Genomic DNA, 56,358 nt, shown 5'->3' with positions numbered 1-56,358 from the left:
TGAGCCAACTTGCGGCCAGACTAGTCACATGGAGTACGGCAGCAACAGGGGGACACGCGACCCGGCTAGGTCGTCCGGGCTACCGGAATTGGGATCTTCTACCCTGCCGGGTATTCCCGTCGTGGCCGTCGTCGGCGCCACCGCAGCGGGGAAGACGTCGCTCTCCCTGGACCTCGCCGAGACCCTCGGCGGCGAGATCATCAACACCGACGCGATGCAGGTCTACCGCGGGATGGACATCGGCACGGCGAAGCTTCCGCTCGCCGAGAGGAGGGGGATCCCGCACCACCTGCTCGACCTCCTCGACATCGCCGAGCCGGCCTCCGTCGCCGATTTCCAGAGGCTGGCGCGCGACGAGATCGCGACGCTCCGGGAGTCTGGGAAGACGCCGGTCCTGGTTGGCGGCAGCGCTCTCTACACGCGCGCGATCCTGGACCGGTTCGACTTCCCCGGGACCTCCAACGAGATCCGGGAGCGACTGGAGAGGGAGCTCGAGACCGCAGGTGAGAAGGCACTTCACGACCGTCTGCGGGTCCTGGACCCGGTCGCGGCCGAGCGGATCGAGATCGACAACGGTCGTCGCGTCGTACGCGCTCTGGAGGTCATCGAGCTGACCGGCGAGCCGTTCAGCGCGCGCCTACCAGAGCAGGTCTACCACGACCCCGCCTCCATCCAGATCGGCGTCGACATCTCCCGAGAAGCGTTGGACGTACGGATCCGGCAGCGCGTCACGGAGATGTTCGAGTCCGGGTTCGTCGACGAGGTGGCCCGGCTTCTGGAGGCGGGGCTGGGACGCTCGCGGACCGCGGCCAAGGCCATCGGCTATCAGGAGGTCGCTGCGTACCTCTCCGGAGAGATGACGCTGACGGACGCCAAGGAGAGGACCGCCATCAAGACCCGGCAGTTCGCGCGGCGACAGGACGCCTGGTTCCGCAAGGATCCGCGGGTGGTGTGGGTCTCATACGATGACCCGGCGCGGCTCGAGAAGGCCGTGGCGGCGATCCGGGCGGTGGGACTGTGAGCAACGACGAACGCGACCGGCTGCGGGAACTGCTCGACGTCGTGCTCGAGGGCGCCGACGACGGCGAGCCGCGCACGCTGGCGCAGATGGCGGGGGACGCCTACACCTCGCCGTATCACTTCAACCGGCTGCTCTCCCGGGGTGCGGGCGAGCCGCCGGTGGCGATGCGGCGGCGGGTGATGCTGGAGCGGTCGGCGTGGCAGCTGAAGCACGGCCGTACGGTGACCGATGCCGCCTGGGCCGCGGGGTATGAGTCGGTGGAAGGGTTCTCGCGGGCGTACGCGAAGGCCTTCGGCCACCCGCCGAGCACGGCCGCGGCGAGCCACTGGCTGCCGGCGCCGAACGGCATCCACTTCCACCCGCCGGAGTCGCTCTGGGTCGACTCCCAGGAGCAGGTGCTGTCGCCGCTGACCGAGCAGCTGGTGATGCACGACATCGACGACACCAGGGCCCTGCTCGACCAGGTCAAGGACCTGCCCGAGGAGATCCTCACCGGTGTCCGGCTTCCGGGTCATGAGGTCCTGACCTGGGACGGGCCGGAGGAGTCGATCATCCAGGTCCTGGAGGCCACGGTGTGGTCCAAGGAGTGCTGGGTGGCCTCCATCGAGGGGCTCTCGATGCCGGTCCGTCGCGGGCCCGGCCCGATCGCCGAGCTGGCCGAGCGTCACGACGCGGTCGCGGAGCGGTGGCTCACCGTCGTACGCGACATCGAGCGCCGCGGAGGCTGGGAGGATCGGCTCGTGGACGCCCTGTGCGAGCCGCCGGAGAGCTTCCAGATGGGATCGGTGGTCGCCCACGTCCTGACGTACGCGGCCCATCGGCGGCTGCTGGCCCGGGCGATGTTCCGGATGGCCGGAGTCGAGGTGGACCACGGCGACCCGATCGAGTGGCTGCGGGCCCGCCGGGGCGAGGTGTCGTCGGCCTGAGCCGACGGGGAATTGATTCGGCGCCGGTGCCTGCGCCTCGTACCCTGGGGCCGTGACCCCTACCTGGACTGAGATCAGCACCCTCGAGCAGCTCGTCGACCTGGTCGGCACCCCGAACGAGCGGGCCGTCACCAAGGGGCGTCCGGCGCTCCTCGACATCGACCGGGAATGGCTCGCGGCGACGCCGTTCTGCGTGCTGGCGACCTCGGATGAGTTCGGGAACTGCGATGCCTCGCCCAAGGGGGACCCGGCAGGGTCGCTGGTGCACGTCATCGACGACAAGACGATCGCGATCGCGGAGCGACCGGGCAACAAGCGCGTCGATGGCTACCGCAACGTGCTCGTCAACCCGCACGTCGGCATCAACTTCCTGATCCCGGGCCGTGGTGACACGCTCCGGATCAACGGGCGCGCTCGGCTGGTCTCCGACGCGCCGTTCTTCGACGCGATGGCCGTGAAGGGCAAGCGGCCGATCCTCGCCCTGGTCGTCGACATCGACGACATCTTCTTCCACTGCGCGAAGGCCTTCCTGCGTTCCGGCCTGTGGGACCCGGAGACCTGGGACCCCGACCACCTCCCCAAGCGCGCCGTCATCGCCAAGCAGGTCGAGAACGACCCGCGTACGCTGGCGGAGATGGAGGACTACTACCGCACCGACACCTACTCGAAGTTCCTCTACTGATGACCTACACGTATGTGAAGGGGCACGGTACGGAGAACGACTTCGTGCTGCTGCCGGACCTCGACGGATCGGTGCACGGCGCGCTCTCCGACGAGGAGATGGCCGATCGTGTCCGGGCGCTGTGCGACCGGCGGGCTGGCCTCGGCGCCGACGGGATCCTGCGGGTGATCCGGACCGCCGCCTACTCAGGCTCCGATCGCCCGGCGAGCGATGCCGAGTGGTTCATGGACTACCGCAACGCCGACGGCACCGTGGCGGAGATGTGCGGGAACGGCACCCGGGTCTTCGCGGAGTACCTGCGCGCGGCAGGGCTCGCCGGCGACGAGGTCACCTTCGCGACCCGCGCGGGCGACAAGACGCTGCGCGCGTCCGGGGACGTGTGGACCGCCGACCTGGGCTCGCCCAAGTTGCTCGGGTCGACCCAGATCACCGTCGACCACCACTTCTGGCCGGCGAGCAACGTCGACATGGGCAACCCGCACGCCGCTGCCGAGGTCGAGTCGCTCGACCCCCACGGCCCCGTCGGTGACCTCTACGACTCCCCGATCTTCGACGAGGCGGTCTACCCGCACGGCGTCAACGTCGAGTTCTTCGTACGCGTCGCCGAGCGTCACGTCGCGATGCGAGTCTTCGAGCGCGGCGCGGGCGAGACCCGCTCCTGCGGCACCGGCGCCTGTGCGGTGATGGTCGCGGCCGCGGAGGCCGACGGTCTCGCGGTCGCGCGCGATGCTGATGTGACGTACCGCGTCGACGTCCCCGGTGGCACCCTCCACGTCACCTGGACGACCGACGACCGCGTCCTCCTTGCCGGCCCGGCCGTCCTGGTGGCCGAAGGCACCACCACCCTCTGACCCAGCCCCGCCGAGGCGTCACCCAGCCCCGCCGAGGCGTCACCTAGGTCGGCCGAGGCGTCACCTAGGTCGGCCGAGGCGTCACGCCGTGACGTCTCGCCCGACGTACGTGACGTCTCGCCCGACGTACGTGACGTCTCGCCCGACGTACGTGACGTCTCGCCCGACGTACGTGACGTCTCGCCCGACGTACGCGACCTCTCGGTGAGATGGTTAACGGGTATTCACCATCGTGAGGGTGGTCACGTCTAGGGTGCTGCCCATGGAGTTGACTGATAGCACAGCGATCGTGACGGGTGCGGCCAGCGGGATCGGGGCGGCGACGGCCCGGGCGCTGGCGGCCAAGGGTGCGACGGTGATCGTCGCGGACATGCAGAAGGACAAGGGCGAGGCCCTGGCGGAGGAGATCAAGGGGCTGTTCGTGCCCGTTGATGTGACCGACACCGACCAGATCACCAATGCCGTGGAGCGGGCGGTGGAGATCGCCCCGCTGAAGGCGGTGGTCAACTCGGCCGGGATCGGGTGGGCACAGCGCACGATCGGGCGGGACGGTCAGATCGGGTCGGCGCACGACCTGGACGCGTACAAGAAGGTCATCGCGATCAACCTGATCGGCACCTTCGACATGTGCCGCCAGGCGGCGACCTACATCAGCCGTAACGAGCCCGACGCCAACGGACAGCGCGGAGCCATCGTCAACCTGGCCAGCGTGGCCGCCTTCGACGGCCAGATCGGGCAGGTGTCGTACTCCTCGTCCAAGGGTGGCGTCGTCGGTCTCACCCTCCCGCTCGCGCGCGACCTCGCCGCGGTCGGGATCCGGGTCAACACCGTCGCCCCCGGCCTGATCGACACCCCGATCTACGGCGAGGGCCCGGAGTCGGAGGCGTTCAAGGCCAAGCTCGGCGAGAGCGTGCTGTTCCCGCACCGCCTCGGTGAGCCCGAGGAACTGGCGAGCATGGTCGTGGAGTGCCTGACCAACGACTACATGAACGGCGAGACGATCCGCGTCGACGGTGGCATCCGGATGCCACCGAAGTGACCGGACGGCACTGAGCCCAGAACGGACGCAGGAGTACCCCGCCGGCTGGCGCACCGCTAATGTGTGCGCCAGCCGCGGACAGCTCAAACCGCTCCGCGGATACCGGAACCAGGGGAGTTCGCATGTCCGATAAGGCGGACATCAGTACGTCGAAGGCACTCGCGATCATCGAGTCCGAGGAGCCCGCCGAGCAGGCGGCGCCGAGCGAGCCTGCCCGAAAGCTGCAGCCCACGCGGGAGACGATCGGGGTTATCGCCGTCGCGGCGGGCGTCCTGGCGGCGTGCCTGGTCGCGACCGCGCTGGTCGCCGACGGCAAGCCGGCCACGAGTGGCAGCCGGACCTGCCTGGGCCCGCCGATGACGGTCGCGGTGGCGCCCGAGGCGGCGACCGTCGTGGGCGACATCCTCGAGGAAGCCGGCTGCGGACAGATCGAGGTGCAGCCGACCAAGGCCGACCAGGTCCTCCAACCGATGGCGGTCGGTGGCGACCTGCCCGACATGTGGATCCCGGACTCCTCGCTCTGGCTCGAGCGGATCAAGCCGGCCGTCGAGCCGGTCACGCTGCGGGCCTCGATGGCCTCCTCGCCGGTGGTGCTCGTCTCCGGCGACGGCCTCACCCGCACCTCCTACGCCGAGGCATTCATCGAGGACGACCTGCTGGTGGGCGACCCGCAGCGGATGATGAGCGCGCTCGGCACGGTCGTCGGCAGCCGGGAAGAGCCTCGATACGAGACCAAGCTGGAGCCGTACGCAGAGCGGATCGCCTCCGGCGCCGAGGGTGCCGCGCCGACCGACACCGCGCGCCTGGCAGAGCTGCAGACCGCGATGAGCGGAGTGACCGCGACCAGCGAGCAGCAGTGGTCGACATACGCGCCGCAGCTGAAGGCCAGCGCGCCGAAGGAAGGCACGGTGGTCCTCGACTACCCGGTCCTGATCACCGCTGACTCCTCGCGCCGCAACGCGATCGCCTCCACGATCACCGCCTTCGCCCGCGTGCTCGACAGCGGTGCCGCGGACACCTCGCTGACGCAGGCCGGTTTCCGCACCGCCGGAGCCGGCAAGCCGTCCCCCAACGTCGGCGCGTTCACCCAGGTCGACTCTGCCGCCGTGGCCGAGGCCGCCTCGGAGTGGAACGCCAAGCTGCGGCCCACCCGGACGATCGCGGTCGTGGACGTATCCGGGTCGATGGCCTGGCCGACTGCTCTCGGCAGCGATACGACCCGCCTCCGGCTCACCCAGGCGGCGGTGTCCGAGGCCGTCGAGCTCCTCCCCGGCAGCGCCGCGCTCGGGCTGTGGGCCTTCTCCGAGAAGACCGAGGGCGAGCTCGGCGGCGACCACGCCGTGCTCGTCCCGACCCGCCAGCTGGCCTCGAACAACCAGCGCGCGCAGCTGACCGGGGAGATCGCCGGGCTCACCGCACGCACCGGCGGCGGCACCGCCCTGCACGACAGCGCGCTCGCGGCCTACCGGGCCGCAGTCGCCTCCTACGACCCGCTCGCCTCCAACAGCGTGCTGATCTTCACCGACGGCACCAACGACGATCCGGACTCGCTGGACCTGACGGAGCTCGTCGGTCAGCTGAAGGCCGCCTCCGACCCGCGGCGGCCGGTCCGGGTCCTGGGGGTCGGGATCACCGCCGACGCCGACATGGGTGCGTTGCGGGCGATCGCCGACGCGACTGGCGGGGCGGCGTACGTCGCGGAGCGGCCGGAGGACGTCGGGACCGTCCTCCGAGAGGCTCTCGAGCAGCGCTGAGGCACCAACCTGATCCAGCCAGTCGGATAAGCATTGTCCCCCGGGTGGTGCGGCGCCGTATCCTTGTTGGTATATGACGAACAACGCACACGACTTCTCACTCGCTGACGAGCTCGAGGCCACCGAGGACTGGGACGCGCTCGACGGCACCCAAGAAAGTGGATACAGCGAGTCGGGCTACGTAGACGAGGATCCTGAGACCACCGACCCGACCGTCGGTGCGATGGAGCTCGCCGAGCGACACGCGCTCAAGCGCGTCGCCAGCCTGCGCACCGAGCTCGAGGACATCACCGAGGTCGAATATCGCCAGCTGCGGCTGGAGCGAGTGGTGCTCGTGGGCGTGTGGGCCGGCGGCACCCAGACGGACGCCGAGAACTCCCTCGCCGAGCTCGCGCTCCTCGCCGAGACGGCGGGCTCCGAGGTGCTGGAGGCGATCTACCAGCGTCGCCAGGCGCCGGACCCCGCGACGTACATCGGGCGCGGCAAGGTCGAGGCGCTCAAGGAGATCGTGGCCGCGACCGGCGCCGACACCGTGATCGCCGACGGAGAGCTGGCGCCGAGCCAGCTCAGGAACCTCGAGGACCGCACCGGCGTCAAGGTCGTCGACCGGACCGCGCTGATCCTCGACATCTTCGCCCAGCACGCCAAGTCGCGTGAGGGTCAGGCGCAGGTGGAGCTCGCCCAGCTCAGCTACATGAAGCAGCGGCTTCGTGGTTGGGGTGGCAACCTGTCGCGCCAGGCCGGTGGACGGGTCGCCGGTGGTGCCGGTATCGGTGGCCGTGGGCCCGGTGAGACGAAGATCGAGACCGACCGTCGCCGGATCAACACCAAGATCGCCAAGCTCAACCGTGAGCTGAAGGCGATGAAGGGCACCCGCGACACCAAGCGTGCCGACCGCAAGCGTCACCACATCCCGGCGGTCGCGATCGCCGGCTACACCAACGCGGGCAAGTCGTCGCTGCTCAACCGGCTCACCGGTGCCGGCGTGCTCGTCGAGGACGCCCTCTTCGCGACCTTGGACCCGACCACCCGCAAGACGACCACGGACGACGGCCGCGTCTACACGATGTCCGACACCGTCGGCTTCGTGCGCCACCTGCCCCACCAGCTCGTCGAGGCCTTCCGGTCCACCCTGGAGGAGGTCGCCGACGCCGATCTGGTCGTGCACGTGGTCGACGGCTCCCACCCCGATCCCGAGGGTCAGCTGGCGGCGGTGCGCGAGGTGTTCGCCGAGATCGGTGCCAGCGAGGTGCCTGAGCTGGTCGTGATCAACAAGGCCGACATCGCCGACCCGCTGGTGGTCGCCAGGCTGCAGCGTGCCGAGCCCCACTCGGTGGCGGTCTCGGCCAAGACCGGAGAGGGCATCGACAAGGCCATCATCGCGGTCGAGAACGATCTGCCGAAGCCGGGCGTGGAGTTCACCGCGCTGGTCCCCTATGAGCGGGGCGACCTGGTCAACCGGATCCACCAGCACGGCGAGATCGACCACCTCGAGCACACCGCCGAAGGCACCGTCGTCAAGGGCCGCGCCAACGCGGACCTGGCCGGCGAGCTGGCTGCATATTCAGCCTGATCATCGGGCACCGATCTCCGGGCACTGATCTGGGCACCGATCTCGGGACGCTGATGGGCGCTGATCCGGCGCTGGTTTCGGCGTTTCGACATCGGTGATGCCAGGCTCGTCCCTCACACTTGGGGACGGTCGGTCGTTGGAGAGGGCACGGATGCGGACAGACGTACGTCGGGCGGCGCGCGCGATCATCGTGAGCGCGCTGGCTGGTGCTGTCCTGGTGACCGCGCTCGCCGGCTGCGCCAGCGAGGACGACGGCGTGCTCCCGGGGCAGGTGCCGGAGCACGAGACGCAGGTGACCCAGGACCTGTGCACGCGGCTGGCCGCAGAGTCGGTGGCCCGTGCCGCAGTGGTGACCGGAGCCGGTGAGCGGGTCGTCGTGATCGGCGACTCCTGGGCCTCGGGCTTCGGGCTGGACGACCCAGGTCAGTCGTGGCCGCGCTATCTCGACGGCGAGGTACGGGTCTCCGGCTTCGGCGGCACCGGCTACTCGCGTGGGCTGATGGAGCGATGTGGCCCGATCTCCTTCCCCGAGCGCGTCCCAGACGTGCTCGCCCAGGGAGCCGACCTGGTCGTGCTCGAGGGCGGCATCAACGATTCCAAGAGCGATCTCGACGAGGTCGAGAAGGGCTTCCGCGAGACCCTGGACGAGCTGAAGGGCTACGAGGTCATCGTGCTCAGCGCGCCCAAGGTGAACTCGCGTGCCAAGGCCATCAGGGTGGTCAACAAGATGATGCGGCGGGTCTCGGCGGAGTACGGGGTGACGTACATCAACGTCTTCGACCTCGAGCTGCCCATGCTCGAGGACAACACCCATCTGACTGTCACCGGCCACATGCAGTTCGGGGAGATCGTCGCCCGGCGGATCGCGGAGAGCCGATCGGAGACTGTCCCCGCGCACGGCTAAGGTTGCCCGAGTGACCGCAACCGAAACCGTCTCCCAGTCGCCCGTACGCGAAGCCCTCGCGGATGCGGTCGCGACCCTCGGCGGGGCCACCCGCGACGGTCAGGTGCTGATGGCCGACGCGGTGGCGCAGGCGCTCACCGACGAGGAGCACCTGCTGGTCGAGGCCGGCACCGGCACCGGTAAGTCGCTGGCGTATCTGGTCCCGTCGCTGCTCCACGACAGTCGGGTCGTGGTGGCCACCGCGACGCTGGCCCTGCAGCATCAGCTCGTCGAGCGCGACCTGCCGCGTCTGGTGAAGGCGATCGGCTCGCGCCCGGGCGTCGACGCCTCCTACGCCGTCCTCAAGGGCCGCTCCAACTACGCCTGCCTCCACCGCGTGCGCGAGGGCGCTCCCGACGACCAGGGCACTCTGGTCGACGTGCCGCTGGGCGCGATGGCGGAGAAGGTCCTCGAGCTCCGCAGCTGGGCAGAGAAGGAAGCGGACAAGGGCGGCAGCGGCGAGCGTGACTCCGCCCCCCGGCACACCGACCGCGAGTGGCGCCAGGTCTCGGTCAACCACCGCGACTGCCTCGGTGCCGCCAAGTGTCCTTTCGGCGAGGAGTGCTTCGCCGAGGTCGCCCGCGAAAAGGCTCAGAAGAGCCATCTGATCGTCACCAACCACTCGCTGCTCGCTATCGACGCGATCGAGGGGGTGCCGATGATCCCGGAGTACGACGCCGTGGTGATCGACGAGGCCCACGAGCTGGTCGCCCGGGTGACCCAGGCGGCGACCGACGAGCTGACCGCGGCCGAGGTGGAGCGGGCCGCCCGACGGGCTCAGAAGCACATCGACGGCTCGGAGGCCGACGATCTGGCCGACGCCTCCGACGCGCTCCGGGCTGCGATCAACGAGACTTCGCCGGGGCGGCTGATCACGCTGCCCGAGGTCGTCTCGGACGCCTTGGTGCTCGTGCGTGACGCTGCTCGCTCCGCGATCTCGGCGCTCCCCAAGCCGAAGGACTCCGAAGGCGCCGACCCCGGCTTCCAGCAGGCCAAGGGTGGCCTGCAGGAGGTCTTCACCACCGCCGAGCGGATGGCCGCTGCCGCCGAGTCCGACGTCATCTGGCTCAACGAGGGTGGCGAGAGGATCCCGCCGCGCCTGTGTGTCGCGCCCCTGCAGGTCTGGGCGCAGATGCGCGAGAAGCTGCTGCGGGAGAAGACCGTCGTCTTCGCCTCTGCCACTCTCAAGCTCGGCGGCGACTTCGGCCCTGTGGCTGGATCCCTCGGGCTGAAGGCGGAGGAGCGCACCGAGCTGGGCGCCGGGGCGCAGCGTACGGAGGACGTCCTGCCGTGGATCGGGCTGGATGTCGGCAGCCCGTTCGACTACGGCAGGCAGGGGATCTTGTACGTCGCCCGCCACCTGCCCCCTCCCGGGCGCGACGGCATGGGCGCCAAGACCATGGACGAGATCGTCGACCTGGTCGACGCCGCCGACGGGCGTACGCTCGGGCTCTTCTCCTCACGCCGTGCCGCCGAGGCGGCCGCCGAGGTCGTGCGCCAGAAGCTGCCTCACCTGACCACCCTGGCCCAGGGCGACGCCCAGCTGCCCGAGCTCGCCGCGCAGTTCGTCGCCGACCCGCACACGGTGCTCTTCGGGACGCTGTCGCTGTGGCAGGGCCTCGACGTGCCGGGCGACACCTGCCAGCTCGTGATCATCGACCGGATCCCGTTCCCGCGGCCCGACGACCCGCTGATGTCGGCCCGGCAGCAGGCGGCCGACAAGGCCGGCGGCAACGGGTTCATGCAGGTCGCCGCCACCCACGCGGCGCTGCTGCTGGCGCAGGGGGCCGGTCGGCTGATCCGCACCACCACCGATCGCGGGGTCGTGGCCGTGCTCGACGCCCGCCTGGCGACGGCCCGCTACGGGGGGTTCCTCAAGGCGAGCCTGCCGCCGATGTGGGCGACCACCGACGCCGATGTCGTCCGCAAGGCGCTCAAGCGGCTCTCCGAGCTGGCCTCTGCCTGAGCCACCGGTATCGGCTCGTCCAGACCAAAAACTCACGCCGAGTCGGCTCGTCAGAACGAGCCGACTCGGCGTGGGGTGTGCGTCAGCGGTAGGTCTTCGCCCACCAGCGGTGGGTGGCCTTGTCGGGCGAGGCGACACCGCGGCAGGAGAATGCCGTGCCCTGGCCACACTTGAAGTTGCTGCTCGCGTTGGCGAAGGTGATCTCGACCTTGCGGATCCGCTTGGAGGAGAAGCCCGTGATGGTCTTCGTGGCGATGCCGTCGCGGTTGGGCTTGAGGTAGTAGACGCCCCGGGTGCCGTCGGTGCGGAAGACGCTGACCACGGCGGCGTTGGCGTTGGGGCGGGCCACGTCGACCTTCACACGCAGCTTCCAGCCCTTGCCGACCTTCTTCGGCACGAGGCGCTGCGAGGCGTAGGTCATGTGCTTGAGGGTGTGCTTGCCGCCGACCGTCTGCCGCTTGGCGGGCAAGGCGGTGCGGCCGTCGTAGACCGGCGCGTAGTAGGCGCGGCCCTCGCTGTAGCTCTTCCTTGGGGCCAGGTTGGCGGCGGCGAAGCGGGCGTACTGCTCCTTCAGGGTGGTGCCGCGAGCAGCGAGCGCCCGGCGGATGGCCACGGTGGAGTAGGTCGACGGGGCGCGGTTCCAGACGTCGAGGACCACTGCCGGCAGGTCACCCCGCTCCCTGGAGAAGCGCTCGGAGAGATAGCGGAAGAAGATCCAGTTGCCGTAGATGCCGAGGTTGGAGACGTTGGAGTTGTCGAGCGGCTTGCGCTGGTCCTCGAGCTGGCCGTAGGCGAGGTACTGCCGGTTGTCGTTGATGCTGTCGTAGACCTCGTCCTCGACCCAGGTCGCCGTGGACTCCATCATCCAGCGGTCCTCGCCGGCGTCGTAGGCGAACTGGACCGCGTGAAAGTACTCGTGAGCGGCCGTCACACGGAGGTTCTCCGTGGGCGTGTTCATGGAGCCGTACTCGCTGGTGGCGTAGTCGTTGTCCAGCACGCAGTAGGCGGTCGCGGCGGTCTTGGAGACCTTCGTCTCCGGCGCGCAGTAGCCGTAGTAGCCCTCGTCGTAGAGGTTCTCCAGGTAGATGTCGACCTTGCCCGGGGTGATCGACTTGTCGGCCGCGGGCTTGCGGTAGCCCGCCTTCACGTAGATGTTGTGGACCTTCGTGACCACGTCGCGGACCTGGTTCGCGTACGCCACGGAGGCCTTGTCGCCACCCTTGCCGGGGGTGTAGTGGACGCAGACCGCGTGGCTGCAGGTCTGGGTGGCCGCGCGGGGGCGGGCGAGCAGCTCGCGCGCCGCCACCTGGTTGGAGCCGTCCAGAGCGTCCTTGGCATTCCACAGGTCGGCCAGCGCGATCGTGGCGTCGGGGCGACCGGCGACGTGCCGCCCGGGAACGAACTGCCGCATGCCGCGCACCGACTGGTTGCGCTTGACCTTCTTGGCCGCGGCGAGCGCCTCACGGGCCGCCTTCTCCGTCACCGGCTGCTCGGCGCTCGTGTCTCCGCCGGTCATCACCGACGCCGCCGGGGTCGACCCGGTTGCGGGCATGGTGGCCGCGAACGTCGCTACGACCATGCCTGCGATCAGGACGAGGGAGCGTTGTTTGCGGTTGATCCGGCGGGCAATGTTTCGCATGAGTTACCAGACGTTCGGGAAGGCAGACCAGGGCAGTCTAAGCGCAGAGGGCCGACCCTACACCGGTGAAACGCCTAGACAGGCCGCGAGACGTGAAGGTGGCGCCGGGCGCTGCGGGAGACGACACAGCCGCCGGCCCGGTATGGGCCGGCGGCTGGATCACACGCAGTATTCAGGTCTCAGAGGCTACGCAGAACAGCCGTCACCTTGCCGAGGATCGTCGCGTGGGTGCCGTCGATCGGCTCGTACGCAGCGTTGTGCGGCAGCAGCCACACCTTGCCGTCCTTGCGGGAGAGCGTCTTGACGGTCGCCTCGCCGTCGATCAGCGCGGCCACGATCTCGCCGTTCTCCGCGGTCGGCTGCTGGCGCACGACCACGAAGTCGCCGTCGCAGATGGCGGCGTCGACCATCGAGTCACCGGAGACCGAGAGCAGGAAGAGGTCGCCGTTGCCGACCAGCTGCTTGGGCAGCGGGAAGACGTCCTCGACGCTCTGCTGGCTCGACGTCTCCTCGGCCAGGATCGGGCCACCGGCCGCGATCCGACCGACCAGGGGGACCATCGTGGCGTCGGGGTTGGGGTTGACGGCGGCCTCGGCGGCGATCGTCGTCTCGGGCTCCTCGCCGGACATGGCCTTGCGGTGAGCCATCACCTCGGGGAGGAACACCTCGAGGGCGCGGGGTCGCTTCGGGTCCTTGCGGATCAGGCCACGCTGCTCCAACGCGCGGAGCTGGTGGGCGACGCTGCTGGTGCTGGTCAGCCCGACCGCGGCGCCGATCTCGCGCATGCTGGGCGGGTAGCCGCGCTGCTCGATGCTGTCGCGCAGGTGCGCGAGGATGCGCTGCTGACGCGGCGTGAGCCCGGTCGCGTCCGGCGGCCCGTCGGGGAGCTCGCGGACGCGGCTCTTCTTCGAACCGCCTGATCCGGTGCCTGTCTTCTGCGTGGTCATGTCATCACATTAGTCCCTCTGGCCCCACTACTTCAAACATCTGTTCGATCTCATCTGCGATGCGTGTCGGCGCTCGAAAATTCTTGGGCGCGCCACTTGCGTTGTTCGAACACGTGATCTAACTTCGAACATGTGCTCGATCGAACACGTGATCGAGAGACTTGTGAACTGGAGGCCGTGATGAGTGCAACCGTCTATGTGCTGCCCGTAGCCGAACCGCCCCGTCCTGTGCGTGAGGAGCGCCGCTCGACGGTGCGGCTCACCCGGCGAGGGCGGGTCGTCGTGTTCGTGTTCGCGTTGGTCGTGCTCTTCGGGATCGCGTTGATCGGGGCGAAGGTGGCGTTCGCGGTGGAGAACGGTGCCGAAAAAAGCTCCGGCTCCGCCGCTCACACGATGGTCGTCGGTGATGGCGACACGCTCTGGGACATCTCCGCGAAGGCCGTCATCGGCACCGATGCTTCGATTCGGGAGATGGAGCAGACGATCAAGGAGCTCAACGGCCTCGAGTCCTCGATGCTCCTGTCTGGGCAGACCCTGATCGTCCCGACCGCGCCATAGCGCTCAAAGATGTCCGGCTGCTCCTTCGAGACGACTGAGCGAGGTCGAGCGGCGAGCTTGCTCGTCCGCTCGCGCCGAGCGAGGGAGTCAGCCCGCGCAGCGGGCACCCTGGCAGCCGGCAACCGGGGAAAGTGAGAGTGCTGCAGACGATGGGAAGCGTCTGCAGCACTCTCGCTGTTTCGGGGCCTGCTTCTTCGGGGTCAGTGACGTCCGCGGTAGGGGCTGTCCGGCTCGGCCGGCGGCCACTGCTTGTTGCGGACGCCGTGTCGCGGCGGCCACTCGTCGTCCGGCTGCTCGGCCGGGTCCTGGGGATGCTGCTGGGCGGGCATCGCCTGGGTCGCGGCGGGATCCTGGGTCAGTCGAGCCCGAGAGCCGGTCTGGCCATAGCTGATCGGCGCCTGGTAGGAGCCGGACTGATACTGCGGCGATCCGGCCTGCTGGGTGGGGTAGCCGTCGGTGGTGTATCCCGGCGATGCGTACCCCGGGGTGCTCTGTGGTGTCGAGGTCGGCGTCGTGGGGTTGGAGTAGTAGGGCTGTGGGGTAGGCGGAGGGCTGGTCGGCGGTTGGTAGGCCGATGCGCCGTAGGCGGCCCGGCTGCCGGTGTTGCCGTAGCCCTGATCGTCTCCGGGGTAGCCGTATGGCGACTGGGAACCCGTGTCGGTGTAGGCCGAGCGACTCCCGGTGCCGCCGTAGGGCTGCTGCTGGCTCCCGGTGTCGGTGCTGTGCCGGTTGTAGGAGCCGGTGTCCTCGTAGCCGTAGGAGCCGGTGCCGTAGTAGTCCTGCTCCGTGTAGGCCTGGCCCGGATAGTCCTGCTCCTCGACGTAGGCGTTGGAGTGGTTTCCGGCGTAGTCGTCGGCGGGCGGTGGGGTGGGGGAGCCGGTGAGGGCCCGCCAGGCCTTCCCGGCGAAGGTGAAGGTCAGGAAGAGGCAGGCGACTGCGAGGACCGCCGCGATGGCGAGCTTCACCCAGGCGCCGGAATCGCCTCCCCGTGCGTCGGCCCCGAAACCGACGGCGACCCACACCAGCACTCCCCAGATGATCAGGGAGGCCAGTGTCGCGATCGCAGGCAAGATGAATGGTGGCCGGGGACCGCTTCTGGGGCGCGTGCCTCTCCGCGACCCGACGCGATTTCCTCCGGAGATGTTTGTCACGGGGGTCATTCTTACGCATGCAGCCCAGTTCGGCGCCCCCGAACCGGAATCTTTCGGTGTTTGGCCCGGCGACACGCCGTGCAGGCGGGAAACGCGCCCCGCGCTTGCATCGGCTGAGGGGCGGGCGTACGGTTACCACTACATCTAGTAGTTACACGGCTGTAGTTATCCACATCTAGTTCACATGAATCGATGGATGACTCACAGCGATGAGGGTGTTGTTCCACAGGGGTCCACGCTCGTATCCACAGGTTCCACAGGCTCGGGCCGCCGTTGAGACGGCCTGGATCCACAGGCTTCATGAGAGGGGCTCGACCGTGCACTGTCCGTTCTGCCGACACAGCGACACCAAGGTGCTCGACTCCCGTGTGGCCGAGGAGGGCGGCCAGATCCGCCGCCGCCGGGTCTGCCAGGAGTGCGGGAAGCGATTCACGACCGTCGAGCAGATGCAGCTGATGGTGGCCAAGCGCTCCGGCGCCGCGGAGCCGTTCAGCCGCGACAAGGCGGTGCACGGCGTACGCAAGGCGTGCAAGGGCCGCCCGGTCACCGAGGACCAGCTCGCCTGCCTCGGCCAGGAGGTCGAGCAGGCGCTGCGCAGTCAGGGGTTGGCCGAGGTTCCCAGCCACGAGGTGGGGCTGGCGATCCTCGCGCCGCTGCGCGAGCTCGACGAGGTGGCCTATCTGCGCTTCGCCAGCGTCTACCGGGCCTTCGGGTCGGCGGACGACTTCGAGCGTGAGATCCAGATGCTGCGTACGGAACGGGAAGTCCAGGACTTCGAGGCACAACATCCGGTCGAGGCCCCGGTGGGCACCGACTAGATCCCACGGCCATTTGAATCGAGATGGCACACAGACCGGCCCGGGCAGGCCGTGGGGAAGCGACCTGTCCGGGCCATCCAGCACGACTCGGAACAGAAGTACGAAGCCCGAACGGGCGCAACAGGAGACTCCACCATCAGCACCGACCAGCAGCACGGCACAGCGATCGATGACAACAGGGGGAAAGAAATGACAGACACGGCAGCAGAGGCACAGGCGTCGACGAAGGCGGGCGCCGGGCTGAAGATCGAGCGGATCTTCAGCACCGAGGGCGTCCACCCGTACGACGAGATCACCTGGGAGCGACGCGACGTCGTCCAGAAGAACTGGAAGACCGGCGCGACCGTCTTCGAGCAGACCGGCGTGGAGTTCCCCGACTTCTGGTCGATCAACGCCTCGACGATCGTGACGACCAAGTACTTCCGCGGTGCGCTCGGCACGGAGAAGCGTGAGCAGAGCCTGAAGCAGCTGATCGACCGGGTCGTGAACACCTACGTCGCCTCCGGCAAGGAGAACGGCTACTTCGCCTCGGACGCCGCCGCCGACCTCTTCGGTCGCGAGCTCACCTGGCTGCTGGTCCACCAGCACTTCGCGTTCAACTCGCCGGTCTGGTTCAACGTCGGCACCGAGTCCCCCCAGCAGGTCTCTGCCTGCTTCATCCTCTCGGTCGACGACTCCATGGACTCGATCCTGAACTGGTACAAGGAGGAGGGCCTGATCTTCAAGGGCGGCTCCGGTGCCGGTCTCAACCTCTCCCGCATCCGCTCCTCCAAGGAGCTGCTGAAGTCCTCCGGCGGCACCGCCTCCGGCCCGGTCTCCTTCATGCGTGGCGCCGACGCGTCCGCCGGCACCATCAAGTCCGGTGGCGCCACCCGTCGTGCGGCGAAGATGGTCGTGCTCGACGTCGACCACCCCGACATCGAGGAGTTCGTCGAGACCAAGGCGCGCGAGGAGGACAAGATCCGCGCGCTGCGCGACGCCGGCTTCGACATGGACCTGGGCGGCAAGGACATCTCGTCCGTGCAGTACCAGAACGCCAACAACTCCGTGCGCGTCTCCGACGAGTTCATGCGCGCTGTCGAGGAGGGCAAGAAGTTCGGCCTCCGCGCCCGCACCACCGGTGAGGTCATCGAGGAGATCGACGCCCGCGAGCTGTTCCGCAAGATCTCGATCGCCGCGTGGGAGTGTGCCGACCCGGGTCTGCAGTACGACGACACCATCAACGACTGGCACACCAACCCGGAGACGGGCCGGATCACCGGCTCCAACCCGTGCTCGGAGTACATGTCGCTGGACAACTCCTCCTGCAACCTGGCGTCGCTGAACCTGCTGAAGTTCCTCAAGGACGACGACACCTTCGACGCCGTGCGCTTCGAGCAGGCCTGCGAGGTCGTCTTCACCGCGATGGACATCTCCATCTGCTTCGCCGACTTCCCGACCGAGGCGATCGGCCAGACCACCCGCGACTACCGCCAGCTCGGCATCGGGTACGCCAACCTCGGCGCGCTGCTGATGGCGATGGGTCTCGGCTACGACTCCGAGGGTGGCCGCACCATGGCTGCCGCCATCACCTCGCTGATGACCGGCGCCGGCTACAAGCGCTCGGCCGAGCTGGCCGGGGTCGTCGGTCCGTACGCCGGCTACGCCCGCAACGCCGAGGCTCACCTGCGGGTCATGCGCAAGCACCAGGCCGCCAACGACGCGGTCCGCTCGATCAACCCGGTCGACCGCAACATCATCGACGCGGCGACCAAGGTGTGGGCCGACGTCATCGAGGTCGGCCGGGTCAACGGCTTCCGCAACGCCCAGGCCTCGCTGCTCGCGCCGACCGGCACCATCGGCTTCATGATGGACTGCGACACCACCGGCATCGAGCCCGACTTCTCGCTGGTCAAGTTCAAGAAGCTCGTCGGTGGCGGTTCGATGCAGATCGTCAACCAGGTGATCCCGCGGGCGCTGAAGAAGATGGGCTACCAGCCCGAGCAGATCGAGGCGATCGTCGACTACATCGCCGAGCACGGCCACGTCATCGACGCGCCGGGCCTGCGCCAGGAGCACTACGAGGTCTTCGACACCGCGATGGGCAAGCGCGCGCTGAAGCCGATGGGCCACGTACGCATGATGGCCGCGACGCAGCCGTTCCTCTCCGGGGCGATCTCCAAGACCGTCAACCTGCCCGAGACCGCGACGGTCGAGGAGATCGAGCAGGTCTACATGGAGTCGTGGAAGCTGGGCCTGAAGGCCACCGCGATCTACCGCGACAACTGCAAGGTCGGCCAGCCGCTGGCCGACGGCAAGTCGGAGGGCGCCAAGAAGGACCAGGGTCTCTCCACTGCCGTTGCGGAGGCCGCGGAGGCGGTTGCCGCCGAGGTCGAGCCCGAGGTCATCGAGAAGATCATCGAGAAGATCGTCTACGCGCCGACCCGCAAGCGTCTGCCGAAGTCGCGCGTCTCGCGCACCACCTCCTTCACCGTCGGTGGCGCCGAGGGCTACATGACCTCCGGTGCCCACGCCGACGGCGAGCTCGGTGAGGTCTTCCTCAAGCTCGGCAAGCAGGGCTCGACCCTGGCCGGTGTCATGGACGCCTTCTCCATCGCGGTGTCCGTCGGCCTTCAGTACGGCGTGCCGCTGGAGACCTACGTCTCCAAGTTCACCAACCTGAAGTTCGAGCCCGCCGGTCTGACCGACGACCCGGACGTACGCATGGCGCAGTCCCTCATGGACTACGTCTTCCGCCGGCTGGCGCTGGACTACATGTCCTTCGAGGACCGCTCGGCTCTCGGCATCTACTCCGCCGACGAGCGTCAGCGCTACCTCGAGACCGGCTCGTACGAGCCGCTCGGCAACGGCGGCACCACCGCCGCCGAGCTCGTCCAGAAGCCTGCTCGGGAGCGCAAGGCCGCCCCGGAGGCGAAGTCCGAGGTCGTCGACGCCGACATCAAGGAGGAGACCCCCGCCGAGGAGGCTCCGAAGGGTGAGGCCAAGGCCGCACACACCACCGCCGAGCTGCTCGAGTCGATCAGCGGCATGGCCATCGACAGCCCGCTCTGCTTCACCTGCGGCACCAAGATGCGCCCCGCCGGCTCCTGCTACGTCTGCGAGGGCTGCGGCTCGACCTCCGGTTGCAGCTGAGTCTGAGTGAGTAGTTCCGGTCCCGCACCCGAGTTTCTGGGTGCGGGACCGGCTGGTTTTCGGGAACCCTAGGGTTGCGCGAATGGAGCCGACGAGCGCTGGATCCGGATATCGCGGGGACGACTTCTATTGCGACGTTGCGATCTCGCACCCCGACCGGCTGGACGTGGTTCATGAAGATTCGCGGGTGCTGGCGTTCCATCACACCCGACCGTTCTGGGCGGTTCACGTCGTCGTCGTTCCCAAGCGCCACATCTCGTCGCTGACGACCGTGACTGCCGCAGACGAGGCGGACATCCGGGCCTTGCTTGCCACGGTGCAGTCCGTCGCGCGTGATGTCGAGTCGAAGCACGGTGCCGCAGCGGTCCTCACCAACCTAGGCGCGTACCAAGACTCGAAGCACCTCCACATCCACGTCCACAGCGGGAACCGCGTCACCTAGGGGTGACGTGGGAGTCCTGGTGTCACTGGGTGACCTCAGGACTCCCACGTCGCCCTCAAATACGATGCGGTTCATGAGTGACGAGGACTTGGCTGAGGTGATGGAGCGCGAGCGTGAGTTGCAGACTGCGGCGGTTCGCGCGGACAAGGAACGACTCACCGAGCTCTTGGCTCCGGACTTCGAGGAGATCGGTGCCTCGGGACGAGTGTGGGACTTCGAGTCGATTCTCGAAATGCTGTTGGACGAGGACGACGAGACCTCGGACATCGAGGTGCACGAACTCACTGGGCGTGCGATCGCTGACGACGTGGTGATCTTGCGGTGGCAGTCGGTCAGGGGTGATCGCCGGGTCCACCGGACCTCTCTCTGGCGACGACGTCCCGAAGGCTGGCGCCTGGTGCACCACCAAGGAACGCCCGCCCTCTGACCCCGACACGACGTGAGAGAAACAGGCCGACGACGTGGGAGCCCCGGTGTCGCAGGTTGCCCCTCAGACTCCGATGTCAGCTCTGGTAGGTGGACGTAGCTGTCGCGGGTCCAGCCGGCGGCGTCCAGGACGAAGCGGAGGAGGACGGAGTCGCCTGCGCCGATGAGTTCGGGGTCCAGGTCGGTTGTCTTCGAGGTGCCCAGGCCTGGGACGTACGCATCGAGAGCACCTCTGCGCCGCGCCTCGGTCATGGGTGGTCCGGCGACGGTGATGACCTCGTCGCCGAGCGGCACCCCGGTGACTCGGCCGGATCCGATCTGGCGGCCGGTGACTCTCCGGGCCGTCTCACCGGCGGTCCTCACCGTTTGCTGATCGAGGACCGCGCCGAGGGCGACGCGAGGCCGATGCGTGGTTCCTGCGAGTGCGCGAGCCACGGCGTTGTGGCAGGCGATGTGATCGGGATGGCCGGTCAGTCCATCGGGGCCGACGGTGAGAAGGACATCGGGTCGCAGGGCGTCGATCGCATCGACGACGGGCGCGGCAAGCGTGCTGGTGTCGGCACGGGCGATCGTCCGTTCGGGGGCGTGCGGTGTATCCGTCCAGTGCCCGGGTTCCGTCAGGTAGTCCCAGGTGTCGAAGCGGAGGAGAGCCGTCGATGCCGCGAGCCGTCGTTCCTTGCGCCGGCGGGCGGCTGTCAGACCTGCCGGGGAGAGGTCGCTGTCTCGGCCCTCGCCGCCGGTGAAGATGCGTAGATGGACCGTGGCTCCGGCAGCCGCGGCCGCAACCGTCGCGGCAGCGGTCGCGAACACCTCGTCGTCAGGATGGGCGTGAACGACGAGCACGACCGCATCACCCAGCCCACCCAGCCCACCCAGCCCCAAACCCCAGCTCACAGCGCACGACGATACGAAGCCCAGGCGGCAACGCGGGAGTCCTGGTGTCACTGGGTGACCTCAGGACTCCCAGGTCACATCCAGCTCCCCAAGCTGCACTCGTCTCCGCAGCTTTTCGGAGCCTTCTTCCAGCCGCGTTGGTGCAGCAGCTGGGAGACTCTGGCGGCGGTGCGGCACTGAGTGTCGAACACCTGGGGCCAGCGGACCCGGGCGGTCAGCCTGCCGCCCAGCGCCAGGTCGTCGAGGTCGCGGTCGGCGTCGCGGCCCTGGGCTCTCCAGGACTCGTGGTTGAGGCGACCGTCGAGCTCGACGACGAGGCCGTACGCCTCGTACTCGACGTCCCGGAACTCTCGGCCGTTCGGCGTCATGCGCTCGCTCTGGCGGGTGCCCGTCGGCAGACCGTGGGCGCGTTCGACACGGGTGAGGTAGGCGTGCTCGAGGACCGAGCACGTGCCGGCGTCGACGTCGGCCAGCAGATCGCCGATGAAGCTGCGGCGGGGGAGTCTCGGGTGGCGCTTCAGGGCGGCGCGTACGGCATTGGTGGTCACTCCGCGGCGGCCGATGACGTCTGTGAGGAGCCCGATCACATCCATCTCGGAGGTTGCCGCTCGCGCCTGGAGGAGTGCGTTGTCCTCGAGCTTGAGCCGGGGTGGGCGCTCGGCGGCGAAGATCTGGCGGGAGAGGCCGACCGTACGGTGGACGACGATGCCAGGTGGCGGGTCAAGGCGACGGGCGTGCTCGATGGCTACGTGGATGGGATCATCGGCGTCATCGGTGCGTTTCGGCTCCAGGACGGACGGGCCGCACAACGCCGCCGGCTCCGCGTAGAGCACGGCGGCCCAGGCTCGTTGGCGCCAGGTGAGCGGGCCGGTGTGGGTGACGTAGACGCCGCGGTGCGCTGCCTGCATCTCGCGGCGTCGGATCGCGCGGCGGATGTCGTTGGGCGTGTAGCCGCCCAGGATGAGCTGGGCGCGGCTGGCCACGCCGTCCTGCAGCTCGAGCTCACGAGCAGCCCACATGCGCCGCGCCGCGAGATCGTGAGCGGCGCGCTCGGCATCGATGTCGGCGTGCATGGATCTGGTCTGCTTCCCGACGTGGGAGTTCTGGAGTCGCTGGGTGACCTCCGGGATCCCACGTCGCCGTTGATATCTCTCTCTAGACGATAGGAGGGAGCACCGACAGTTGTGCCTGGTCACGCTCGGACTCATCGGCTCGGGGCTCGCGACCGGTCTCGGCGCAGCCACTTGTCCACGGCGACCACGAGGCTGGCGGCCACCGCGATCGCGAAGATCCGCAGCCATGTGTCCCACCCGATCGGCGCGGTGTGGAAGATCGAGTTCATGGCGGGCAGATAGGTCAGCGCGAGCTGCCCGACCGCCTGGGTGGCGACGCCGACGATGACCCAGCGGTTGGAGAAGAGGCCGATGCGCCACGCGGACTGGGTGAAAGATCGGCAGCTGAAGAGGTAGAAGGCCTCGACCACGACGAACAGGTTCACCGCGGCGGTCCGCGCCTCGGCCAAGTCCGCGCCGCGGGCCTGCTCCCACTCGAACAGCCACCAGGATCCTGCGACCAACAGTGCGGAGACGAGGAGGATCTGCGTCACCAGTCTGCTGGTCAGCAGCGGCTGGTCGGGGTCGCGAGGCGGCCGGGTCATGATGCCGGCTTCCTTCGGCTCGAAGGCCAGCATCAGACCGAGGGCGACCGCGGTGGTCATGTTGATCCACAGGATCTGGGTAGGCAGGATCGGCAAGGCCGCGCCGGCCAAGATCGCGGCCAGGATGACTAGCCCCTCAGCGATGTTGGTGGGCAGAGTCCAGGTGATGAACTTGGTGAGGTTGTCGAAGACACCACGGCCCTCCTCGACGGCTGCCTCGACGGTGGCGAAGTCGTCGTCGGTGAGGATCATGTCGGCGGCGTCCTTGGCGACCTCGGTGCCGGTCTGGCCCATGGCCACACCGATCCCGGCCTGGCGTAGCGCCGGTGCGTCGTTGACGCCGTCGCCGGTCATCGCGACGACCTGCCCCCTGGCCTGGAGCGATTCGACCAGGCGGAGCTTCTGCTCGGGCGAGACGCGAGCGAACACGCTGGCCCGGTCGACCGCGTCCGGCAGCTCGGCGGCGGGAAGTGCAGCCAGATCGGCACCGGTCAGCACCGAACCGGAGACTGGCTCGTGGCCGCCGAGCACTCCCACCTGTGCGGCGATGGCGGCGGCGGTGGCGGCATGGTCACCGGTGATCATCTTGACCGCGATCCCGGCTCCGTGACAGGCGGCGACCGCGGCAGCGGCAGCGACCCGCGGCGGGTCGAGCATGGCCTGCAGTCCGGTCAAGGTGAGTTCCGGGCGCAACCCGCCCTCGTCGAACCGTCCGGGATCCAGCGCCTCGGCCCCGTCGACCGCCCACATCGCGGTCGCCAGCACCCGGAGCCCCTGCCCGGCAAGGTCGTCGGCGGCCCGTAGCACCGCGCCGCGGTCCAGGGGTCGGCCGGTGCCGTCGGTGCTCATCTGATCGCGGCACAGCTCGAGGATGCGCTCGACCGCGCCCTTCACGAGCACGACCTGTGGCGTGGCGAACCAGCTTGCCTCGCTTCTCCTGGTGATGTCTTCGTGGAGAGTCGCCATGTACTGGCGCTCGGAGCCGAACGGGATCGTCGCCACTCGGCGGAGCCGGCCGGACACATCGTCGACACCGATGCCTGCCTTGGCCGCGACGACCAGCAACGCAGCCTCCGTGGGGTCGCCGATGATGGACCATCCGTCGTCACGCTGCGTGAGTGTCGCGTCGTTGCATCCGACGCCCGCTACCAGCGACCAGCAGAGTGCCGGGTCGGCTTCCAACGACGCTGGCCGACCGTCGGCGTCGTGCACCTCTCCGGTGATGTCATAGCCGGAGCCCGTGACGTCGTAGCGACCGTTCGGCGTCCACACGGCGCGTACGGTCATCTTGTTCTCGGTGAGGGTGCCGGTCTTGTCCGAGCAGATCACGGTGGTGCTGCCGAGCGTCTCGACCGCGGGGAGTCTGCGGATCACCGCGCGGCGCCGCGCCATCCGGGACACCCCGATGGCCAACGTGATGGTGACCGCCGCCGGGAGCCCCTCGGGGATCGCCCCGACAGCAAGCGCGATCGCGGCGGTGAAGGTCTCGGTCGCGTCCTGACCGCGGAGAACGCCGACGGCGAAGGTGGCCGCGGCCAGTCCGAGAATGACGATGGTGAGGGTCTTGCTGAAGGCGGCGAGCTTCTTGGTCAGCGGGGTCGCCAACGTCTCCGCTGCTCCGACGAGCCGATGAATCTCACCCAGCTCGGTCCCAGCGCCGGTGGCGACAACGATCCCCGCTCCGTTTCCAGTGGTGACCAGGGTGCCCGAGTAGGCCATGTTGTGACGATCGGCGACCGGTATCGCACCTGGAAGCGCGACCGCGTCCTTGGTGACCGGGACAGACTCGCCCGTCAGCGCGGACTCGTCGATCCGCAGCTCAGCCAGGCGGATGAGCCGTACATCAGCGGGCACCTTGTCGCCGGCTTCGAGAATCACGAGGTCGCCGGGAACCAGCTCAGCGGAGACAACGGTCTGCTCATGGCCATCGCGGATGACCCGGGCGTTCGTCTGAACCATCGTGCGAAGAGCATCAAGGGCTCCCTCGGCCTTGGACTCCTGGATGAAGCCGACCAACGCATTGACCAGCACGACTCCGAGGATCACGGCCGAATCGACGTACTCCCGCAGCCCGGCGGTGATGGCCGCAGCTGCGAGAAGGACGTAGATCAACGGATGGTGAAACTGCCGCAAGATCCGTCGAACGAGCCCGGCGCCCTTGGCTGAGGGCAGGTCGTTCGGCCCGAAGCGCGCGAGCCGTTCCTCGGCCTCCTGGCCGGTCAACCCACGATGCGGGTCGCTCTCCAGCAGCAGCACCACTTCATGCACCGCCAGACTGTGATGGTCGGTCGCGCTCGAAGACCGTGACATCGCGGCGGCCGGTAGGTGGTCATCATGACCTTGGCGGTCGGCTCGCGTGGACAGTGGGCTACTCATCCTCGAGTCCGCGCGGATGTCTCGGTGAGGGTCCTTGAGACGGAGGTCGACGACACGGGTTCGACCACGAGCACCGGCAGGTGCGCATGGCGCACCAAGTCCGAGGAGACACTGCCGAGCAGGTGAGGAGACAGTCCGCGACCGCGACGCCCGACCACGACCAGGTCCATGTTCTGTTCCTCGGCGAACCGTCGCAAGGCCTCACCGGGCGGTCCGGCCAGCACCTCGAACCTCACCTCAGCGCAGGCTTCTCCGGCGGCAGCGGCGGCAGCGGCCAACCGCGCGGTCGCCGCCGCGAACTCCGGCCGGGTGTCGTCTTCGCCCGCTTCGAACCACACGACCTCCGCCAACATGAGTAGTTCGCACCGAGAGCCGAGAAGGTCGATCGTCCGGGTCAGGGCCTGTTTCGACTCCGGGGAGCCGTCCAGCCCGATCAGCACTCTCGGCCGGCTCGCGGAATCGTCGTGTCGCTCCGAGAGCCCGCCGAGGCTCGAGGCGGCCAGTCGGGGAAGCCGCTCGACCCGTTCCAGTGCGATCGGGACGAAGATCGGGCCGAGAGCCACCGCGATGGCCACCCATCGAGGATCGTGTCCGTGACGCACCATCCACAGCCCCACGACGAGTCCGAGCAGCACCCAGCCCGCGGCGACGATCACTATCGCAATTGGATCCATAGCATCACGCTCGCTGAGGCGCGGCGCTGTTGGCAGGGTCTAGGTGCCCTCCTGTTCGGGGCCAAGGTCCAACCCTGAGAAGGGGCCGGCCGCAGTGACTCCTTGACGAGTCTCGCCGGCAGATGCCTGGACCGCAGGTCCCGGAGCGGCCCCTTCGGGTTCGTCAGTGGCCGAGGATCCGGCTCAGCCAGGTGCCGTTGGGGTCCTTGGGATCGGCGGAATGGCCGGGGCACCACTGCCCGGCGGGTACGGAGGCCTTGACGGTGGCGACGTGCCGGCCGCAGCCGGCCCAGGTGGTCTTCTTGCACTTCTTGCAGCGGACGGAGCGACACATTGTTCGGTTCCTGCTCTGTAGATCTGTCGGTGGTCAGGCGGGAGGTTCGCCGGCGTCGAGGGCGTCGTCGACGCCGATGGCGAAGGCGATCAGCTCCTTGTGGAGCGGCCCCAGGTCGCGCAGGACGCTCTTGCCGTGGGGTGAGCCGGGTTCGGTCGTGGTGGTCATGATGATCCCTTTCAGTTGTGGGAGAAGGTGATGTTGGGCAGTACGCGGCGCAACCAGGCCGGGGTGGCCCAGGCGGCGCGGCCGGCGACGCGGAGCATCACCGGAAGCAGGATGAGACGGACCAGGAAGGCGTCGAGCAGCACGGCGACGCCGAGGATCACGCCCATCTCCTTGGGTGGCAGCGGGCCTGACAGGGCGAAGGTGAAGAACACCGCCACCATGACGCCGCCAGCGGCGAAGATGACCCGCCCGGAGTGGGCGACCGCGCCGACCATCGCCTCGTGTGGGTCACCGGACTTCTCCCAGTGCTCCTTCGCGGAGGCGAGGAGGAAGACGGTGTAGTCCATCGCGATCGCGAAGATCATCGCGAAGAAGAAGACCGGCGCCCAGGCGTCCAGGAAGCCTTGCGGCTCGAATCCGAGGAACCCGGAGCCGTGTCCGTCCTGGAAGATCAGGCGAGCGACCCCGAACGCCGCGGCGGTCGACAACAGACTGACCAGGGTGCCGAGCAGCGAGATCAGTGGGGCCTGAAGAGCCACGAGCAGCAGCAGGAAGCCGAGCACCAGGACGACGCCGATCACCAGCGGAGTGGTGGTGTCGAGCTGGGTCTTCAGGTCGAGGTTCTCGACCGCCGCGCCACCGACCAGGGCAGAGTCCGGCAGACCGGAGCGGAGCCGGTCGACGGTGTCGGAGAGGCTGGGGTCGGAGGGGTCGACCGTCGGCACCGCCTGGATCAGGCGGTAGTCGGTGCCGTCCGCAGCCGGCGCCGTCGGCATGACGGCCTCGATGCCATCGTCGTCGGTCAGGATCTGCGATGCATCCTCGGCGTCACGCTTGTCGACGACGATCTGGAGCATGCCCGGTGCACCTTCGCCGAAGGCGTCCTGGACCTGGTCGTAGCCGACGCGAGCGCTGGCATCCTCGGGTAGAACCTTGATCGACGGCATCGCGGTCTTCAGGCCGAGAACGGGTGCGGCGAGCACGACCAGCACGATGAGCGAGCCCAGGCCCCAGACCACGGGGCGTCGCCACAGTCGCTCGCCCCAGGAGGCGAAGACGGGGGAGCGGTGCTCCCCGACCTTGACCCAGGGCAGTGAGAACTTGTTGATCTTCTGATCGAGGGCAACCAGAACCAGCGGGAGCAAGGTCAGGGTCGCGGCGAGCACGAAGACGACCGAGAGCATGATGCCGCCGGCCATTGAGCGGAACGAGGGTGAGGGAACCAGCATCACCGCTGACAGCGAGACCAGCACCGTCGCGCCGGAGAGCAGAACCGCCTTGCCGGCGGTGTCCATGGTCTCGGCGATCGCCGCACGCGCGGAGCTGTGGTGTCCCATCCGGGCGGCGCGGTATCGGGCCACGAGGAAGAGCGCGTAGTCGATGCCCAGGGCCAGCGAGAACATCATCGCGAAGTTCATCGCCCAGATCGAGACCGGAACCAGCTCGTTGATCAGCACCAGCGAGCCCGCGGAGGCGACCAGCCCGGCGAGGGTCAGGACGAGCGGAAGTCCGGCGGCGACCAAGGCACCGAAGGCGAGTACGAGGATCGCGAGCGTGACGGGCCACGACATCATCTCCGAGGTCAGCATCGCCTCCAGGTTGGCCTCGTTGAAGTCCGACCACAGCAGCGAGGAGCCCGTGGGGTTGACCTGCACGGTGTCGGTGGAGAGACCTTGGAGCTCTTCCTTGAGATCGGTGGCAACGCGCACCATCTCGTTGGTGTCCACGCCGGCGCCGGCCAGCACCACCGCCGTGGCGCCGTCCTGGGACAGGCTCGCCCCGGGCATCGGAGCGATCACCTCATCCAGCCGCGGCTCGTCCTGAAGGATCTGGGTCACCTCTGCCAGCACCTCCCGGCCCTCACCGTCCTGGAGCGACCCGTCGGTGCTGTGGACGACCACCTGGATCGCATGGCTGGCGTTGCCACCGAAGTGTTCCTGCGCGAGCTCGCGAACCGCCACCGACTCCGACCCGTCGGCCTGCCAGCCGGCGCCAGAGAGGTTCTTCTCCACCGCCGGCGCGAAGACGCCCAGCCCGATCACCACCAGCACCCAGCCGATGGTGACCAGGCGTCGGTGATCGGTCACCCACACTCCCAGTCGACCCAGTGGGCCAGGACGCGTGAGCGGCGCGGTCGCCGGCGGGCCGGCGGCGTACTTCGTCTGCGGCATTCGTGGTTCCTTTCTAGATCTAACCCCCCAGGGGGATGCTGGAGGACGGTAGCATAACCCCCAGGGGGGTTGTAGAATCGCTGAAAACGAACGGAGAACCGATGAACGACTTCACTCTGAGCGCCACCGTCCCTGCGCCGTACGCGGAGACCTTGGCGCGCGTACGAGACCTCCTCGGCGACGCCGGGTTCGGCGTCCTCACCGAGATCGACCTGGCCGCCACGCTGCACGCCAAGCTCGGCGTGGACATCCCGCAGCAGGTGATCCTCGGAGCCTGCATGCCTCAGCTCGCGCATCGAGCGCTCGAGGCCGACCCGCGGATCGCGACGATGCTGCCGTGCAACGTCGTGGTCGCTGCCGAGGGTGAGGAGACCCGGGTGGAGATCTTCGACCCGGCTGCGATGACCTCGTTCAGCTCGGATGCGGGCGTCGCCGAGGTCGCGGCGGACGCGCGTCAGCGCCTCACCGGCATGCTGGAAGCCCTCACTGGAGAGAAGAAGGACGACGATGCAGCTCGAGCCTGACGAGATCAAGGCCATCATCACCCGACTCAAGCGGGCCAATGGCCACCTGGCGTCCGTGATCCGGATGCTCGAGGAGGGCTCCGAGTGTGAAGACGCGCTGACCCAGCTCGCGGCGGTGAACAAGGCAGTCAGTCGAGGCGGCTACGCGCTGGTCGCCACCGGGCTGGAGAAGTGCCTCGCCGAGGGCGGTCGTGACAGCGTCGACACCAAGAAGATGGAGAAGCTCTTCCTCGCTCTTGCCTGATCGGCGGGCCGATCACTGTCCACAGGCAGGCTTCGGGCCGGAGTTGTCCACAGGTCGGTGATAGGCGCTGGCGGTGCGTACGAATCCGGGGTCTGGTGGTGTCATGCCCAAACGCAAGAAGCACCAGAAGCGACCCGCCTCGAGCAACCGGTTCGGAGACCCGCGGCGGCGGCCGTTCGCCGAGAAGGTCGTCGACAGTCCCTACTGGCCGGCGATGTTCGCGGTCAACGAAGCCGAGGCACGCGGGGACGTGAAGGGCGCCCTGGAGATCATCCGACGGACCAGCGCCCAGCTCGACAAGGAGCAGTTCTGGCATCCGTCGCGTGTCGAGCGGCTGGAGCAGCTGTCGCTGCTGGCCGCGCTCATCCCCAGATGGGCCCACTCGCGATGGATCCTCGCGCAGGCGCTGCAGGGGACCCATCCGCGCAACAAGTGGCGGATGGGGAAGGCGATCAACCTCGCGCTGGACGTCCGCGGTGGGCCCCATCCCGACCGAGACCGGGAGGACGACCGGATCCAGATCCTGGACCGCGACTGGGTCTACCGACAGACCTTCCTCTACGACCTCGGCGGGCTGGAGGCGTTCCTGCGGCACGACGCCTCGGGCGATCTCATCGCCGGCGCCGACCGGATCTGGGAGTGGGCGCGGGCACAGATGCGCGGCTTACGTCTACTGGGGAGGGAGCCGCGACATCTGCACTGGGAGGATCCAGCAACCGGAGAGCGGCTGACCACGATCAACATCGGTGCCGGGTTGCTCGTCGACGACGGCACGTGCGTGATCGGCCGGATCGTGCCGATCGATGAGGGTCTGATGTTCGAGGCGGCGCCGCTGCGTGTGCCCGAGGAGGTGGCGTACGCCGTCGCGGACGAGCCGGAGCGGTGGATCGACGCTCTGCGGGACGTGAGCGGGCGGCCCGATCGCGAGCCGGGGGAGATCTGGACCCATCGCGGGCTGCGCGACTACGGGTTGCTCACCGACATTCCGTACGGGCTGGTCGACCTCGCCATGGATGCGGGCCTGCACGCGTTCCGGCACCCTGACGAGGAGCTCGACGATCTCGATGAGCTGTTCGAACATCCGACCGACTATCCGGCATGTCTGGCCGCATGGCTGGTGCGTCCGGCGACGGTCAACGCGCTCCGTGGGGGTGCGCCGCTGGAGGGTCTTGCTGCGCTCGGTGGCTTCGCCGAGTTCGTCCACGAGCCGGCCGCGAGCCTCATCCGCGACCTGGTCGATCATCACCAGGAGGCCGCCTGACATTCCGCAAGGATCTCTCGCTCGAAGCTGGGGTTTGGCTTAGTTTGGTTCCAGTCGAGACGTGGGGGACGCAATGGCAGCACCGAAGGCGGCGTCGGAGACCGAGCCTCAGCTGAGCCGTCGCCGGATCAACCTGATCTTCGGCACCGTGCTCCTCGGCATGCTGCTCGCGGCGCTCGACCAGACGATCGTGTCGACCGCGCTGCCGACGATCGTGGCGGACGTCGGAGGTGCCGGCCACCTGTCGTGGGTGGTGTCGTCCTACCTCTTGGCGGAGACGGTCGCGACCGTGCTCGCCGGCAAGTTCGGCGATCTCTTCGGCCGCAAGCTGCTGCTGCAGGTCTCCGCCGGGCTCTTCATCCTCGCCTCGGCCGCGTGCGGGTTCGCGACCGACATGGCCTGGCTGATCGGCGCCCGAGCCGTGCAGGGCATCGGCGCCGGCGGCCTGATCGTGACCGCGACGGCGCTGATCGGCGACATCATCCCGCTGCGGGAGCGCGGGAAGTATCAGGGCGCGCTCGGTGCCGTCTTCGGCGCCACCACCGTCCTCGGCCCGCTCCTCGGCGGACTCTTCACCGACCATCTCTCCTGGCGCTGGGCGTTCTATATCAACCTCCCGCTGGGGATCGCCGTGATCGCGATCGCCAGCCTCACGCTGCCGCAGATCACCCGCGGGAAGCGTCCGTCGATCGACTACCTCGGCATCCTCTTCGTGGGCCTCGGCGCCTCGACGCTGACGCTGGCGGTGAGCTGGGGTGGGACGGAGTACGCCTGGGGATCGGCGACCATCATCGGCCTGTTCGTCGGCTCGGTCGTCGCCTTCGCGATCTTCGTCTGGGTCGAGTCGCGGGCGGTGTCTCCGATCCTGCCGTTGCGGCTGTTCCAGGACCGGGTGTTCACGGTGAGCGTCGCGCTCTCGTTCATCGTCGGCTTCGCGATGCTCGGCGCGATGACCTACCTCCCGACCTATATGCAGTACGTCCACGGCGTCTCCGCCACGTCGTCGGGGATCCGCACCCTCCCGATGGTCATCGGCCTGCTGGTGACCTCGACGCTGGCGGGGACGATCGTGGGCCGGACCGGGCGCTACAAGGTCTTCCCGGTCGTTGGGACGCTGATCATGGCGTTGGGGCTCTACCTGCTCTCGACCATGGATGCCGACACCAGCACCTTGATGATGTCGCTCTACCTGCTGGTCATGGGCATGGGTGTCGGCCTGAGCATGCAGATCCTGACGATCATCGTGCAGAACACCGCGGCGTACGAGGATCTCGGCGTAGCCACCTCGGGCGTCACCTTCTTCCGGACGATGGGCAGCTCGTTCGGGGCCTCGATCATGGGCACCGTCTACGCCAACGCACTCGCCGACCGGCTGCCGTCAGCGGTCGCCTCGGCCGGGGTGTCTGCCGATGCCGTCGCGACACCCGCGGCGCTCCATGCGTTGGCCGAGGCTCAGAGCGCCCCCATCGTCGACGCCTATGCGGAGACGCTGCACCTGGTCTTCCTCGCCGCGGTGCCGGTCGCCGGGCTGGCGTTCCTGCTCGCACTCTTCCTCAAGGAGGTGCCGCTGCGCGGCACCTCGCGGGCCGCCGCGACCGACGCGGGCGACGGGTTCGCGATGCCCAGCTCGTCGGACAGCGCGATGCGGCTCGACGTCGCCGTCGCCCAGCTGGTCCGCCGTCAGCCGCCGGAGACCTTCACGATGCTGCGGGAGTCGGCGGTCGATCTCGGCGCGGCGACCGCGTGGTGCGTACGCCAGGTCGGGATCCGGGAGTGGGTCGGCGGCGACACCTCGCTGGTCGCGATCGGCCACCGCCTCGGGATGCCGGGCGAGGTGCTGGCGCCCGCATTCGCCTCCGCCGCCGCGGAGGGATACCTCTACGGCGACGCATCGGCGTACGCGCTGACAGAGGCGGGCAATGAGGAGCTCGCCAAGCTGGTCGCGGCACTCAAGCAGTGGCTCGCCACCGAGCTGTCCGACTGGGGTGCCGACGACGCCAAGCTCGATGAGGCTCTCGTAGCGCTCTCCCGACAGATCGTCGAAGGTGAGAACGACCTGCTGGCCCCGGCAGCGACCGCCTGACCATCGGCCCCGGACCCACCGGGATACCCCTATAGGGCTTTTTACTTTCTGCTGTGTTTGAAACCGTAGAAAACGGGTAGGACGAGGACATGACCGAAGACATCCACGTCAGCCCCGGCGATCTCAGGTCCATCAAGAACACGCTCAACACTGCTGGCGGCGAGCTCTTCAAGCAGGCCGAGCCGCTGCAGAAGACACCTGACGTCGGCGAGTCGTCCTCCGAGGTCGCGACCGCGCTGGCGTCGCTGGCAGCGGCGGTCGGTGGCATGTCAGAAGGTCTCGGGTCGCTGAGCGACGGCGTGCAGAACGCACTGGACCACGCGACCACGTCCGACCACGCGGCCGGGGACGATGGCCGCCGCCACGAGCAGAGGGTGAGGGGCAGCTGATGCCGGAGGCGATGGACACGAAGGTCTACGGTGATGCGACCGCGGCGCAGACGGCGGCGGACGCGTGCACGACCGCCAAGGAAGCGGTCGGCGATGCGCTCGACGACGTCGGCAAGGCGATCAAGACCGCCGGCTCGTGGAAGGGCCAGGCCGGCGCCGCCTTCGAGACGAAGGCGGAGAAGCGTAAGAGCGACCTGCGTCAGCTCGAGTCGCGCATCGAGGCCATGGGCAAGGGCCTCTCCACCTTCTCCGGCGACCTCAAGGCGGTCGAGACCAAGATGTCGACGATCCGCACCGAGGCCAGCGAAGCCGGGCTCGCCGTCAGCGGCACCATGATCTCGCCGCCGACCGACCCGGGTGAGGATGCCTCCGAGGGCGACGTCGACGCCCACAACACCAAGGTCGAGAAATGGAACGCCCTGGTCAGCCGCGTCGAGACGGCGCGCAAGGACGAGGACAACGCCCACGAGGACCTCGGCAAGGCGATCGCGAAGTCGACCGGCGACGGCTGGATCGAGGACCGTCTCCAAGACCTGGGCCTGCTGCCCAAGGACTTCTCCGACGGTATGCAGATCGGTGCGTACGCTCTGGGGTTGGCCGGTCTCGGCGCCGGTGCCGGCATCGACTGGATGGTGAAGAGCCGTTACGGCATCTTCCAGCCGCGGGTGAACGGGCGGTTCGCCAGCCCGGCGAGCCTGACCAAGCTCGATCGTGCCGCGAAGGTGCTCAGCGACAAGAACTGGCACGCGAAGGCCAATAAAGCAGCCGTACGCGGCAAGTGGCTGACCGCCGGCAAGTGGGCGACCCGCGCGGGCTGGGTGGTCACGGCCGGCACCTCGGCTTGGGAGCAGTGGCAGAAGGACGCCGACGATCCGTCGCTGTCGACTACGGAGCGGGTCAGCCGCACCGTGAGCACGTCGGCGATCACGACCGCGGGCGCCGCAGGTGGAGCCTGGGCCGGGGCCCAGGCCGGTGCTGCCATCGGCAGCATCTTCCCCGGACCGGGGACGGTCATCGGCGGTGTCGTCGGCGGTGTGATCGGTGGTGCGATCGGCTCCGGGCTGGCCGGCAAGGCGGCCGACTTCGTGGTCGACGAGGCCGGTGAGCTCGGCGAGGCCGTCGTCGACGGGGTCAGCGACTTCGCGGAGGGCGCCGGCGAGGTAGCCTCCGATGTCGGCGACGCCATCACCTTCTGGGACTAGGACCGCAATGATCTGGGCCGCACTCATCCTGGCCGCCGGCACCATCGGCGCCGGGGTCAGCATCTGGCAACATCTCGGGCTCTCGGCCCGTGCCCGTTCCTGGGCCAACTCCTGGAACCGGGGCGGTGTGGGCGAGGACGTCGTGCTCATCCATCTGCCCTGCATCTCCGCGCTGGCCATCACCGGCTCGACGGCGTTCGGGCTGGTGCCGGAGCAGACCGCGGCCTGGACGATCATCGGCGGGCTCTTCCTGCTCACCTGCATCGTCTACCCGCTGCTGGTCATCGTGCCCACGCCGTCGTTCATCAAGCCGAAGTGGTATCGCGAGTCGCGTCCGAAGAAGAAGCGCACCGCGGGGAAGAAGTGACTGTGTCCGACAACCAGACGACCATGACGCTCCCGAACGGCTGGGAGAGCGTCGACCCACCCGAGGGCGTACGTTTCCTGGCGCTCGCGCCGTCCGAGGGCACCTTCCGCGCCAACATCACGGTGACCGCCCAGACCAACGGTGACCTGGGGTTTCGTGACTGGCAGGTCGGCTCGGAGATGGCGTTCGCCGAGATGATGCCGGGCTACACGCCGATCGACCTGGAGCGCCTCACGATCGCCGGTCAGGAGGCGGGGCGGCGACTGGCGATGTACGACGGGCCGGGCGAGTCCGCGCTGACCATGGAGCAGTGGTTCGTGGCGATCGACGGGGTCGGCCACACCCTGACCGCCACCGTTCCGACCAGCGAGTACGCGACCTGGGCCGCCCAGATCGACGCCACCGCCGCGACCTGGAGCCCGGTATGAGTGCAGTGGTGGTCGCCTGGACCCTCGCCGGCCCGGGCGGTCGGCTCGAGCACCGCGCCAGCGTCGATCCCGCGGGCGTCCATCTCGAGCTGGGTGTCGACGGCACCCGTACGCAGCCCCTCGACCTCCCACGCGGCCACCTCGTCCCGAGCCTGATCCGCACTCTCAAGATCCGCCCGGTCAAGGGCGCCGCCGGGTCGGTGCGCCCCTTCCCGACCGCTCGGATGGCCGAGCTGCTGGGCGAGGACCAGGACGTCCGCGACGCGGCCCTGTACGAGGTCAGCGCCCGCACCGCCTGGTCGATCGCGGTCGACTCGTGGCAGCTGGCCGGGATCAACGGCGCCAACGGTGTCCATCTTGCGCTGGACGACAAGCTCACCCCGATGACCAACACCGCCTTCTACCGCCTGCTCTGCCAGCAGCTCGGCGCCTACTGAGCGATGAGAGGGCTCCGGTGCTCGACGGTCGCGGCTCTCGTCGTCGTGCTCAGCGGTTGCGGGTCAGGTTTGCCGGGGTTCGAGGACGGCGGCGAGCCGCCGGACCCGAGCTCGCCGGCGACTGCGCCCAAGGTCGACTTCTCGGCGGACATCCAGACCGAGGCCAAGTCGGTGTCGGCGACCTACACGGTGACCAACAACGAATCTTCCGAGGTCTTCGTCGCCGACCGTACGCTGGTGCCGTCGGGGGCAGGGACCAAGCTGTCTACCGCCCCGTACGTCACGGCCGAGAGCGGTGAGGACGGTCCCGTCCTGGTGCTCTCCCATCGGGTCTTCCCCTGGCCGCCAGGCGTCAACCTGGCCGTCGCGCCCACGGGTGGCGGTCAGCTGTTGGCCCCGGGCAAGACGTTGACGGTCGAGACCAGCGTCGACCTCCCGGCGACCCGCAACCAACCCTTCGGCGACGATCTCGGGCACGGGAAGATCACGCTGCCGAAGGAGCCAGTGGCAGTACGTTTCTGCCTTGGCGTGGTCGCCTCGCCGATCCCGCCCGCAATGAGGCTCGAAGAGACTGACGGGGGTCTGACTTTCGCGCACGGCAACGCCGGTCACGATGCGCAGCATCTGCTCTGCAGTGCAAGCAAGTCGTTGGCTACTTATCCCGCTTGAGGGTGAGGGTCGAGAAGTCGGCGCCGAGGATGCGGAAGGCGTCGACGAGGAGACTGGCGACGAGCGCTGCCTCCGACCGGGGCACCGTGCGCCAGTAGTGCGGCACCGCCGGAGCCGGGGCGATCGGGTCGGTCTCGTCGGGCGTCAGCCAGCCTGCCGCGCGAAGTGCCTCGTGCTGCTCGGCGGAGGCCTCCCAGGTGCCGCCGATGTGCTGCGTACCTACGAACTCGGCGTAGAGCACCTCGTCCTCGCACAGCACCTGCCCCCAGCGGGACGGGGCGGACCGTGACGCCGCGGACCTGAGCCGGGCCAGAAAGCCTGTCGGTTCCGGCGCCGAAGGCTCGGGCTCGCTGACGATCACGAACTCCCGCTGCCCGAGACCGGTGAACTCGGAGGCGATGCGTTCCTGCCACTGTGTTGCGTCCACGGGACCATCCAACCAGGGCAACGGTGGGCACGAGAGCCGCGTTACCGCCGCGTTCACGCGCAAGGGGTTGTCACGTGGTCGCGGCACTGGTTGCATCTGTGCACCCCCTCCCCCACGAACAAGGGACCCCCACATGACTCTCGGGAAACGACTCACGCGTCGGCTCGCCCTCGCGCTTCCGCTCGCCGCAGTTCTCTCCGTCATCCCGGCGGCCGCCTGGGCCGCCCCGCCCCCGGCACTGCCGGCTTCCGCCCCGGAAGCCGACCGCACCTGGCAGCCGGCCCTCGACTTCGACACCGACGGCTGTTACAGCACCCCGGCGATCGGCCCGGACGGCACGGTGAACGGCGGCCTGGGGATGGGCGGCACGGTCAACGGCCAGTGCCGTGATCTCTCTGACCTGCAGAACACCAACGTCTACTCCCGCTCGAAGTGCAACAACGGCTGGTGCGCCTATCTTTACGGCTACTACTTCGAGAAGGACCAGGTCTCGTGGGGTCCCGGATCCGCTGGCCACCGGCACGACTGGGAGCACATCATCGTGTGGGTGCGGGACGGTCGTGCGAGATTCATGTCCGTCTCCCAGCACTCGGGCTATCAGATCAAGCCCGAGTCGGAGCTGCAGTTCGAGGGCGGTACGCACCCCAAGGCCGTCTATCACAAGGACGGCGGCAGCACCCACTGCTTCCGTTTCCCCAAGGTCGGCGGCGGCGACGAGCCGCCCGAGAACCACGAGCGGGTCTGGCAGGTCAAGGGCCTGGTCGGCTGGGACAACTACCCGGCCGGCATCCGTGACCGCCTCGTCGCGGCCGACTTCGGTGCGGCTACCTTCAAGCTGACCGACGGGCGCTTCGGCAACGCGCTGGCGGCCGGGAAGCCGGCCGAGGTCTCCCTCGACCCCTACGCCTGAGCCGGCCCCGTCGGAGCCGGCTCACGTTCTCGCAGGTCAGGTCGCCCGCGAGAAGTCGAACAACGCGATCGGGGCCGAGGTCGGCTCCTTGGAGCCTCCGTCCGGCTCGACGGTGATCCCGGCGGCACTGGCGTCCGCGGCGTCACCCTCGAGGACGATCGTCTGGTCGGTTTCGTCGGGCATCAGGCCGGCCGGGACCATGACGTCGTCGTGCTGGAGCCAGAGCTCGTAGACCTTGCCGTCGGGCGCGGGCGGCATGTCGGAGGTGACCAGCACCGCCTTGCCCTCCGAGACCGAGCGTACGATCCGGGCGCTGGCGCCGCGGGGCAGCTTGACGGAGACCGTCTTGGCGTCCTCGGCGCTCAACACCCGCTCGGCTGTTGAGACGGTCTGAGTCGTGTCATCGCGAGTCAGTTCGACCACGCCGACCGTGCCGACGCCGACGATGGCCAACACCGCCGCAGCAGCCGCGAGCAGCCGCAACCCTCGATAGCGAGGACCGGTCGACCCCGAGGGGCTGGAGGGGTCGGAGCCTTCGGCTTGAAGGGCAGCGCCGATACCCTCGATGCTGGTCGGCGTCTCGGGCGGTAGCGGGCGGATCTCCTTGATGCCGGCGAGCAGACGATCGCGCATCTCCGGTGGCGGAGCGACTTCGGTCAGCGCGTCGAGCAGTCCGGCGCTCTCCTGCAGGCTGGTCACCTCGGCGCGGCAGTCGGCGCAGACGGCGAGATGCTGCTCGAAACGGGCGCGCTCGATGTCATCGACGGCGTCCACGGCGTACGCGCCGGAGAGGGCGTGAATGTCTTGCGCTGTCATTGGTGCACTCCCATCGCGTCGCGAAGACGAATCAGCCCGTCCCGGATACGGGTCTTTGCGGTGCCGACCGGTAGGTCGAGCATGGCGGCGACCTCAGTGTGGGTGTAGCCGCCGAAGTATGCGAGCTGTAAAGCCTCGCGCTGAGCTGCTGTCAATGTCGCGAGTGCTGCGTGGACTCGGCGTGCCTCCAGCGAGCTCTCCGCCGCTTCAGCAGTGGTGTCGTGCGCCGGAGCATGCGTGGTGCCGTGGTAGGCGGTGTCGTTGCGGCCGGCGGACTCCGCCGACCTGACCCGGTCCACCGCACGACGATGAGCCAGCGTCAGCAGCCACGAATGGGCACTGCCGAGGTTCTCGTCGTAGCGGCTGGCTTGGCGCCACACCTGGAGGAAGGCCTCCTGGGTGACCTCTTCGGCCTGGGCCGGGTCACGCACGACTCTGAGCACGAGCCCGTGGACTCGAGCGGCGGTCTGGTCGTATAGGGCCGCGAAGGCGGCTTCGTCGCCACGAGCGATGCGACGCAGGAGCACCGCAAGCCCGGGCGACCCGGTTCCCTCCGGCGACGAGTCGCCGGAGGGAACTGAGCTGAGCGGTCTCATGTGTCTATCCTCGCGGATAACCGGTCGGATGTCTGGATCAGGGCATCAGAACGGTGTCGACGACGTACACCGTGGCGTTGGCGGTCGGGATGTTGCCGCAGAGAACCTTGGCGTTCTCCTTGCCGACGGTGAACTCCTCGTCCGCGCCTTCGACGGTGATCATGTCGCCGGCCAGGGTCTCGTGCTCACCCGCGACCTCGTCGGGGCTGAGCTGGCCCGCCACGACGTGGTGGGTGAGGACCTTGGTCAGCAGGGCCTTGTCAGCGAGCACGGCGTCCAGGTCGGCCTTCGGGATCTTCGCGAAGGCGTCGTCGGTCGGCGCGAAGACGGTGAGCGCGTCCGCACCGTTGAGGGTGTCGACCAGGTCGGCCTCGCCGACGGCCGTCACCAGGGTGGTGAGCAGCGGGTTGGCGCTGGCGGCCGAGGCGACGGGTGCGGTCGCCATGCCGTTGAACGAGCCTTCGCCGTCGGCGGGGATCAGCTTGCAGCCCTCGCCGAAGGTCTGGGCGCCGGCCTCGGTCGCCTCGGTCTCCTCAGACGTCGTCTCGGAGGTGCCGGAGCCGCTCTTGGAGTCGGACTTGCTGTCGTCGTCAGAGCCGCAGGCCGAAAGGCCGAGGCCCAGCACGAGGGCCAGGGAAGCGGCGACGCCGCCGGTGCGCGTGATGGTGTTGAGCTTCATGAGAGAGCCTTTCAAGGGATGTTCTCTTGCTGTCATGAGTACTTCGGCGTGGTCGCCCAAGCGGATTTCCTCAAGTGGAATTTCTTTCTGCGAGTTTTCAGCCGACCGTGACGACGATTTCCTGGATGCCGCTGGAGCCGTCGGGGAAAGGAGTGGCCCGGTCCGTGCTCTGCAGGGTGCCGTCACGGTCGGTGACGCGTACGGCCAGCTGATGGCTGCCCGGCTCGGCGACCCAGGGCAGATACCACTGGCGCCAGTAGTCGATCCCGGCGTCCGGGCCGAGCTCGGCCTGCTGCCAGCGTCCGCCGTCGACGCGCACTTCGACCTTCGCGACCCCGTGCTGCTGCGCCCAAGCGACACCACCGATCACGGTGCGCCCTGCGGGAATGTTGCTCAGCGGCCGGGGCGTGTCGATCCGGCTGGACAGCTTGATCGGGGCATCGGTCGCCCAATCCCGGTCGGTCCAGTAGGCGGTCGCCGTGTCGTACCTGGTCAGGGTCAGCTTGGTGACCCACTTGGTGGCACCGACGTACCCATAGAGGCCGGGTACGACCAGTCGGGCGGGGAAGCCATGGCTACGCGAGAGGACCTCGCCGTTCATGCCGATGGCGATCATCGCGTTGCGCCCGTCCAGGGCGGCCTCGAGCGGGGTGCTGATCGTGAAGCCCTCGACGTCGGTCGAGAGGATCTGGTCGGCCCGATCACCGACGCCGGCCTCCTCGAGCAGGTCCTTGAGGGGTACGCCGGTCCAGCGGGCGGCGCCGACGAGCTTGCCGCCGACCTCGTTGGAGACGCAGGTCAGGGTGATGTCGTGCTCGACGTTCTCGCGCTCTCGCAGATCGTCGTAGCTGAAGGTGAGCTCCCGCTCGACGTCTCCGTCGATGGTGAGCGTCCAGCTGTCCTGGTCGACGATCGGGACGGCCAGCTTGGTGTCGACCCGGTAGAAGTCCCGGTTGGGGGTGCGGAACGAGGAGATCCCGTCGTACTTCTCCTCCAGTCCGGTCGCCAGCGCCGGCAGGGGCTTGCCGACCCGGGGCAGCTTGAGGTTCGCGATCGCGGCGCGGCTGCGTACGACCATCTCCCCGCCGACCGCGGCCGCGGCGGAGAGGAGCGTCAGGGCCCCGAACCCGACCAGGACGTTGCGGCGGCTGGACAGCCGCTCGCTGTCGCCGTCGGGCGGGTGCACGGTCGGCTGCTCGGGCGCGTGCTCAGGCGTGTGCTCGGAAGCCTGACCGGCGTTCAGTGCGCGGGTCAGGAACACCAGCACGGCGGGCCCGAGGACGAGCGCCACGAGGGTGGGGATCAGGTAGCTGATCTTGAAGAGCGGCTGCAGGACCACCGCGGCCGCGGGGAGCAGGACCAGGCCGGCGAGGAGCACGGCGCCCAGTCGGAGGCGTCTTCGGGCGACGACGCCGATCGCGGCAGCGAAGGCGATCGTGCCCAGCAGCACGCTGCCGATCAGGATCGGCTTGTCGGCGTAGCCGAGCTCGCGGACCGCCCACTCCTTGACGGGAGTTGGGGTCGCGTTGATGACCGCGGTGCCGACCGCGAGCGCTGGAGAGGAAGCCGGGGTCAGCAGGGCCGCCGTGAGGTGCGCGACGGACATGCCGACCACCCCGGCGAGCACACCGGCGGCGGCATGGGCGATGGTACGGCGATTCAGTCGTCTCATAGCGGGGGTTCGTGCCCGAGCCCCGATCGGATTTGATTCCTTCCCGGCGGCGCGTCGTCGACGTGGTGCCGCGCGAGCGAGGAGGACGACTCAGTCGGAGTCGCGCATCTTGGCGAGCCTGGCCCGCAGGCCGGGCTCCCGGTGCGCATTGGCACGCAGCCCGACGTACGCGTCGCCGTAGACCCAAAGCAGCGCGTCGTCGAGCCGCCGCACCGCGCCCGGCGGATAGCGGTAGTCCATCCGCGCCATGAGGGTCTCCTCGTCGACCGAGCGCAGCGCCTCGCCGAGCTCGGTCAGCGAGGCGATGCCGAGCTCGAGGATGACCCCGGAGATCCACCCGTAGTGGTCGGTACGCGACCAGCCGGCGTCGGCGTACTGCCCCGCCAGGAACGCCGCCAGCTCACGCGGGCTGATCCGCGGGTCGTCGTCGGGAGCCTCGGTCCTGGCGGCGGTCACGCCTTCCCGGAGCCGGTCCCTGATCGTGGAGAACTCCCGGTCGGCGAGCTCGAGCAGCCCGGCAGCGAGCGTGAACCGTCGGTCGAAGTCAGGCACGTGCTCGCTGGGGATGGTGCCCTTGTAGCGGATGTCGTGCTCGAACTCGGCCCATGCGTGCTGAAGCACGGTGCGGATCTGGATCTGCGCCTGGCGGCCTCGCAACAGCTCGTACGCCGCCTGCCCCTCGCGCGCGGGGTCGAGACTGACCAGCAGGTGGCGGCTGGCGTAGCCGAACCGGCCTTCGCTCGCGGTCTCCTCGCCCATGTCACGGTCGTCGTGGACCATCACCTGGTCGCCGAGGAGATCGACGACAGCCTGGACGTCGCTGTGGACGTAGGTGATCACCCGCAGCCCGATCTGGTCGGTGATCTGACGGAGCGGGTCGGCGAAGACCTGCCGTCCGTCGACGGCGCGAGCCGCCTTGGCCGCGAACGACGCGACCGACTTCGCGCGGGAGGTCACGGTGAGATAGTTGATGCCCGCGTCGTCGAGGAGCGAGGTCACCAGCTGTACGTACTGCTCGGCTGCCTCCTGCAGGGTGGGCTGTATCGCGGCGTACGCACGGACCGCGGCCGCGGTGTCGTGGATCGTCGCCCCGGCTTTTCCGCGGGGTGTCGGGCGGAGGTCGTCGGGCAGCGTCGGGGTGACGATGTAGCCGGTGGCGAAGTCTCCGTAGGTGGTGGTGCGGTCCGGCGCGCGGGTCGCGAACAGGGCGATGTAGGCGCACAGCACCGCGTCGACCTGGTCCTCGACCACGCGCAGCTCGCTCTTGCGTACGGCGCTCTCGGCGGCCGTACGCAGGGCGTGCCACGACGGGTTGTCGAGCAGCAGCGGCGGGTCGGCGCTCGTGAGGCCCTCGAGCAGGCCGAGCAGCATGAGCAGCTCGGCGCGGAGCTGGTCGACGTCACGACCTGACTTGTGCTTGTACTTCAGCGTCCGGCCCAGGCGGAAGAGGGCCACCGTCGCGGGGTGGGGGTAGACCTCGATCGCTCGGCGCCGCCGGTTGGAGCGGGGGTTCATGTCGAGGCCGAGCCGAGCCGCGATCCGGGCGCCCCTCGGCTGCTGACTGAACTCCGGCTTGCTGGTGTTGGAGGGGTGTGCGCCGGCGTCGAAGCGGGCGAAGTCCTTGTTGAGCGCGGCCTCGGCCGGACGGTTTCCGCTGGGGTTGGTGACGATCAGCGGAGCGTCGATCGCGACGAGACAGTCGTTGTCGACGTAGGGCTCCAGGGCGGCGACGATCTCGTCGTCGGTCTTGACGGCAGCGACGTGCACGAGCTGGCCGTCCTCGTCCAGGACGGCCAGTCCGGTGGGCCTGCGCACGCCCCAGGCGAGGTCGACTCCGAGGAAGTACATGGGGCCAGACTGCCCTGCCGACGACGATTTGTGACAACTCCACGCGGTCGGCGGTGCTGGTCGGGTGAGCTTCGCTGGTCGAGCCGGATTCGTTTGTGGCAACTCCACGCGGTCGGCGGTGCTGGTCGGGTGAGCTTCGCTGGTCGAGCCGGATACGTGAGGAACGAACGAATCCGTGTCGAGACCAACACAGTCCCTTGGCCGCTCGATAGGACCGTGTTGGTGTCGACACCGCTCGCGAGCGCTCGCGGCTCAACCAGCGGCGCGAGTGGCCTGCACGATCGTGATCGGGCCGAACCGGTGGTCGATGTGGTCGACCTCGCGGGCGTCGGTGAACCCGGCCTCGGTCAGCAGGTCGACGATCCCCGCCACCGGTGGTCGAGCCTGTCGAGACCTCCCGTGCCGGTGGCCGTGCTCGTGCTCGTGACCCGGCCCATGATCCGGCGCCCCGAAGTCGACGATGGTCACGCGCCCGCCGGGCTTGAGAATCCGATGCGCCTCGCGCCCGAACCCTTGACGCCCGGCTTCGTCGACGTGGTGCATCGCGAGCGAGGAGACGACGTGGTCGACGCTGCCGTCCTCGGGGAGCAGCCGGTCGGCGTACCCCTGCACCAGCGAGAGACGTACGCCCCGCCGACTCGCCTTCCGAGCGGCCATCCGCAGCGCGCTCGCGTCGGGATCGTGCCCGGTGACGACGGCGTCCGGGACGGCGCGAAGCACCGTGAAGGAGAGGTTTCCGCTGCCGCAGCCGACGTCGAGCACGGTTTGCCCAGGCGAGATGCCGGCGAGCTCGACGGTCCGCTCGTGGAGCGGGCGCACGCGGGCGAACCGGGTGAAGAGGTCGTAGAGGGGGAGGAGCCAGGTGCGGCCCATGCCGGGGAGGAAGGGGCGGTCCTGTTCGCCCTCGGGGCGGCCGTCGATGATCTGTATGGTGGTCATGTCTCTACAATGGGACATTCTGCGGGTCATCGGTGGGAGGGAAGTCGGTAGCCATGGGACGTTCTTCGGATTCGACTCCGACTCGGGTGCGTTCCGTGCGCGCGGTGCGGGCCGACGGCACCCCGATCTACCGCTGGGAGCCGAGCCCCGGCGTGCCTGCCGTCCGGGTCGTACCCCTCGACCCCGACTGCGACAGCCCGCACCTGCCTCCCGACAACCGGCACGCCCACGACTTCTGGATCCTGGCCTACGTCGAGCGCGGCGGAGGCACCGTCGACCTCGACGGCGAGCAGGTGGCGCTGCGTGACGGCGAGGTCCACGCGGTGGCTCCCGGCGAGGTCGTGGCCGCCGAGTCGCTCGCCGAGCTCACCCACGCGCGGGCGTGGTCGGTGGCCTTCACCCCCGACGCCATCCCCTCCCTCGCCTCCATCTCCCCGCTCACCTGGGCCCACCACCCGCTGCTGGCCCTCTTCGCCGCCGACGGCCGCCGCGCCGTGGTCCCCGAGGCCGAACGCCCGCGCTGGCACGCCTGGCTCACCGACCTCACCGACGAGCTGCGCGACCCCGGCCGCCTCGGCGCCCACGACGCCATCACCGCGACCCTCACCAACCTCCTGGTCGCCTCCGCCCGTCTCGCTCCGAGCGCTCCCATCGCCCCGGACCCCCTGGTCGCCCGGGTCTTCGACGAGATCGAGCGGACGTACGCCACCAAGGTCTCCGCCGGCGACCTGGCCCGCTCCCTGGGCTACACCCCCGGCCACCTCACCACCGTCATCCGCCAGCGCACCGGCCGCCCCCTCCTCGAATGGCTCACCGAGCGCCGCCTCACCGAAGCCCGCCGCCTCCTCCGCGAAACCGACCTCCCGCTCTCGGTCATCTCCACCCGCACCGGCCTCACCGACCCCGGCTACCTCGTACGCCGCTTCAAGGCCCGCTACGGCACCACCCCCGACCGCTGGCGCCGGGAGGCGTGAGCACTGAGCGTCCTTATCTCAATCGGCTGTGCTGCTAGTGGTGAACGGGACATGTTTCTCCCAGACGAGATCGATGCGGTGGGTCTCGCGACCCACGACGCATGGGTGAGATGTCTCGATCCTCAACGCGTGGTTGGCGCTCGGGTCTACGAGGAACACGTTCTGCTGTAGACCGGCTGGGCCACCAGTGACCGTGGTGTTCTTGGTGATCGGCTTGACTGCGGGGTCGCCGTCGACGGTTACGAACGCCTTTCCGGTCCCGATAGCGTCGCACTCGCGCATCCTCTGCCCGACCTGTACGGACGCTTTCGTCAGTCGCATGCTCGACTCGACCCACGCCCACATCGCGCCGTTGCGTTTCTTGAATGACCAGCCGAGGTCGACAACGTAGGGATACTCGACGGCCTTGTAGTTGCAGCCCGAGGCGTTGAAGTACATGGTCTCGAACGTGACCTTCGGGGACCCTGGCGCCGCCTCCCAACCGTCGTCGCACGGCACGATTTCCGCCATCTTGGGATAGCCATAGAGCGCCTCGGCCTCACCGGTATCCCGCTCGCCATCGGTCCACATCACCTGGCGTACGCCGTCGAAGGTGGCCGCGGCCCCCAACTTGCTCTCGGCATCTGCTTTGACCCGGATATATGACTCCAGGATGGAAGTGTCATCGCTGATCGAGTAGCGCCGGTCATCGACGAGAAGGTCGACCGTGGCGTCCGGGTAGTCGGAGAAGGTGGGACCGATCATGCTGTCGATATTGTTCCCGTCTGCCCTCACATCGGCGACAGGCACAAAGCGCTCGCCTGTACCCGCCTCGAGTGGCTCTCCATCGGCGGTCTCATCTGCAGGAATCGTGGTGACCGGCTTACCGACCACCAGAGTGAAACCGCCGGATGGAAGCTGGAACTGCAGTTCCGATCCGGCGACTGCTGCAGGTCTGGCGTACGAAACAGGGTCCGGATCATCATCTGTCGTGTTTCCGCAGGCACTCAACACCGCGACCAGCGAGAAGGTTGCGGTGGCGAAACGCCGCCGCGGGGCGCGCCCAAGAGGCAGAATCACCAGGTCATCACTTTCGGTCATCGGTCGACTTCATGAGCCGGGAGATCAGTTGACGAAGTTGTTGTCGCTGCTGTTGATGCGCTCTGCCTGTCGGCGAGCCTCGGCAGCGATGTCGTGGTCCTGCAGGCCGATCGTACGGGCGGCTTCGGCGAGAGCGTCAGCGGCATCTCCGAGTTCCCTGATCATCGTGGTGAGGCAGTCGACAGCGTTCTTCTGGAGCTTCTCGAACTCGGGCCAGGCTCCGTCTGGCTCCAGACCCACCCCGTCGGGCCGCTCGTCGAACACCCGTGAGCTGACGACCAAGTCCCCACGAGCGCTGCGGAGGTCGCCGCAGATCGTCGGAATCCACAACTCAGTGACTCTGGCGATGATCCCAGCATCGACGATGACGTTCTGCTGGCGGTCGAGGACATTGCCGGGCTGTGCCTCCGGAGCGGAGAGATCGAAGGCTGGACGATTCGCCTCGACCTCCCGCCGAACCTTCGCCAGGAAGTCGCCAAGGTTCCGTTCCTGGTCGGCGATCGCGCTGCTCAGGTCGGTCAAAGCTGAATGGATCTTGGTCATGACCCCATCGGGAGTCGCTGCCCCGAGTGAGACCTCAACATCCTTGTTGCCACCGGAAGCACCTGCGACGGTGCCGAGAAACCCGGCACCTGCTGAAAGCAGACCGGCCACCGCGGCGACCGAGGCGCCGCCTGTGGGGATCGCGGCGATGAGGCCAGCGATTGCTCCACCGACGGCGAGGATGACTGGCCCGATGCTCCCGCCGCCGCCGGGAGCCGACGCCTTCATCGCTGTCACGGCCTTCTTCTGGATGGCCTCGAGGTCCTCCCCAGCTGCTTCCCAGATCGCGCTCTGACCCTGACAGGACAGCCCAAGGCAGGCGACGACGGCACCGATGCCCTGGATCGCCGACGGGAGCGAAGAGAGATAGCGCTCATGGAACGCCTCGGCGTACATGCCGCTCAGCTGGCCGACCCGGTTGTTCAGGTTGAGCAGATCCGCCGCGAGCCGCTGGTTAGCGAGTCCGATGACCGGGCCGGCCTCGGCATTGGTGCTGGTGGGTGGTGCGGTGCCGGTACGAAGTTCGCCTTCGCTGTGCTCCAGTTGAGCGATTTCGGCGGCGTTGAAACCTGGCGTGGGCAGCGCGGCCCACTTCGAGAAAGCCGCCTCGACCTTGCCCGGCCAGTCGGCGTAGATCTGCTCGACTTCCTTAATCGCGGTGTCGATCTCGGACTCGGCGACGCTGGTCGCGTTGCGGATCTCGTATGCCCCGGTTGACGGGGTCAGAATCACATGCGCACCGCCGGAGAAGATCTGCATGAGCCCGTCGCCGGCGTAGGTGCTCCATCCGTTGTGCTGGAGGTCGGCCTCGATGGCAGCCTCGACGATCGCGGTGAGGACATCGCCGCCCCCACTGCCTGTGGTGTCACGCATATCGATCCTCTAATCCCGAGTGTTTGGCCATGTCATCTTGCAGTAGCGATCGTGCACCCGACAAGCGCAATCACCAGAACGGCGCATCCCGCCCCTGACCCCAAGCGATGCGTGCGATCCGGATCTCTGCGGAGCGCTCACCTAGGCCTCAGCCGACGGGGCGAAGTAGTCACCCAGCATCTCGGTGACCCAAACCGGCTGATGAGTTTCTCCGCGGGGGCCGAACTCGGCGAACCATGGCTTGACGTCGAGTACGGGGGTGCCGTCGACGGCGTCGAGGTCTTCGACGTGGAGGTCGAGCCCGTCGACCTTGATGAGCTTGCAGCGGGAGATGCCGAGCCAGTTGCGGCGCCGCATGTTGCGGTGGCCGATGTTGCCGACCTCGGGCCAGGCGGGATTGTCACGGGCGCGACGCAGGCCGAGGTTGAGGTCGCTCTGGTCGGTGAGGTGGAAGAAGAAGACCACCTCGAGGTGGGAGAACTCCTCCAGGCCCCGGGTCGATTCGACCGGGTACAGGTCGGGGTCGAGGCGAATGATCGCCTGGGCGCCGCCCCAATAGTCGTCGGCGGGCTCAGCCCGGCCGCCGACGACCTGGGCGATCGGGGTCATGGGGATTGGTTCCACGGATGCTCCGTGGCGGCGGGGCTCGGGTCAGGCTGCGTAGTCAGGCGCGGTCGTCTTGGCTCAACGCCTCGAGCAGCTGGTCACCGATCCCTGGCGCTGCCGCGATCGTGGCGGTCGAGGTCAGTTCGTGGTCGTCGCCGTCGAGGTCGGTGACTCGTGCGCCGGCCTCGCGGGCGATGAGTACGCCGGCGGCGGTGTCCCAGGGCTTGTTGGAGAGCATCACCGAGGCGTCGAGCTTGCCGGCGGCGACCCACGCGAGATCGATAGCGGCACTGCCGAGCATGCGAACTCGTTGGGCACGCGCAGCGAGAACGGCGGTGATGCGAAGGCGGATCTCGTTACGCGCCGTGGCTTCGGGGCCGGTGGCGTAGTCGCCCATCGCGATCATGGCCGATCGAAGCTGGGTGCAGTCGCTCGCCCTGATGGGGTCTCCGCCCCGAGTTGCGCCTTGTCCACTCACAGCGGCATACCGAACGCATTCGCCCTCGACCGCGATGAGGCCGATGACCGGTTCGCCGTGGTCGAGGAGGGCGAGGCTGACCGCGGTCAGCGGGACACCGTGAGTGAAGTTGGCGGTGCCATCGATCGGGTCAAGGACCCAGGCGAGCCCGTCGGTGCTGCCACCGGTCTCCTCGCCTAGGAACCCAGCCTGCGGGGTAGCGCGGTGGAGACTGTCGCGCATGGTCCGTTCGATGGCCAGGTCGGTTTCGGTCACAGGGTCGCGGTCGCCCTTGAAAGCGACGGCGCGATCCCGGTTAGCACGGAGGATCCCGTCGGCCAGGTCGACGGCCTCGTGCGCTGCGGTGAGGTATTTGTCCAGGTCAGACATCACGCGGCGACCTCGCTTCCTCGAGCCCAGATGTCGTCGAAGATCTGGCGGTAGGTGGAGTAGAGCGACGGTGCGCCGATCAGGTGCTGCATCGCGAAGGTCGGGCTGTCGAGCCCGCGACCACGGGGCAGGTAGGGCTGCACGATCCCCAGGTTGCCGTCGATCAACATCACCTGGAAACGGATGGTCTCGTCATAGAGCCGGACTTGGACGCGATCTGCGGCGTCGGGCGACAGGCTTGCTCGGTGTTTGGCGATGACCTGGAGGTTCACCCGCGTCCACTCCGAAAGGTGTCCCTCGGCATGGCCCTCCTCGGTGTTCCGGACCCGGATCGCCTCACCGTCGGGATCCAGGAACAACAGACGTACGCGGGCACGTCCGAGCAGGTCGGCAAGGTCGCCGTCGGAGTACTGCTGACACAGCAGGTTGTGGGACAGCCCCAACCCGTCGACCTCAGTGGCTGCGTCGAAGAGGCGGCTGGTGGAGAACTCACGAAGAAATGCAGGCCGGTTCTGGAAGACATGGGTAACTCCAGCCAGATCTCCCACGGTCGCCGGCGTCGGGCGGTCGCTGCGCTCACGCACCAAGGGCATCCCCGGCTCCCAGGTCTGGGTGAGCTCAGCGACCTCCCAGCCGGGGAACATGCTGGCCAACACCCTGCGGTGGCCGGGGTGGGGACGAGTGCCGAGGTCACCGTTGAGCCAGCGGTAGAACGTCGCGCGGCTGGGAGCCTTCATCTCCGGAGAGGCGGTCCGAGCGTGGCGGTTGTAGTCACGCACGAAGACCGCGTACTGCGCGCTATGAGTCCGCTCCAGCAGCGCCTTGAGCACCGTCGTTGGCTGAGCATCCTGCGTGGGGCGAGCCGTCTTCGTGGGCATGATGAGACTCCATGAGACCATAACCGGACCAATATGAGACTAAGTGAGACTAGCACGAGACAAATTGACACTTAGCGTGAAGACATGATCAATAGCTACGCCGTGCTGGGTGATCCGGAGTGAGGGGCGCCGAGGGAGCAAGCATCCAGCGCGGAGAGATGGTCGCTCGGCGAGTAGGACGCCCTCGTGTGTTGCCTAAGGTTGCGGGCGGGCGACCGCCGCGGATGGAGCCACGTGAGGAGATCCTCGACATCGCAGCGGGCCTGTTCGTCGACAGGGGATTCGCCGCAACCTCGACCAGAGACATCGCGGAGGCGGTGGGGATCCGGCAAGCGTCGCTCTACTTCCACTTCGCCAACAAGGAAGAGACCTTGGGCGAGCTGCTCCAGCGATCGATCCGGCCAACGCTCGACAGGATCGAGAAAATCGAGACCCTGGCTGCTGAGGCCGGGGCAGGGCCGGAGGTGCTGCTGCACGTGTTGGTCGTGCTGGACGTGCGTACGCTCGCCGCGGCGCCGCGCAACGCAGGCGTGCTGAGCAGCCTTCCGGAAGTGCAGCGCAAGGATGTCTTCGAACCGTTCGGCGCTGCACGTAACGAGCTTCAAGATGCGTACGCGCGGCTGGGAACGGAGATCGCAGTCGGCCATGCAGCAGCGATGACTCCGGACCGCGATCTCCTTGGCACGCTGCTGCTCCAGTTGGTCGAGGTCGTCATTGGCATGCGCTCTCACGGGCACCGGATCACGCCGGCTATCGAGGCGATCGTTGCCGCGTCATGTCTCCGGGTCTGTTTGGTCGACCAGACACGTATCGACGGGGCGGCTGCACGGGTGGCAGACCTGATCGGTTCTTTGGAGGTCTGATCTTAAGAACTGGTCGCTTGGCCACCCCAATGGTGATGGGTCGGCGGCCGCAAGCAGATCCGCGAGACACTAACGTCGAGTCGTGTGACCTGCGGGGTGGGCATCCGAGAATGCGGCTGGGGTCACTCGGGTGATCCGGGGCGTTGTTGGAGTCAACCGTCGCGAACGATGCGGAGTGCGATGGGGTGACCCCGGAAGAAATCCTGCGCTCCTGAGCCTTTGCTTTGCAGGTCCAGCGGTCCTGCCAGTGCCGCGAATTTTTTTTGGGGGGGGGTCACGGTTGTGGGGGTGGTGCAGCCTTTTCTATGCGGCGACGCAGGTGGGAGAGGATGCTCAGGGCGTCCAAACAGTCTTGGTACGAGAAGACCTCGTGATCCTTGAGCTGGTCCAATACCTCGTGTGCTATCGGACTGCGGAAGCCCTGCCATAGGGCTTCGGATATTGCCTTCTGAGCCTCCCGAATATTCTTAGCGGTCTGCTCTGTAACCTTTCCGGGAAGATAGGGTGCGGCGACATCGATTTTCGGCTGTTTGACTGCGAACGCTGCTTGAATCGTGTTGAACTCGTCAGCGTTCACGCCGGAGACGGCTTGAACGTCCTTCACGTACACCTTGATTGCCTCGAGTAAGGCGTAGAAGTACTCACCCTTCTTGTAGGACGTCGTGGCAGCCGTCTGAACATCGGGGTGGAGGGATCGCCAGTGGAAGTCCGCGTACTCGGGGGCGATCGCCATTAGGTTGAGGACGAGCGACTCTCTGTCCTTATTTGAGAGTTCCGTATCGGGGGAGATCGCCACCTCGAGCACTTGCCTGACAGAGTCGGCGGCCGCCTGGTCCTCGATAGTCTCGGTCCACTGCTCAACATCGATGCCGAGGTCCTCGCGCAGCTCCTTCTCCTTCGCAGTCCGTCGAGTTCCGCGTCTCAGGCGCGCCACCTCACGCAGCACAGCTGCGAGGTATTCGCGGAGAGCGGCAGCCTTGGGGCTGTCCCAGTTGATCGACCGGCGGTCGGTCGCTACGACGTCCTCGTCCTGGTCGTCGAGGTAGTCGGCCTCGATGTAGCCGGTGATATAGGAGTAGGCGTAGCTGGACTCGGGGACGCCGAAGAACTCCGGGTCATTGGCGAGACGGCCCTTGACGTAGATGGTGAGGCCGCGAAGCTCCTGCCGGAGCGGCTTCTTTGCCGCGATCACGACACCGACCACTGCCGGGGCAACGCCAGCCTCGGGCACATCGATAGGGACCTCCCATCGGGTCTCCTCCTCGATGGCGCCGTAGCGCAGATCCCTGGTGATGGCGATCGGCCTTCCGCCTCGGTTTGAGGCGGTGACGTTGAATCCACCGTCGACGTAGTTGAAGAGTTGCGCGAGGCTGCTGGCGAGTTCGGACACGTCAACCTGGGTTTTGCGCTTCAGCTCCTCGACGGTGATGACGGTACCGTGCTCCGCGGGATCCGCTGCAGGCTCCGAGGTCTGGCCGGGCATGTAGTCGCCTCCAGCGGCTCTGCGGAGATCTTCCCACTTCAATGTGACGACCTTCCACGCCGGTGTGCCCGCGCGTTTCGTCCGGATGGTGATTTTGCTGCCGATGCCGAAGAGTGCGAGTTTGCCGAGTCCCTTGCGTCCCGCAACACGCCTCTTGCCGCTCTCGGAGTACCCGTTGTCCTCAGTGCGACGATTACGCCCGATCCGAAGGTACTTATCGGCAAGGTCTTGGGGGCTCATTCCGTGCCCGTCATCCGTGACGCGGACCGACTGCTTCCCAGAGGTATCCACCACCACGTCGACGTGGACGGCGTCCGCGTCGTACGAGTTCGCGACGAGCTCGGCGACCGCGTTGGGCAGCCGGGAGTACATTTTGAAACCGAGATGCTCGATCGTTCGCGGATCGAAGGAGAGCTTGAGCTCGGGATCTTCGTGATTCAATTCCACTTTTGGAGGATACTCGTGGCGCGCGTCGCGGGAGCCAAAACCCTAGTTCTCGGTCAAGAAAATCGCCCAACAGTGATGAGGTTGGGGTCCCAACTCCATCCGGGTCCTGCGTCGTGGTTTCAGGAGCGTGGCCGTCGCTCAGCGCGACATCGAGGCGACTAAGCAGACGATCGACGGATTCGCGCGTAGCGGACCAGGACTCGTCGGCGGGCGTGCACGTCGCACCGTGGCAACGCCTGACGCGCGAAATTTCCTGCTCGAGATCAGTAGAAGCTGGTTAGCTAGGCGTATGGCGACGAAGCAAGACCTGGCCGATTGGATTATCGATGCCCTGCGAGCCCGCGGTGGATCAGCGTCTGTGGTCGAAGTATGCCGCGAGATATGGCAGCGTCACGAGCCGGACCTCAGATCGTCCGGAGACATGTTCTTCACATGGCAGTACGACGTGAGGTGGGAAGCCCAGAAGCTTCGGGACTCCGGGCGCCTAGCGTCTGCGGCTGGCCGGCGCGGCGCGTCGTGGTCGCTGCCGTAATTCTCTCTAGCTCGGAGACGGCGCCTCGCGGCCCTCCCCTCCTCCATCTGGCTCACTGGGATCTTCCACGCTGGCTCAACCGTCTCGTCGACGCGGCGCCTTTCTACGGGTTCTCGCGTCGCGTCCGGACGATGCTGACAACCCAATTGGCGGCTTCAACCGGATCCTCATGCTCCCAAATGCGGACAGCGATCCAACCAGCGGCCTCCAGTGCCGCGGTGGTCTCGATATCGCGCTCCCGTGTGCGCCGTACCTTTTCCGCCCAGAAACTCGCGTTCGTCCGTGCAACTGTGTGGTGCTCGGGACATCCGTGCCAGAAACACCCATCAATGAAGATCGCTACCCTGGCCTTGCGGAACACAAGGTCCGCCCGGCGGCTAAGGGACTCGATCGGTCTCGCGTCCACCTGGTAACGAAGCCCGGCAGCGTGCACGAGCCTGCGGATCGCCAACTCCGGCTTTGTGTCGCGCCCACGGTTCGACTGCATGCTCCGTCGCGTCTGGGGGGTTGCCGCCCAGGAGCCCGTGTTCATCCGTTTGCCCATAAAATCACGATCAGTTACGGGTTTGCCCGCGAGATATAACGCTCACGGCATCGCCGGGCGGAGATACTCATAGATTGAACGCGCGATTGCGGTGCCTAATGGGATAGGCACGGCGTTTCCGATCTGTTTGGCGATTGCGGTCTTTGAGCCGCACCAAAGAAAGTCATCAGGAAATCCCTGGAGCATTGCTGCCTCATAGTGCGTGATTGGTCGCTGAGCTGTTGGGTGGAGGTAGCGGCCCTTCTCTGGCTTGAAGAACTCGGTGCGAATTGTGACGGACGGGGCGTCATTGTGCATGCGGCCCATGACATCTCCGGCTCCTCCGTCATGCGCATCCCACGAGTCCGTCGATAGGTACTCGAGAATCGCTGACCTTCCCGTCCCACGTTCAAAAACTGTGACCCGAAATGCCTGCGACTTGCTGCGGCCAGAAGGCTCCCGACTTACGGTTCTGCCGCCATCCATCCCGCGAACCTGGTACCTAGGTCCGTTTGCCGCCAATTCGCCCCTGATGACGCCCAGATAATCTCCGTGGGGGGCGATCCGCCCAGTCGTGTCCCGAAACTCCCCCACTTTTTGAAGGATGAAATCCTGGCCATCGTCAAGCCGACATATAAATCGACCTCGGAGATCCTTTCGATTCCCTTTGGGTGGTATTGCATCATATCGAGCAAGCGAGATCGGCTCCGGGTTCCTAGCGAAATGAAGTTCGCGAGTTCGGAATGGTCCCTCAAACTCATTTCTGAAGTTCTGGCCGCCCTTGATCTCCTCGATCCGCACTCGGTCTCGAGATGGAAGACCGGTTCCAGTAAGCCGCATGTCAGCGGTCCGCCTGAAGAGCGAGTCCACAGTGAGCCAGGCTGGCGGGAGAACAGGAACTGGCAGGCCTTGGAGTTCGTTCCGTTTCTTCCAGCGCTCTTTCGAGTGAGTGGGCTCGGGATACTGCATGCGGACTGGACGCAGCCCATCTACGTCGTTTCGGACACCTATGACGATCGCGCGATGGCGGGCCTGCATAGCACCGTAGTCGGCGGCGTTAAGGAGGTAACGTCGAGCGCGCTGGCGGTCAGAGTCGTCAGCTTTGGTTCCGGGTGCTTCCCGCAGTTCGTAATTCCGGAGATCTCCATTGCCGATCCGGTTTTGGAGGTCGGCAAACTCGGGAGATCGAACGAATCGATCGACGTTCTCGATCACAAATACCTTCGGCTGTACCTCGATGACCACCCGGATAAACTCTTGCCATAGCTGATTGCGCTCGGCGCCTACGCCGTTCCGGTTAAGGCCGGAGAATCCCTGACAAGGCGGCCCCCCGACAACGACGTCGACCTCGCCTTTCGTCCAAGGCGGCTCCCACCCGACGATGTCACGACAGAAGATCTGTGGGGCCTCGAAGTCGAGGCTTCTAGCCGAAGACTTTCCGAAGTTCATTGCATAAGACGCTGCGGCGTCTCGGTCCCACTCAACGGCTCCGAGGCTGCGAAAGACCGGCCGCTCCGCGGAGTCTGGGCGGAACTGGTGGAATCCTTCTGTAAGCCCGCCGCACCCTGCGAACAGGTCAAGAACCGTGATCGGTTCGATGGAGGGGGATGAGGAGGGTCCTGCGTCAGCCACTGTGCAATCCTATCTGCGCCGGGCGCGGGCTGACGCCAGGCCGACAGGTAACAGACCGATGAAGGTGGGCTGCGCCCATGAGCTAGGTCACGGCCCGTGAGGCTGGATACGGATTCCTGACCGTGCCTCCTCGAGGACATCCTCAAGTAGCCCGTGCACGTCGCGCCCGCCGAGAACCAACTGACGGTCCAGGAGCCGGTTGGATGTCTCGCACGATGTCTCGCTGACGAGTGAGCATCCGTGGCAAGCGGAGAGGTTGAGGCTTCCAGTGCCGTGTCTGTCGCTCTCGATACAGACAGGGTCGTTGGAGCAGTAGTCGGCGTCGTCGAGCGCTGCAACGAGTAGCGGCACGAGCTTGTCAGGCTCGCCGAGTCGGACCAAGCCGCCCAGGGTCCCCTGGGCGTCGCCAGCGGCGGTGTAGATGAGGACCGCGGCTGTCCGATCGGGGCGATCCGAGTTGGCGTAGATCCGCTCCTGAAGAGCTGCTGATGAGTAACCACTCGCGAAGGCCAACCGTCGAATTAGGAGATGGGCGATGGTGTGCAGGGCGATGAAGCGGGGTTCGGGCACGTCGAGCCGCTGCGCCCAGGGCATGGCATTGCGTCGCTCTACGAGGAGTCGGGCACGTGCCTGGACGGCAGGTACATTCTCCCAATCAGTGAGTCGCTTCTCGCTGAAGCGGAGGAAGATGCCCTCGCCGAACATCTCGATTGCCGGGTAGACCGGACGGCGTCTGGCATCGGGTCCGAGGTCGGCGGGGATCAAGGCGGCATCTGGGTTGTGCCGCCGAAATCCCTTGAGCGCGCGGACTTCGCGGACGCGTCGGACCTGTCCGACGCCGGCGATCGTGTCGATGATCGTTTGTGGGGTCGCTGCGCCAAGGTCGATCCGCCAGCCGTCGACTACGAAGTCGCCTTCGCTCGCATCTCTGCCAGGCTTCTCGAGCTTTTTGAGAAACGCGGCCCACTCCCCGTCCTTGAGGTCGAGCAGGACGGGGTCGTTGCCGTCGTCATCGCTGGCGGCGACGGCGAGTACTTCGTCGGCGGCAACGTCGAGTTCGGAGGCAATCCACCCGGCAACCAATTCGGCTTGGGGCCCGCCGTTGTCGGCGACGACCTTCTCGAAGAACATGTGCCCGCGGATCTTGTCAGCCTTGGTGACCGAGTGGGGTTGTTCCTCGGGAATGTCGAGGGCGGAGACGTGCTCGGCGATGTAGTTGCCCGTGGCGCCGCGTTGGACGGCGACGAGGTTGTGTTCGCACGGATCGCTGACCTTCACGTCCTCCCAGGGCTGTCGGCTCTGGCAGCGGATGCCGTCGCGTTTGAGGGATTCAGAGCCGACCAGGTCGGAAAGTGGGCGGGAACGCTTGCATCCTCCGCAGGTCACGCGAAGCGACTTGAGGCCCTCGCCGTGGCTGGAGGAGCGGACGAACTTCAGGTCCTTA

52 protein-coding genes and 1 pseudogene are annotated in these 56,358 nt (G+C 67.7%); 27 read left to right on the top strand and 26 right to left on the bottom strand.

The window, feature by feature from the left end; genetic code table 11:
• Positions 1-121 precede the first annotated feature (121 nt).
• The 9 genes from miaA (at position 122) to H5T77_RS07155 (ending at position 10,755) form a co-directional block, all read left to right on the top strand.
• Entirely contained in the window at positions 122-1,021 is a 900-nt protein-coding gene (miaA, locus tag H5T77_RS07195; protein ID WP_366816613.1) for a tRNA (adenosine(37)-N6)-dimethylallyltransferase MiaA, read from the top strand.
• Positions 1,018-1,947, top strand: a complete 930-nt coding sequence (locus tag H5T77_RS07190) for a helix-turn-helix domain-containing protein (protein WP_292646964.1) — start codon at positions 1,018-1,020, stop codon at positions 1,945-1,947. The genes miaA and H5T77_RS07190 overlap by 4 nt, the downstream gene beginning before the upstream one ends.
• A 52-nt stretch (positions 1,948-1,999) precedes the next feature.
• Entirely contained in the window at positions 2,000-2,629 is a 630-nt protein-coding gene (locus tag H5T77_RS07185; protein WP_292646962.1) for a pyridoxamine 5'-phosphate oxidase family protein, read from the top strand.
• Entirely contained in the window at positions 2,629-3,480 is an 852-nt protein-coding gene (gene dapF / locus H5T77_RS07180) for a diaminopimelate epimerase (protein WP_292646940.1), read from the top strand. The genes H5T77_RS07185 and dapF overlap by 1 nt, the downstream gene beginning before the upstream one ends.
• Before the next feature lie 262 nt (positions 3,481-3,742).
• Positions 3,743-4,519: an SDR family NAD(P)-dependent oxidoreductase gene (locus H5T77_RS07175; protein ID WP_292646937.1), complete on the top strand. Its 777-nt coding sequence runs from the start codon at positions 3,743-3,745 to the stop codon at positions 4,517-4,519.
• Positions 4,520-4,641: 122 nt separating this feature from the next.
• Positions 4,642-6,273, top strand: coding sequence for a VWA domain-containing protein (locus H5T77_RS07170; protein ID WP_292646934.1), 1,632 nt, complete (start codon positions 4,642-4,644; stop codon positions 6,271-6,273).
• Positions 6,274-6,346: 73 nt separating this feature from the next.
• Entirely contained in the window at positions 6,347-7,846 is a 1,500-nt protein-coding gene (gene hflX, locus H5T77_RS07165) for a GTPase HflX (protein ID WP_472850338.1), read from the top strand.
• A 151-nt stretch (positions 7,847-7,997) separates the two neighbouring features.
• The gene (locus tag H5T77_RS07160; RefSeq protein ID WP_292646932.1) at positions 7,998-8,750 is read left to right on the top strand and encodes an SGNH/GDSL hydrolase family protein; all 753 of its coding nucleotides are present in this window, start codon (positions 7,998-8,000) and stop codon (positions 8,748-8,750) included.
• A gap of 10 nt (positions 8,751-8,760) precedes the next feature.
• A complete protein-coding gene (locus tag H5T77_RS07155) occupies positions 8,761-10,755 on the top strand; it encodes an ATP-dependent DNA helicase (RefSeq protein WP_292646929.1) in 1,995 nt (664 codons plus the stop codon).
• Positions 10,756-10,837: 82 nt separating this feature from the next.
• On the opposite strand, the gene H5T77_RS07150 is transcribed toward H5T77_RS07155, so the two are convergent.
• Positions 10,838-12,394 carry an MXAN_6640 family putative metalloprotease gene (locus H5T77_RS07150; RefSeq protein WP_292646926.1) on the bottom strand — a complete coding sequence of 519 codons (1,557 nt, stop codon included), beginning with the start codon at positions 12,392-12,394 and terminating at the stop codon, positions 10,838-10,840.
• Between the two features lie 179 nt (positions 12,395-12,573).
• The gene (gene lexA, locus H5T77_RS07145; protein WP_292646923.1) at positions 12,574-13,341 is read right to left on the bottom strand and encodes a transcriptional repressor LexA; all 768 of its coding nucleotides are present in this window, start codon (positions 13,339-13,341) and stop codon (positions 12,574-12,576) included.
• A 180-nt stretch (positions 13,342-13,521) separates the two neighbouring features.
• Between lexA and H5T77_RS07140 the strand changes: the two genes are divergently transcribed.
• Positions 13,522-13,899 carry a LysM peptidoglycan-binding domain-containing protein gene (locus H5T77_RS07140; protein WP_292646920.1) on the top strand — a complete coding sequence of 126 codons (378 nt, stop codon included), beginning with the start codon at positions 13,522-13,524 and terminating at the stop codon, positions 13,897-13,899.
• Between the two features lie 200 nt (positions 13,900-14,099).
• On the opposite strand, the gene H5T77_RS07135 is transcribed toward H5T77_RS07140, so the two are convergent.
• Entirely contained in the window at positions 14,100-14,969 is an 870-nt protein-coding gene (locus tag H5T77_RS07135) for a hypothetical protein (RefSeq protein ID WP_292646918.1), read from the bottom strand.
• Between the two features lie 398 nt (positions 14,970-15,367).
• On the opposite strand from H5T77_RS07135, the gene nrdR reads away from it, so the two are divergent.
• From nrdR to H5T77_RS07115, 4 genes are all read left to right on the top strand, one after another.
• Positions 15,368-15,868: a transcriptional regulator NrdR gene (gene nrdR / locus H5T77_RS07130; RefSeq protein WP_292646915.1), complete on the top strand. Its 501-nt coding sequence runs from the start codon at positions 15,368-15,370 to the stop codon at positions 15,866-15,868.
• A gap of 189 nt (positions 15,869-16,057) precedes the next feature.
• The gene (locus H5T77_RS07125) at positions 16,058-19,000 is read left to right on the top strand and encodes a vitamin B12-dependent ribonucleotide reductase (protein WP_292646913.1); all 2,943 of its coding nucleotides are present in this window, start codon (positions 16,058-16,060) and stop codon (positions 18,998-19,000) included.
• An 82-nt stretch (positions 19,001-19,082) separates the two neighbouring features.
• On the top strand, positions 19,083-19,442 hold the full coding sequence (locus tag H5T77_RS07120) for an HIT domain-containing protein (RefSeq protein WP_292646910.1): 360 nt from the start codon (positions 19,083-19,085) through the stop codon (positions 19,440-19,442).
• A gap of 19 nt (positions 19,443-19,461) precedes the next feature.
• Positions 19,462-19,869: a nuclear transport factor 2 family protein gene (locus tag H5T77_RS07115; protein ID WP_292646908.1), complete on the top strand. Its 408-nt coding sequence runs from the start codon at positions 19,462-19,464 to the stop codon at positions 19,867-19,869.
• A 482-nt stretch (positions 19,870-20,351) separates the two neighbouring features.
• Here H5T77_RS07115 and H5T77_RS25625 read toward each other — a convergent pair.
• The 7 genes and pseudogenes from H5T77_RS25625 to H5T77_RS07080 all read right to left on the bottom strand — a co-directional run.
• A pseudogene (locus H5T77_RS25625) lies at positions 20,352-20,678 on the bottom strand (hypothetical protein); the annotation flags it as partial.
• A 158-nt stretch (positions 20,679-20,836) separates the two neighbouring features.
• On the bottom strand, positions 20,837-21,835 hold the full coding sequence (locus H5T77_RS07105; RefSeq protein WP_292646903.1) for a hypothetical protein: 999 nt from the start codon (positions 21,833-21,835) through the stop codon (positions 20,837-20,839).
• A 131-nt stretch (positions 21,836-21,966) separates the two neighbouring features.
• Complete coding sequence (locus H5T77_RS07100; RefSeq protein ID WP_292646900.1) at positions 21,967-24,687, bottom strand: HAD-IC family P-type ATPase; 2,721 nt, start codon at positions 24,685-24,687, stop codon at positions 21,967-21,969.
• Between the two features lie 104 nt (positions 24,688-24,791).
• Complete coding sequence (locus H5T77_RS07095; RefSeq protein WP_292646897.1) at positions 24,792-25,469, bottom strand: universal stress protein; 678 nt, start codon at positions 25,467-25,469, stop codon at positions 24,792-24,794.
• A gap of 163 nt (positions 25,470-25,632) precedes the next feature.
• The gene (locus tag H5T77_RS07090; RefSeq protein WP_292646894.1) at positions 25,633-25,803 is read right to left on the bottom strand and encodes a hypothetical protein; all 171 of its coding nucleotides are present in this window, start codon (positions 25,801-25,803) and stop codon (positions 25,633-25,635) included.
• 33 nt (positions 25,804-25,836) lie between these two features.
• Positions 25,837-25,971, bottom strand: coding sequence for a hypothetical protein (locus H5T77_RS07085; protein ID WP_292646892.1), 135 nt, complete (start codon positions 25,969-25,971; stop codon positions 25,837-25,839).
• Between the two features lie 11 nt (positions 25,972-25,982).
• Positions 25,983-28,142 carry an MMPL family transporter gene (locus tag H5T77_RS07080; protein ID WP_292646890.1) on the bottom strand — a complete coding sequence of 720 codons (2,160 nt, stop codon included), beginning with the start codon at positions 28,140-28,142 and terminating at the stop codon, positions 25,983-25,985.
• 101 nt (positions 28,143-28,243) lie between these two features.
• Here H5T77_RS07080 and H5T77_RS07075 point away from each other — a divergent pair, with 101 nt between their 5' ends.
• The 10 genes from H5T77_RS07075 (at position 28,244) to H5T77_RS07030 (ending at position 35,746) form a co-directional block, all read left to right on the top strand.
• Positions 28,244-28,666, top strand: coding sequence for a DUF302 domain-containing protein (locus tag H5T77_RS07075; RefSeq protein WP_292646889.1), 423 nt, complete (start codon positions 28,244-28,246; stop codon positions 28,664-28,666).
• Positions 28,650-28,910, top strand: coding sequence for a metal-sensitive transcriptional regulator (locus tag H5T77_RS07070; protein WP_045546765.1), 261 nt, complete (start codon positions 28,650-28,652; stop codon positions 28,908-28,910). The genes H5T77_RS07075 and H5T77_RS07070 overlap by 17 nt, the downstream gene beginning before the upstream one ends.
• A 103-nt stretch (positions 28,911-29,013) precedes the next feature.
• On the top strand, positions 29,014-30,171 hold the full coding sequence (locus tag H5T77_RS07065) for a hypothetical protein (RefSeq protein ID WP_292646880.1): 1,158 nt from the start codon (positions 29,014-29,016) through the stop codon (positions 30,169-30,171).
• A 73-nt stretch (positions 30,172-30,244) separates the two neighbouring features.
• Complete coding sequence (locus H5T77_RS07060; protein ID WP_292646877.1) at positions 30,245-32,254, top strand: MDR family MFS transporter; 2,010 nt, start codon at positions 30,245-30,247, stop codon at positions 32,252-32,254.
• Between the two features lie 89 nt (positions 32,255-32,343).
• Positions 32,344-32,643: a hypothetical protein gene (locus H5T77_RS07055; protein WP_292646875.1), complete on the top strand. Its 300-nt coding sequence runs from the start codon at positions 32,344-32,346 to the stop codon at positions 32,641-32,643.
• Positions 32,643-33,845, top strand: a complete 1,203-nt coding sequence (locus H5T77_RS07050; RefSeq protein ID WP_292646872.1) for a hypothetical protein — start codon at positions 32,643-32,645, stop codon at positions 33,843-33,845. The genes H5T77_RS07055 and H5T77_RS07050 overlap by 1 nt, the downstream gene beginning before the upstream one ends.
• Positions 33,846-33,852: 7 nt before the next feature.
• A complete protein-coding gene (locus H5T77_RS07045; RefSeq protein ID WP_292646870.1) occupies positions 33,853-34,212 on the top strand; it encodes a hypothetical protein in 360 nt (119 codons plus the stop codon).
• Between the two features lie 2 nt (positions 34,213-34,214).
• A complete protein-coding gene (locus H5T77_RS07040; protein WP_292646867.1) occupies positions 34,215-34,640 on the top strand; it encodes a hypothetical protein in 426 nt (141 codons plus the stop codon).
• Positions 34,637-35,077: a hypothetical protein gene (locus H5T77_RS07035; protein ID WP_292646865.1), complete on the top strand. Its 441-nt coding sequence runs from the start codon at positions 34,637-34,639 to the stop codon at positions 35,075-35,077. The genes H5T77_RS07040 and H5T77_RS07035 overlap by 4 nt, the downstream gene beginning before the upstream one ends.
• Before the next feature lie 3 nt (positions 35,078-35,080).
• Complete coding sequence (locus H5T77_RS07030) at positions 35,081-35,746, top strand: hypothetical protein (RefSeq protein WP_292646863.1); 666 nt, start codon at positions 35,081-35,083, stop codon at positions 35,744-35,746.
• On the opposite strand, the gene H5T77_RS07025 is transcribed toward H5T77_RS07030, so the two are convergent.
• Positions 35,730-36,173 carry a TY-Chap domain-containing protein gene (locus H5T77_RS07025; RefSeq protein WP_292646862.1) on the bottom strand — a complete coding sequence of 148 codons (444 nt, stop codon included), beginning with the start codon at positions 36,171-36,173 and terminating at the stop codon, positions 35,730-35,732. The two genes, H5T77_RS07030 and H5T77_RS07025, sit on opposite strands and share 17 nt — an antisense overlap.
• 133 nt (positions 36,174-36,306) lie before the next feature.
• Here H5T77_RS07025 and H5T77_RS07020 point away from each other — a divergent pair, with 133 nt between their 5' ends.
• Complete coding sequence (locus H5T77_RS07020) at positions 36,307-37,083, top strand: NPP1 family protein (RefSeq protein ID WP_292646859.1); 777 nt, start codon at positions 36,307-36,309, stop codon at positions 37,081-37,083.
• Between the two features lie 36 nt (positions 37,084-37,119).
• On the opposite strand, the gene H5T77_RS07015 is transcribed toward H5T77_RS07020, so the two are convergent.
• From H5T77_RS07015 to H5T77_RS06990, 6 genes are all read right to left on the bottom strand, one after another.
• Entirely contained in the window at positions 37,120-37,899 is a 780-nt protein-coding gene (locus H5T77_RS07015; protein ID WP_292646857.1) for an anti-sigma factor, read from the bottom strand.
• A complete protein-coding gene (gene sigK, locus H5T77_RS07010) occupies positions 37,896-38,495 on the bottom strand; it encodes an ECF RNA polymerase sigma factor SigK (protein ID WP_292646855.1) in 600 nt (199 codons plus the stop codon). Before sigK ends, H5T77_RS07015 begins: the two co-directional genes overlap by 4 nt.
• Before the next feature lie 37 nt (positions 38,496-38,532).
• A complete protein-coding gene (locus tag H5T77_RS07005; protein WP_292646853.1) occupies positions 38,533-39,174 on the bottom strand; it encodes a fasciclin domain-containing protein in 642 nt (213 codons plus the stop codon).
• 97 nt (positions 39,175-39,271) lie between these two features.
• Positions 39,272-40,846: a molybdopterin-dependent oxidoreductase gene (locus H5T77_RS07000; protein WP_292646852.1), complete on the bottom strand. Its 1,575-nt coding sequence runs from the start codon at positions 40,844-40,846 to the stop codon at positions 39,272-39,274.
• Between the two features lie 90 nt (positions 40,847-40,936).
• Positions 40,937-42,694, bottom strand: a complete 1,758-nt coding sequence (locus tag H5T77_RS06995) for a DUF429 domain-containing protein (protein WP_292646851.1) — start codon at positions 42,692-42,694, stop codon at positions 40,937-40,939.
• Between the two features lie 252 nt (positions 42,695-42,946).
• The gene (locus H5T77_RS06990; RefSeq protein WP_292646849.1) at positions 42,947-43,633 is read right to left on the bottom strand and encodes a class I SAM-dependent methyltransferase; all 687 of its coding nucleotides are present in this window, start codon (positions 43,631-43,633) and stop codon (positions 42,947-42,949) included.
• Positions 43,634-43,719: 86 nt separating this feature from the next.
• On the opposite strand from H5T77_RS06990, the gene H5T77_RS06985 reads away from it, so the two are divergent.
• The gene (locus tag H5T77_RS06985) at positions 43,720-44,607 is read left to right on the top strand and encodes a helix-turn-helix transcriptional regulator (protein ID WP_292646848.1); all 888 of its coding nucleotides are present in this window, start codon (positions 43,720-43,722) and stop codon (positions 44,605-44,607) included.
• 18 nt (positions 44,608-44,625) lie between these two features.
• On the opposite strand, the gene H5T77_RS06980 is transcribed toward H5T77_RS06985, so the two are convergent.
• From H5T77_RS06980 to H5T77_RS06960, 5 genes are all read right to left on the bottom strand, one after another.
• Positions 44,626-45,687: a hypothetical protein gene (locus H5T77_RS06980; RefSeq protein WP_292646846.1), complete on the bottom strand. Its 1,062-nt coding sequence runs from the start codon at positions 45,685-45,687 to the stop codon at positions 44,626-44,628.
• A 24-nt stretch (positions 45,688-45,711) separates the two neighbouring features.
• Positions 45,712-46,989 carry a hypothetical protein gene (locus tag H5T77_RS06975; RefSeq protein ID WP_292646843.1) on the bottom strand — a complete coding sequence of 426 codons (1,278 nt, stop codon included), beginning with the start codon at positions 46,987-46,989 and terminating at the stop codon, positions 45,712-45,714.
• Positions 46,990-47,244: 255 nt separating this feature from the next.
• A complete protein-coding gene (locus H5T77_RS06970; protein ID WP_292646841.1) occupies positions 47,245-47,727 on the bottom strand; it encodes a TrmO family methyltransferase domain-containing protein in 483 nt (160 codons plus the stop codon).
• Positions 47,728-47,767: 40 nt separating this feature from the next.
• On the bottom strand, positions 47,768-48,556 hold the full coding sequence (locus tag H5T77_RS06965) for an inositol monophosphatase family protein (protein WP_292646839.1): 789 nt from the start codon (positions 48,554-48,556) through the stop codon (positions 47,768-47,770).
• Entirely contained in the window at positions 48,556-49,434 is an 879-nt protein-coding gene (locus H5T77_RS06960) for a DUF5919 domain-containing protein (protein ID WP_292646837.1), read from the bottom strand. The genes H5T77_RS06965 and H5T77_RS06960 overlap by 1 nt, the downstream gene beginning before the upstream one ends.
• A 224-nt stretch (positions 49,435-49,658) precedes the next feature.
• Here H5T77_RS06960 and H5T77_RS06955 point away from each other — a divergent pair, with 224 nt between their 5' ends.
• On the top strand, positions 49,659-50,297 hold the full coding sequence (locus H5T77_RS06955; protein WP_292646836.1) for a TetR/AcrR family transcriptional regulator: 639 nt from the start codon (positions 49,659-49,661) through the stop codon (positions 50,295-50,297).
• 274 nt (positions 50,298-50,571) lie between these two features.
• Here the strand turns inward: H5T77_RS06955 and H5T77_RS06950 are convergent, their stop codons facing one another.
• The 4 genes from H5T77_RS06950 to drmB form a co-directional block, all read right to left on the bottom strand.
• Positions 50,572-52,227, bottom strand: coding sequence for a TIGR02391 family protein (locus H5T77_RS06950; protein WP_292646834.1), 1,656 nt, complete (start codon positions 52,225-52,227; stop codon positions 50,572-50,574).
• A 635-nt stretch (positions 52,228-52,862) separates the two neighbouring features.
• Entirely contained in the window at positions 52,863-53,291 is a 429-nt protein-coding gene (locus H5T77_RS06945; RefSeq protein ID WP_292647004.1) for a very short patch repair endonuclease, read from the bottom strand.
• Between the two features lie 54 nt (positions 53,292-53,345).
• Positions 53,346-54,914, bottom strand: coding sequence for a DNA cytosine methyltransferase (locus H5T77_RS06940; RefSeq protein WP_292646832.1), 1,569 nt, complete (start codon positions 54,912-54,914; stop codon positions 53,346-53,348).
• A gap of 87 nt (positions 54,915-55,001) precedes the next feature.
• On the bottom strand, positions 55,002-56,358 hold a 1,357-nt coding region (drmB, locus tag H5T77_RS06935; RefSeq protein WP_292646830.1), incomplete at its 5' end, for a DUF1998 domain-containing protein.

Source organism: Nocardioides sp. (genome assembly GCF_014360585.1).
Classification (GTDB): domain Bacteria; phylum Actinomycetota; class Actinomycetes; order Propionibacteriales; family Nocardioidaceae; genus Nocardioides.
This window is presented reverse-complemented; position numbering and strand designations above follow the sequence as displayed.

What these genes read in the sequence shown, in the direction of transcription:
- dapF (WP_292646940.1), top strand. Translation starts at nt 2,629, where the DNA reads ATGACCTACACGTATGTGAAGGGGCACGGTACGGAGAACGACTTCGTG.
- H5T77_RS07175 (WP_292646937.1), top strand. Translation starts at nt 3,743, where the DNA reads ATGGAGTTGACTGATAGCACAGCGATCGTGACGGGTGCGGCCAGCGGG.
- H5T77_RS07170 (WP_292646934.1), top strand. Translation starts at nt 4,642, where the DNA reads ATGTCCGATAAGGCGGACATCAGTACGTCGAAGGCACTCGCGATCATC.
- hflX (WP_472850338.1), top strand. Translation starts at nt 6,347, where the DNA reads ATGACGAACAACGCACACGACTTCTCACTCGCTGACGAGCTCGAGGCC.
- H5T77_RS07160 (WP_292646932.1), top strand. Translation starts at nt 7,998, where the DNA reads ATGCGGACAGACGTACGTCGGGCGGCGCGCGCGATCATCGTGAGCGCG.
- H5T77_RS07150 (WP_292646926.1), bottom strand. Translation starts at nt 12,394, where the DNA reads ATGCGAAACATTGCCCGCCGGATCAACCGCAAACAACGCTCCCTCGTC.
- lexA (WP_292646923.1), bottom strand. Translation starts at nt 13,341, where the DNA reads ATGACCACGCAGAAGACAGGCACCGGATCAGGCGGTTCGAAGAAGAGC.
- H5T77_RS07140 (WP_292646920.1), top strand. Translation starts at nt 13,522, where the DNA reads ATGAGTGCAACCGTCTATGTGCTGCCCGTAGCCGAACCGCCCCGTCCT.
- H5T77_RS07125 (WP_292646913.1), top strand. Translation starts at nt 16,058, where the DNA reads ATGACAGACACGGCAGCAGAGGCACAGGCGTCGACGAAGGCGGGCGCC.
- H5T77_RS07120 (WP_292646910.1), top strand. Translation starts at nt 19,083, where the DNA reads ATGGAGCCGACGAGCGCTGGATCCGGATATCGCGGGGACGACTTCTAT.
- H5T77_RS07105 (WP_292646903.1), bottom strand. Translation starts at nt 21,835, where the DNA reads ATGCACGCCGACATCGATGCCGAGCGCGCCGCTCACGATCTCGCGGCG.
- H5T77_RS07095 (WP_292646897.1), bottom strand. Translation starts at nt 25,469, where the DNA reads ATGGATCCAATTGCGATAGTGATCGTCGCCGCGGGCTGGGTGCTGCTC.
- H5T77_RS07090 (WP_292646894.1), bottom strand. Translation starts at nt 25,803, where the DNA reads ATGTGTCGCTCCGTCCGCTGCAAGAAGTGCAAGAAGACCACCTGGGCC.
- H5T77_RS07085 (WP_292646892.1), bottom strand. Translation starts at nt 25,971, where the DNA reads ATGACCACCACGACCGAACCCGGCTCACCCCACGGCAAGAGCGTCCTG.
- H5T77_RS07080 (WP_292646890.1), bottom strand. Translation starts at nt 28,142, where the DNA reads ATGCCGCAGACGAAGTACGCCGCCGGCCCGCCGGCGACCGCGCCGCTC.
- H5T77_RS07075 (WP_292646889.1), top strand. Translation starts at nt 28,244, where the DNA reads ATGAACGACTTCACTCTGAGCGCCACCGTCCCTGCGCCGTACGCGGAG.
- H5T77_RS07070 (WP_045546765.1), top strand. Translation starts at nt 28,650, where the DNA reads ATGCAGCTCGAGCCTGACGAGATCAAGGCCATCATCACCCGACTCAAG.
- H5T77_RS07065 (WP_292646880.1), top strand. Translation starts at nt 29,014, where the DNA reads ATGCCCAAACGCAAGAAGCACCAGAAGCGACCCGCCTCGAGCAACCGG.
- H5T77_RS07060 (WP_292646877.1), top strand. Translation starts at nt 30,245, where the DNA reads ATGGCAGCACCGAAGGCGGCGTCGGAGACCGAGCCTCAGCTGAGCCGT.
- H5T77_RS07055 (WP_292646875.1), top strand. Translation starts at nt 32,344, where the DNA reads ATGACCGAAGACATCCACGTCAGCCCCGGCGATCTCAGGTCCATCAAG.
- H5T77_RS07050 (WP_292646872.1), top strand. Translation starts at nt 32,643, where the DNA reads ATGCCGGAGGCGATGGACACGAAGGTCTACGGTGATGCGACCGCGGCG.
- H5T77_RS07045 (WP_292646870.1), top strand. Translation starts at nt 33,853, where the DNA reads ATGATCTGGGCCGCACTCATCCTGGCCGCCGGCACCATCGGCGCCGGG.
- H5T77_RS07035 (WP_292646865.1), top strand. Translation starts at nt 34,637, where the DNA reads ATGAGTGCAGTGGTGGTCGCCTGGACCCTCGCCGGCCCGGGCGGTCGG.
- H5T77_RS07030 (WP_292646863.1), top strand. Translation starts at nt 35,081, where the DNA reads ATGAGAGGGCTCCGGTGCTCGACGGTCGCGGCTCTCGTCGTCGTGCTC.
- H5T77_RS07020 (WP_292646859.1), top strand. Translation starts at nt 36,307, where the DNA reads ATGACTCTCGGGAAACGACTCACGCGTCGGCTCGCCCTCGCGCTTCCG.
- H5T77_RS07015 (WP_292646857.1), bottom strand. Translation starts at nt 37,899, where the DNA reads ATGACAGCGCAAGACATTCACGCCCTCTCCGGCGCGTACGCCGTGGAC.
- sigK (WP_292646855.1), bottom strand. Translation starts at nt 38,495, where the DNA reads ATGAGACCGCTCAGCTCAGTTCCCTCCGGCGACTCGTCGCCGGAGGGA.
- H5T77_RS07005 (WP_292646853.1), bottom strand. Translation starts at nt 39,174, where the DNA reads ATGAAGCTCAACACCATCACGCGCACCGGCGGCGTCGCCGCTTCCCTG.
- H5T77_RS07000 (WP_292646852.1), bottom strand. Translation starts at nt 40,846, where the DNA reads ATGAGACGACTGAATCGCCGTACCATCGCCCATGCCGCCGCCGGTGTG.
- H5T77_RS06995 (WP_292646851.1), bottom strand. Translation starts at nt 42,694, where the DNA reads ATGTACTTCCTCGGAGTCGACCTCGCCTGGGGCGTGCGCAGGCCCACC.
- H5T77_RS06990 (WP_292646849.1), bottom strand. Translation starts at nt 43,633, where the DNA reads ATGACCACCATACAGATCATCGACGGCCGCCCCGAGGGCGAACAGGAC.
- H5T77_RS06980 (WP_292646846.1), bottom strand. Translation starts at nt 45,687, where the DNA reads ATGACCGAAAGTGATGACCTGGTGATTCTGCCTCTTGGGCGCGCCCCG.
- H5T77_RS06975 (WP_292646843.1), bottom strand. Translation starts at nt 46,989, where the DNA reads ATGCAGATCTTCTCCGGCGGTGCGCATGTGATTCTGACCCCGTCAACC.
- H5T77_RS06965 (WP_292646839.1), bottom strand. Translation starts at nt 48,556, where the DNA reads ATGTCTGACCTGGACAAATACCTCACCGCAGCGCACGAGGCCGTCGAC.
- H5T77_RS06960 (WP_292646837.1), bottom strand. Translation starts at nt 49,434, where the DNA reads ATGCCCACGAAGACGGCTCGCCCCACGCAGGATGCTCAGCCAACGACG.
- H5T77_RS06955 (WP_292646836.1), top strand. Translation starts at nt 49,659, where the DNA reads ATGGAGCCACGTGAGGAGATCCTCGACATCGCAGCGGGCCTGTTCGTC.
- H5T77_RS06945 (WP_292647004.1), bottom strand. Translation starts at nt 53,291, where the DNA reads ATGAACACGGGCTCCTGGGCGGCAACCCCCCAGACGCGACGGAGCATG.